58 protein-coding genes (2 of these 58 running past the window's edge) are annotated in these 57671 nt (G+C 39.6%); 36 read left to right on the top strand and 22 right to left on the bottom strand.

The window, feature by feature from the left end:
• Nucleotides 1-716: the 5' portion of a hypothetical protein gene (locus ED557_10815; protein RNC83193.1), read on the bottom strand. Its footprint begins 223 nt before the window's first position; the window shows 716 of its 939 coding nt (coding positions 1-716); the start codon lies at nt 714-716; its stop codon lies beyond the left edge, outside the window.
• Nucleotides 717-877: 161 nt separating this feature from the next.
• On the opposite strand from ED557_10815, the gene ED557_10810 reads away from it, so the two are divergent.
• From ED557_10810 to ED557_10780, 7 genes are all read left to right on the top strand, one after another.
• Nucleotides 878-1729: a proline dehydrogenase gene (locus ED557_10810; GenBank protein ID RNC83192.1), complete on the top strand. Its 852-nt coding sequence runs from the start codon at nt 878-880 to the stop codon at nt 1727-1729.
• Nucleotides 1730-1778: 49 nt separating this feature from the next.
• Nucleotides 1779-2108, top strand: a complete 330-nt coding sequence (locus tag ED557_10805; protein ID RNC83191.1) for a hypothetical protein — start codon at nt 1779-1781, stop codon at nt 2106-2108.
• A 2-nt stretch (nt 2109-2110) separates the two neighbouring features.
• Nucleotides 2111-4234 carry a hypothetical protein gene (locus ED557_10800; protein RNC83190.1) on the top strand — a complete coding sequence of 708 codons (2124 nt, stop codon included), beginning with the start codon at nt 2111-2113 and terminating at the stop codon, nt 4232-4234.
• Nucleotides 4235-4278: 44 nt separating this feature from the next.
• Nucleotides 4279-4701 (top strand): hypothetical protein, encoded by a 423-nt coding sequence (locus tag ED557_10795; GenBank protein RNC83189.1) that lies wholly within the window; start codon nt 4279-4281, stop codon nt 4699-4701.
• Nucleotides 4702-4761: 60 nt separating this feature from the next.
• Nucleotides 4762-5430 (top strand): nitroreductase family protein, encoded by a 669-nt coding sequence (locus ED557_10790; GenBank protein RNC83188.1) that lies wholly within the window; start codon nt 4762-4764, stop codon nt 5428-5430.
• A gap of 281 nt (nt 5431-5711) precedes the next feature.
• A complete protein-coding gene (locus ED557_10785) occupies nt 5712-6308 on the top strand; it encodes a TlpA family protein disulfide reductase (GenBank protein RNC83187.1) in 597 nt (198 codons plus the stop codon).
• Nucleotides 6309-6317: 9 nt separating this feature from the next.
• Nucleotides 6318-7385 (top strand): VOC family protein, encoded by a 1068-nt coding sequence (locus tag ED557_10780; GenBank protein RNC83186.1) that lies wholly within the window; start codon nt 6318-6320, stop codon nt 7383-7385.
• Between the two features lie 28 nt (nt 7386-7413).
• On the opposite strand, the gene ED557_10775 is transcribed toward ED557_10780, so the two are convergent.
• From ED557_10775 to ED557_10750, 6 genes are all read right to left on the bottom strand, one after another.
• Nucleotides 7414-7860, bottom strand: coding sequence for a hypothetical protein (locus ED557_10775; GenBank protein ID RNC83185.1), 447 nt, complete (start codon nt 7858-7860; stop codon nt 7414-7416).
• Nucleotides 7861-7907: 47 nt separating this feature from the next.
• The gene (locus ED557_10770; GenBank protein ID RNC83184.1) at nt 7908-10592 is read right to left on the bottom strand and encodes a T9SS C-terminal target domain-containing protein; all 2685 of its coding nucleotides are present in this window, start codon (nt 10590-10592) and stop codon (nt 7908-7910) included.
• Between the two features lie 62 nt (nt 10593-10654).
• Nucleotides 10655-10942, bottom strand: coding sequence for a hypothetical protein (locus tag ED557_10765; protein ID RNC83183.1), 288 nt, complete (start codon nt 10940-10942; stop codon nt 10655-10657).
• Nucleotides 10932-11351: a tRNA (adenosine(37)-N6)-threonylcarbamoyltransferase complex ATPase subunit type 1 TsaE gene (tsaE, locus tag ED557_10760; protein ID RNC83182.1), complete on the bottom strand. Its 420-nt coding sequence runs from the start codon at nt 11349-11351 to the stop codon at nt 10932-10934. The genes ED557_10765 and tsaE overlap by 11 nt, the downstream gene beginning before the upstream one ends.
• A complete protein-coding gene (locus ED557_10755; protein RNC83181.1) occupies nt 11344-12894 on the bottom strand; it encodes a response regulator in 1551 nt (516 codons plus the stop codon). Before ED557_10755 ends, tsaE begins: the two co-directional genes overlap by 8 nt.
• A 210-nt stretch (nt 12895-13104) precedes the next feature.
• Entirely contained in the window at nt 13105-13605 is a 501-nt protein-coding gene (locus ED557_10750; protein RNC83415.1) for a helix-hairpin-helix domain-containing protein, read from the bottom strand.
• 96 nt (nt 13606-13701) lie between these two features.
• Between ED557_10750 and ED557_10745 the strand changes: the two genes are divergently transcribed.
• Nucleotides 13702-14493 carry an alpha/beta hydrolase gene (locus tag ED557_10745; GenBank protein RNC83414.1) on the top strand — a complete coding sequence of 264 codons (792 nt, stop codon included), beginning with the start codon at nt 13702-13704 and terminating at the stop codon, nt 14491-14493.
• A gap of 42 nt (nt 14494-14535) precedes the next feature.
• On the opposite strand, the gene ED557_10740 is transcribed toward ED557_10745, so the two are convergent.
• Both ED557_10740 and ED557_10735 read right to left on the bottom strand, forming a co-directional pair.
• Complete coding sequence (locus ED557_10740; protein RNC83180.1) at nt 14536-15495, bottom strand: RluA family pseudouridine synthase; 960 nt, start codon at nt 15493-15495, stop codon at nt 14536-14538.
• The gene (locus ED557_10735; protein ID RNC83179.1) at nt 15410-16372 is read right to left on the bottom strand and encodes a rhodanese-related sulfurtransferase; all 963 of its coding nucleotides are present in this window, start codon (nt 16370-16372) and stop codon (nt 15410-15412) included. Before ED557_10735 ends, ED557_10740 begins: the two co-directional genes overlap by 86 nt.
• Before the next feature lie 93 nt (nt 16373-16465).
• Here ED557_10735 and ED557_10730 point away from each other — a divergent pair, with 93 nt between their 5' ends.
• Entirely contained in the window at nt 16466-18202 is a 1737-nt protein-coding gene (locus ED557_10730) for a T9SS C-terminal target domain-containing protein (protein ID RNC83178.1), read from the top strand.
• 121 nt (nt 18203-18323) lie between these two features.
• Here the strand turns inward: ED557_10730 and ED557_10725 are convergent, their stop codons facing one another.
• The 6 genes from ED557_10725 to ED557_10700 all read right to left on the bottom strand — a co-directional run bounded on the left by ED557_10725 (nt 18324) and on the right by ED557_10700 (nt 23840).
• Complete coding sequence (locus ED557_10725; protein ID RNC83177.1) at nt 18324-19304, bottom strand: hypothetical protein; 981 nt, start codon at nt 19302-19304, stop codon at nt 18324-18326.
• 57 nt (nt 19305-19361) lie between these two features.
• On the bottom strand, nt 19362-20510 hold the full coding sequence (hemW, locus tag ED557_10720; GenBank protein ID RNC83176.1) for a radical SAM family heme chaperone HemW: 1149 nt from the start codon (nt 20508-20510) through the stop codon (nt 19362-19364).
• Nucleotides 20511-20591: 81 nt separating this feature from the next.
• Complete coding sequence (locus ED557_10715) at nt 20592-21134, bottom strand: gamma carbonic anhydrase family protein (GenBank protein ID RNC83175.1); 543 nt, start codon at nt 21132-21134, stop codon at nt 20592-20594.
• Nucleotides 21131-21901: a DUF3667 domain-containing protein gene (locus ED557_10710; GenBank protein ID RNC83174.1), complete on the bottom strand. Its 771-nt coding sequence runs from the start codon at nt 21899-21901 to the stop codon at nt 21131-21133. The genes ED557_10715 and ED557_10710 overlap by 4 nt, the downstream gene beginning before the upstream one ends.
• Before the next feature lie 123 nt (nt 21902-22024).
• Complete coding sequence (locus ED557_10705; protein ID RNC83173.1) at nt 22025-22663, bottom strand: hypothetical protein; 639 nt, start codon at nt 22661-22663, stop codon at nt 22025-22027.
• A 13-nt stretch (nt 22664-22676) separates the two neighbouring features.
• Nucleotides 22677-23840, bottom strand: a complete 1164-nt coding sequence (locus tag ED557_10700; GenBank protein RNC83172.1) for an aminotransferase class V-fold PLP-dependent enzyme — start codon at nt 23838-23840, stop codon at nt 22677-22679.
• Between the two features lie 76 nt (nt 23841-23916).
• Here ED557_10700 and nadC point away from each other — a divergent pair, with 76 nt between their 5' ends.
• The 7 genes from nadC to ED557_10665 all read left to right on the top strand — a co-directional run bounded on the left by nadC (nt 23917) and on the right by ED557_10665 (nt 28964).
• Nucleotides 23917-24750 carry a carboxylating nicotinate-nucleotide diphosphorylase gene (gene nadC / locus ED557_10695; GenBank protein RNC83171.1) on the top strand — a complete coding sequence of 278 codons (834 nt, stop codon included), beginning with the start codon at nt 23917-23919 and terminating at the stop codon, nt 24748-24750.
• Nucleotides 24751-24759: 9 nt separating this feature from the next.
• Complete coding sequence (gene nadA, locus ED557_10690; protein ID RNC83170.1) at nt 24760-25869, top strand: quinolinate synthase NadA; 1110 nt, start codon at nt 24760-24762, stop codon at nt 25867-25869.
• Nucleotides 25870-25978: 109 nt separating this feature from the next.
• Nucleotides 25979-26512 carry a hypothetical protein gene (locus tag ED557_10685; GenBank protein RNC83169.1) on the top strand — a complete coding sequence of 178 codons (534 nt, stop codon included), beginning with the start codon at nt 25979-25981 and terminating at the stop codon, nt 26510-26512.
• A gap of 60 nt (nt 26513-26572) precedes the next feature.
• Nucleotides 26573-27112: a hypothetical protein gene (locus ED557_10680; protein ID RNC83168.1), complete on the top strand. Its 540-nt coding sequence runs from the start codon at nt 26573-26575 to the stop codon at nt 27110-27112.
• A 47-nt stretch (nt 27113-27159) separates the two neighbouring features.
• Nucleotides 27160-27972, top strand: coding sequence for a hypothetical protein (locus ED557_10675; GenBank protein RNC83167.1), 813 nt, complete (start codon nt 27160-27162; stop codon nt 27970-27972).
• 160 nt (nt 27973-28132) lie between these two features.
• Nucleotides 28133-28414, top strand: a complete 282-nt coding sequence (locus tag ED557_10670; GenBank protein RNC83166.1) for a hypothetical protein — start codon at nt 28133-28135, stop codon at nt 28412-28414.
• Between the two features lie 88 nt (nt 28415-28502).
• Nucleotides 28503-28964 (top strand): TonB family protein, encoded by a 462-nt coding sequence (locus ED557_10665; protein ID RNC83165.1) that lies wholly within the window; start codon nt 28503-28505, stop codon nt 28962-28964.
• A 30-nt stretch (nt 28965-28994) separates the two neighbouring features.
• On the opposite strand, the gene ED557_10660 is transcribed toward ED557_10665, so the two are convergent.
• Nucleotides 28995-29516, bottom strand: coding sequence for a hypothetical protein (locus ED557_10660; GenBank protein RNC83164.1), 522 nt, complete (start codon nt 29514-29516; stop codon nt 28995-28997).
• A 195-nt stretch (nt 29517-29711) separates the two neighbouring features.
• Between ED557_10660 and ED557_10655 the strand changes: the two genes are divergently transcribed.
• Nucleotides 29712-30056 (top strand): nuclear transport factor 2 family protein, encoded by a 345-nt coding sequence (locus ED557_10655; protein ID RNC83163.1) that lies wholly within the window; start codon nt 29712-29714, stop codon nt 30054-30056.
• Between the two features lie 87 nt (nt 30057-30143).
• Here the strand turns inward: ED557_10655 and ED557_10650 are convergent, their stop codons facing one another.
• Nucleotides 30144-30452, bottom strand: a complete 309-nt coding sequence (locus tag ED557_10650) for a hypothetical protein (GenBank protein RNC83162.1) — start codon at nt 30450-30452, stop codon at nt 30144-30146.
• Nucleotides 30453-30511: 59 nt separating this feature from the next.
• On the opposite strand from ED557_10650, the gene ED557_10645 reads away from it, so the two are divergent.
• The 13 genes from ED557_10645 to ED557_10585 all read left to right on the top strand — a co-directional run bounded on the left by ED557_10645 (nt 30512) and on the right by ED557_10585 (nt 44086).
• Nucleotides 30512-31441 (top strand): pyrroloquinoline quinone biosynthesis protein PqqB, encoded by a 930-nt coding sequence (locus ED557_10645; protein ID RNC83161.1) that lies wholly within the window; start codon nt 30512-30514, stop codon nt 31439-31441.
• Nucleotides 31442-31516: 75 nt separating this feature from the next.
• Nucleotides 31517-33796 carry a hypothetical protein gene (locus ED557_10640; protein ID RNC83160.1) on the top strand — a complete coding sequence of 760 codons (2280 nt, stop codon included), beginning with the start codon at nt 31517-31519 and terminating at the stop codon, nt 33794-33796.
• Between the two features lie 54 nt (nt 33797-33850).
• A complete protein-coding gene (locus ED557_10635; GenBank protein RNC83159.1) occupies nt 33851-34159 on the top strand; it encodes a hypothetical protein in 309 nt (102 codons plus the stop codon).
• 2 nt (nt 34160-34161) lie between these two features.
• Nucleotides 34162-34533: a hypothetical protein gene (locus ED557_10630; protein ID RNC83158.1), complete on the top strand. Its 372-nt coding sequence runs from the start codon at nt 34162-34164 to the stop codon at nt 34531-34533.
• 219 nt (nt 34534-34752) lie between these two features.
• A complete protein-coding gene (locus ED557_10625) occupies nt 34753-37038 on the top strand; it encodes a TonB-dependent receptor (protein ID RNC83157.1) in 2286 nt (761 codons plus the stop codon).
• Nucleotides 37039-37061: 23 nt separating this feature from the next.
• Nucleotides 37062-38201 (top strand): hypothetical protein, encoded by a 1140-nt coding sequence (locus ED557_10620; GenBank protein RNC83156.1) that lies wholly within the window; start codon nt 37062-37064, stop codon nt 38199-38201.
• Nucleotides 38182-38925, top strand: coding sequence for a DNA-binding response regulator (locus ED557_10615; protein RNC83155.1), 744 nt, complete (start codon nt 38182-38184; stop codon nt 38923-38925). Before ED557_10620 ends, ED557_10615 begins: the two co-directional genes overlap by 20 nt.
• A gap of 59 nt (nt 38926-38984) precedes the next feature.
• Nucleotides 38985-40193, top strand: coding sequence for a class C beta-lactamase-related serine hydrolase (locus ED557_10610; protein RNC83154.1), 1209 nt, complete (start codon nt 38985-38987; stop codon nt 40191-40193).
• 69 nt (nt 40194-40262) lie between these two features.
• Nucleotides 40263-40925 carry an NAD-dependent epimerase/dehydratase family protein gene (locus ED557_10605; protein RNC83153.1) on the top strand — a complete coding sequence of 221 codons (663 nt, stop codon included), beginning with the start codon at nt 40263-40265 and terminating at the stop codon, nt 40923-40925.
• An 88-nt stretch (nt 40926-41013) separates the two neighbouring features.
• Nucleotides 41014-41691, top strand: coding sequence for a hypothetical protein (locus tag ED557_10600; GenBank protein ID RNC83152.1), 678 nt, complete (start codon nt 41014-41016; stop codon nt 41689-41691).
• A gap of 48 nt (nt 41692-41739) precedes the next feature.
• Entirely contained in the window at nt 41740-42801 is a 1062-nt protein-coding gene (locus ED557_10595) for a class A beta-lactamase-related serine hydrolase (GenBank protein RNC83151.1), read from the top strand.
• Entirely contained in the window at nt 42801-43235 is a 435-nt protein-coding gene (locus tag ED557_10590; protein ID RNC83150.1) for a hypothetical protein, read from the top strand. The genes ED557_10595 and ED557_10590 overlap by 1 nt, the downstream gene beginning before the upstream one ends.
• Nucleotides 43232-44086, top strand: coding sequence for an oxidoreductase (locus ED557_10585; protein RNC83149.1), 855 nt, complete (start codon nt 43232-43234; stop codon nt 44084-44086). Before ED557_10590 ends, ED557_10585 begins: the two co-directional genes overlap by 4 nt.
• Before the next feature lie 180 nt (nt 44087-44266).
• On the opposite strand, the gene ED557_10580 is transcribed toward ED557_10585, so the two are convergent.
• Nucleotides 44267-45100: a hypothetical protein gene (locus tag ED557_10580; GenBank protein RNC83148.1), complete on the bottom strand. Its 834-nt coding sequence runs from the start codon at nt 45098-45100 to the stop codon at nt 44267-44269.
• Nucleotides 45101-45104: 4 nt separating this feature from the next.
• On the bottom strand, nt 45105-45734 hold the full coding sequence (locus tag ED557_10575) for an RNA polymerase sigma factor (protein RNC83147.1): 630 nt from the start codon (nt 45732-45734) through the stop codon (nt 45105-45107).
• Between the two features lie 184 nt (nt 45735-45918).
• Here ED557_10575 and ED557_10570 point away from each other — a divergent pair, with 184 nt between their 5' ends.
• Nucleotides 45919-49050 (top strand): DUF2135 domain-containing protein, encoded by a 3132-nt coding sequence (locus ED557_10570; GenBank protein ID RNC83146.1) that lies wholly within the window; start codon nt 45919-45921, stop codon nt 49048-49050.
• Nucleotides 49051-49263: 213 nt separating this feature from the next.
• On the opposite strand, the gene ED557_10565 is transcribed toward ED557_10570, so the two are convergent.
• The 3 genes from ED557_10565 to ED557_10555 form a co-directional block, all read right to left on the bottom strand.
• Entirely contained in the window at nt 49264-49602 is a 339-nt protein-coding gene (locus ED557_10565; GenBank protein ID RNC83145.1) for a hypothetical protein, read from the bottom strand.
• Between the two features lie 108 nt (nt 49603-49710).
• Nucleotides 49711-50409 carry a class I SAM-dependent methyltransferase gene (locus tag ED557_10560; protein RNC83144.1) on the bottom strand — a complete coding sequence of 233 codons (699 nt, stop codon included), beginning with the start codon at nt 50407-50409 and terminating at the stop codon, nt 49711-49713.
• Nucleotides 50410-50439: 30 nt separating this feature from the next.
• The gene (locus ED557_10555; GenBank protein ID RNC83143.1) at nt 50440-51477 is read right to left on the bottom strand and encodes a WYL domain-containing protein; all 1038 of its coding nucleotides are present in this window, start codon (nt 51475-51477) and stop codon (nt 50440-50442) included.
• Between the two features lie 105 nt (nt 51478-51582).
• On the opposite strand from ED557_10555, the gene ED557_10550 reads away from it, so the two are divergent.
• The 5 genes from ED557_10550 to ED557_10530 all read left to right on the top strand — a co-directional run.
• A complete protein-coding gene (locus ED557_10550) occupies nt 51583-53103 on the top strand; it encodes a TROVE domain-containing protein (protein RNC83142.1) in 1521 nt (506 codons plus the stop codon).
• A gap of 724 nt (nt 53104-53827) precedes the next feature.
• Nucleotides 53828-55042: an RtcB family protein gene (locus tag ED557_10545; protein ID RNC83141.1), complete on the top strand. Its 1215-nt coding sequence runs from the start codon at nt 53828-53830 to the stop codon at nt 55040-55042.
• Between the two features lie 45 nt (nt 55043-55087).
• Nucleotides 55088-56317, top strand: coding sequence for a hypothetical protein (locus tag ED557_10540; protein ID RNC83140.1), 1230 nt, complete (start codon nt 55088-55090; stop codon nt 56315-56317).
• Between the two features lie 277 nt (nt 56318-56594).
• Nucleotides 56595-56921, top strand: coding sequence for a hypothetical protein (locus ED557_10535; protein ID RNC83139.1), 327 nt, complete (start codon nt 56595-56597; stop codon nt 56919-56921).
• Between the two features lies 1 nt (nt 56922).
• Nucleotides 56923-57671, top strand: partial view of an ABC transporter permease gene (locus ED557_10530; protein ID RNC83138.1) — the beginning only. 1876 nt of this gene lie beyond the right edge of the window; 749 of the gene's 2625 nt are visible here — the first part of the coding sequence; it begins with the start codon at nt 56923-56925; its stop codon lies beyond the right edge, outside the window.

The raw sequence follows: 57671 nt of genomic DNA, 5'->3' as shown, positions 1-57671 counted from the left end.
GGATCAACTATTTCAGCATCAATCGAACCACCGCTGGTTTTTGCTTCTACATTTCCAGCAATATTATAAAGGGTGATGCTACCGCCACTGGTTCTGGCATTAATTCCACCAGTTACATCAGAGGCACGGATTCTGCCACCACTAGTATTGGCATCAACACTTCCTTCTACTTCTTCAATAGTTATACTTCCGCCAGAAGTCTTGAGATTGATATCTCCGTTAATTCTTTCAGCTGTCATACTTCCACCACTGGTTCTTGCTAATTGATCACCTTGCAAGTCACTCATAGTAATACTTCCACCTGAAGTTCTTAAATCCGTTTTAGATCGTTCCGGAGCGTATACCTTGAAGGAAATACTCAGATTGTCTCCTCTCCAGTTCCCCCAATTTTTATTTTCTCTTTCCGCGATGGCATATACTGTATTCCCTTCCTTCTCGATAGTAATCTCCCAATCATCCAGGTCTGCTTCTGATGGGGAAAGATAGTCCCCTCTTCGCTTTACATACATTTCAACTTGTACCTGATCAGAATCTGTTCCGATCACCTCTATACTTCCACCTGATGTTTTTACCTCAATATTCGAATTGTCTCGAACTGAAAATTCTTGAGTCATATAGGCTCGTTGTGCAGCACTTTCTTCAACTGCAAAAAAAATCGACAAGGTGAGGATACCTGTCGTTAACAATGGTTTTAATAAATTTGATGTAACCTTCATGGCAATGTTAGTTTGATTAACGGAAAGCCCTTACGCCGACTTTCTCGCTTAGTTTCAGATATTTCTAAGACGCGAATTTTTTTCGAACGTTACCGGGTATTTTCCTTTTAGGTACACAATTCAGTATTCCTTATTTTTTTAAGAATGAAAACTAATTGCACATGAAACTACCTTTTATCCTTGCAAAGCGATTTGTTGCAGGAGAAGATTTTACTGAATCCATACCCAAGGCCAAGTACCTGAATGCCCGGGACCTCAAACTCACATTGGATTTATTAGGCGAAAATGTAACCGACAGAAAAGAAGCAGACGATACTGTAGAAGCCTACATTCAGCTTCTTCAAGGTATAAAAGAACATGACCTTGTAAGCAGTATTTCTATCAAGCTGACCATGATGGGCTTGGATATTGATCACAATTACTGTCGGGACAATCTGTTTAAATTGCTGGATGTTGCGAAAGAACAAGATCAGTTTGTTCGCATTGACATGGAAGGAAGTGACTACACTCAGATCACTATCGATATTTTTAAGGATGCCCACGAAAAGTATGGAAAACATGTTGGTACTGTAATTCAATCCATGCTTTTCAGAAGTATCGACGATATCAAAGACCTTGCTGAAATGGGAGCTGATATTCGATTGGTAAAAGGAGCATATAAAGAACCGGATTCTATTGCATATCAAGATATGCCAGCAATTAGAAAGGCTTATAAAGAATGCGCCAAAATTCTATTAGAAAAGACCCCTTTTCCTCGTTTTGGAACTCATGATGATGAGCTCATAAACTGGGTAAGAGACTATACAGCTGAAGAAAACATTCCTAAAGATCGATTCGAGTTTCAAATGCTTTACGGTCTTAGAGAACAAACAATGGTTGATTTCACTAAGCTGGGCTATCGCTCAAGAGTGTATGTTCCTTATGGCACTGACTGGTTCCCATATTTCAGTAGAAGGCTCATGGAACGCAAAGAAAATGTGTTCTTTGTAGTGAGTGCAATGTTCAAGAAATAGCCTGGATTTTTTTGCGGACATATCAAATCATGTCTATCTGATCGGAGTAATGTTCATTATAGCGAGAGTTATGCACTTTATATTCCCCTATAAATATGAACAGATTATGCCTGACTACATTCCCAATCATAAAGCGATGGTATTTTGGAGTGGGATATTTGAGATTGCAGGAGGCATTGGAATAATGATTCCATTATTGAAGACAATCTCCGGTTATGGGCTCATCATACTTTTAGTAGCCGTTTTTCCGGTACATATTGATATGTTTAGAAAGGCTATGGCAAAAAAGCCTGTTTCTTTATTTTCTCTGTTCACCCTCGTTCGCATTCCCATTCAGTTTTGGTTAATGTATTGGGTCTATGCTTCAATAACCCTTTAGTATTGTTGAAAAAAGCAGCCAGCTATCTACTACCTGTAATTATTGGATGTATATTCATCCCCATACCTTTGGTGGGCGATTTTCACTTCGAGTCTGCAATGATAGCAGCAATTACCGGAGCTTTCTGGGCTGGAATTACCACCTCACGTACTAGCTTAAAAAAGGATTCTGAGGTTATTATAAAGATAACTATGAGAGTCGCTTTATTTGGGCTTCCATTATTAGTCTTCTCTCTGATTACCTCATGTCTTTCTGCTAACGGTGCCTTATTCTGGATACTCATTCCTTTTCCAGCCATTCTTTTTGGCGCTGCCATAGGGAGGTTTTTTAGAAAACTGGTAGCTCCCTTTCCTGCTGTTCTTACCGTACTCACATTACTATTTATATCACTTGGGGTACTTTTAATCGAATTTCTGACATTACCCCAGGTATACTATTTCAATCATATTTGGGGACATTGGCCTGGCCCTATTTATGATGAAACTGTTCAGGTTTCTTCCAGCCTTTTTTATTTCCGGGGAATTACTCTGCTTTGGGTGTTACTACTCTGGGCCTTGACCGATTGGAAAAAATCTGCTCTTCCCAAAGTGCTCTCGGGAATTTCTATAGTCGGACTTTGCGTTGGATATATTTTTCTTTCAGAATTTGGAATCGTCTCTCCAAGAAGCGATCTGCAGCAAAAACTCTCCTATCATTATCAAACTGAGCATTTCCACTTATTTGCAGATGAGGAGCACTTTTCTGACGAAGACCTAGAATTTTGGGCTTTGAAGCACGAATTCTACTTCGATCAGATTGTTGATCAATTAGACGTTGACTGGCCTGAAGGTCGAATGATTGAAAGTTATTTATATGCTAATGCCTGGCAAAAGAAAGAACTGGTAGGAGCAAAATTTACAAGCTATGTACCCATCTGGCTTGAACAAGATCAACTTCACATTGCTGAAGAGCATCTTGAATATGTTTTATTACATGAACTAGTACATGTAATTTCAAAACAATTTGGAAACGACTTTTTCAATGGAAGCTGGAGTATTGGACTCATTGAAGGGCTAGCTGAAGCAATTGCGAAGGATGCTTCATCAGAATCTACCCTTGATCAGATTATGGCAGCAAAAGATCGTTACCCCACCGCTGAGGAAATGGAATCTGCACTGTCATTGCTTGGGTTTTATGCCGATGCCGGAGCTATTAGTTATACAACCAGTGGTTCTTTTGTTAAATATTTACTTGAGAATTACCCGGTTTCTAATTTTAAGCAGGCCTATAAAACCACAGATATTGAATCGGCTTATAATACATCATTTGATAATTTGGTAGAAGGATGGCATGCTTCCTTACCGGACCTGGAAATCGATTCTGTGGACCAGCGTGCTTCAAATCGGATATTTAGTCAGCAATCCATTTTTCAGAGGCCCTGCCCGCACTCGCTCACCGAAACTCAGAAGCTATGGGATGATTTACAATACTATAGAATTACCAATCAGAAAGAACTGGAAGAAATTACCCTGCGTGTTCTTTTTGAGCTCAATCCCGAGAACCTGATAATCAAACGAGAATGGGCTAGAAATAAGTTAGAATCGTTAGATGCCGAGCAAGTTGAATTATCTATCGCTGTGGATGATCCTGATCCTGTCTTACAGATATTTAAAGCAGATGCTTTTGCTCTTCTACAAAAATGGGATCAAGCTTTTGCCCAATTAGAAATAACAAGAGGAGTATTGCCCGAATCCATCCCAAGAACCTTCACATACTCTTTTGAAACGCGCAGCGATACTCTGCTGTGGAAATCATTTACTAATGCGCGGTATAAGAATATTTATCCGTCTCCGGATGAAGCAGAAACTTATAATTCAACCAATACCCTTATCCTGAACGAGCTCTTAATCGAAGAACGTTTTGATGAAATAATTTCAAGTTATGCCGCGGTATTAATCAACCAAGAAATACGTGAAGATTGGTTTGATATATATATCCAATTGATTGATCAACTTATTTACATGAGTGAATTTGAGCTCGCATCTCAATGGATTGAAAAAGTAAACGAGCTTGAGCTTCGCCCGCGATATAAGGAGCGACTAGATGAACAACAATACTGGTTTGATTTTATGATTGTCCGCCAATAGTTTACACCATATCCATTACTTAGAATAATTTCAACGATACTACCATGAAAGCACTTTTATTGTTAATAGCTCTTTTATTTATAGCGCTACCCTCATTTGCTCAGGATTCCACTTCCACCCAAAAACCTGAAACTTTTGATTATGAATGGGCTGGTGAGAAGTACACAATGCAAAAGTACTTCATTGTTTTTCTGAAGAGCGGACCTAACCGCAGCCAAAGTGAAGAAGAAGCTTCTGAATTACAAAATGCTCACCTTGCTTACTTAGGAGGACTATACGAGCAAGGTATCATCAACTTGAATGGCCCAACCGGTGGCGAAGGCGATATAAGAGGCTTTTCGGTATATAACGTTGCCACTATAGAGAAGGCTCTGGAGTATGCTAAAGCCGATCCTATGGTAAAAGCCGGGCGGCTTGTTGTAGAAGCTCACCCCTGGTGGTTAGCCCAAGGATCAGGAGTAAAGTAATTCTTGGTTATAATTAAATAAGTAGATAGGTTTGCCACCCATCATATCCAATGTATTTTGATGTCTAAACCAGCATTTATCCCCTTAGATTCTTACACAGAATATCCTGCCGAGGAAATGAAGCAAAGAGCTACTGAGTTTTATGAACTACTCAGAAAGCGTCGTACTATACGAGAATTTTCTGACCAACCTGTAGAAAGAGAGGTTATTGAAAAGTGTCTGCTAGCGGCCGGAACCGCTCCTAATGGAGCTAATAAGCAACCATGGCATTTCGCCGTAATCTCCGACCCGGAGATAAAAAAGCAAATCAAAGAAGCTGCAGAAGAAGAAGAACGAGAATTTTACCATCGAAGAGCACCGCAAGACTGGCTGGACGATCTTTATCCTTTTGGTACTGATGAACACAAACCCTTTCTTGAAACTGCTCCCTATTTGATTGGTATTTTCGCACAAAGCTATCACTTGAATGAAGATGGTGAACGAAGTAAACATTATTATGTGAAGGAGTCCGTAGGTATTGCAACGGGGATGCTTATAACGGCACTTCATCATGCCGGCTTAGCTACTCTCACTCACACACCTAGCCCTATGGGCTTTTTAAATGAGATTATGAAACGACCGTCCCATGAAAAACCATTTCTTCTTTTAGTTGTTGGTTATCCAAAAGATGGTGTTCAAGTACCAGATATTACTAAAAAGTCGTTAAGTGAAATTTCTTCTTTCTTATAGTTATTACTTCACTTAAATTTCATCCATTAAAAAATTTTTTCATTAGCAGATCATAATGATAGTTTATAATTTTGTTTTATAAGTTTTACTGACATAGATAATCCTAAAACCTGTTAGGGTAGATATAAGTTTTAGGAAATTTTTTGCGGGTATTAGTTTAGCATCTCATCATTCTGAGTAGATCAAAGCAATGCCCTGACCTCATAAAAGTTTATAACTGAATAGAGAAAAAGGCCCTGCTTTGATCGGCAGGGCTTTTTTTATTTCTGTAGTTTTGGAACATGAGCGAAGCCCCTAAAAAGCCCAACGCATTTAAACGAGCCGTTATAGAATGGAGCATTATTCTTGGTGTTTTTGGTGTTCTGTATTTCACCGGATATCACACCGAGGTAATTGGAGGTTTGCAAAGAGTTCTTCTTTCTACCGGAATTCTCCAGCCTAAAACATCTATTGATGAAACGGAGATTCGAGCTGCTCAATTTAATATGCCCCTTATTGATCTTGATGGAAATCAAACCTCTCTCAGGGATTATCAAGGCAAAACCATCTTCTTAAACTTCTGGGCTACCTGGTGCCCTCCTTGTATTGCTGAAATGCCCAATATCCAAAAGCTTTATGAACAGCTGCAGGATAACTCTGATATCGTATTCGTAATGCTTTCTCTCGATGAAGATCCCGAAAAAGCGCGAGCGTATATGGAAAGAAAGGAATTTACAATGCCCGTTTACTTCCTTATCGGGCGAAAACCGGGCACCTACGATAGCTCTGTAGTACCTACAACCTATGTCATTTCTCCCGAAGGTAATATTGTGATGGAAAAAAAGGGAATGGCCAAGTATAACACTGAAGCTTTCCGTAGCTTCCTCACCTCATTTTAAGAAAGGCTTATGGAAAAAGTAATTGCTGGTATTCAACAGATTGGTATAGGTAATACAGATGTAGAAAAAACCACCGAGTGGTACCGAAAATATTTTGGTATGGATATCAAAGTATTTGATGACGCTGCCACGGCTAATCTCATGCTCCCATATACGGGTGGAAAACCTCATGATCGCCGAGCTATACTCACGTTAAGTATGCGTGGTGGTGGCGGTTTTGAAATCTGGCAATATACCAGTAGAACTCCCCAACCTTGCAGCTTCGATATTATGATCGGCGACCTGGGCATCAACGCAGCCAAGATCAAATCTATTAATGTAGAAGAGACTTACGAGCAATTTAATATGGCTGGTCTTAAAGTGATCACATCTTTAAAAGAAAACCCTGCAGGTGATTTACATTTTTATGTAGAAGACCTTCATGGGAATATTTTCGAAGTGGTAAAAGGGCTTGGCTGGTTTAAAAAAAGAGAACAAAAAACTACGGGTGGAGTTTCAGGAGCATTGATCGGTTCGACTGATATCGAGAAGTCTCGAACCCTATACTCAGATATTCTTGGTTATGATGAAGTAGTTTATGATGAGTCCGAGAAATTCGAAGATCTTCAAGGCCTTCCGGGCGGAGATCAAACATACCGCCGGATTCTTTTACGACATAGCTCTCCAAGACAAGGGGGTTTTAGCAAACTATTTGGCCCCACCGAAATTGAACTTATCCAGTCTTTGGATGAGAAAAGAACTCCCAGCCTGATTTTTGAAGACCGTTATTGGGGAGATCTTGGGTTTATTCACCTTTGCTTTGATGTACAAGGCATGGACGCACTAAAAGAAGAGTGTGAACAAGCTGGTTTTCCCTTTACCGTAGACAGCGCCGATAGTTTTGATATGGGAGAAGCGGCAGGACGCTTTACTTACATCGAAGACCCTGACGGAACACTCATAGAGTTTGTGGAAACTCATAAAGTACCTATCGCTAAAAAATTAGGCCTCTTTGTTGATATGACCAAAAGAGACCCAAAGAAAGATTTACCTAAGTGGATGCTAAGCGCATTAAGCCTTAGCCGAATGAAGGATTAGCAGCTATACGGACTTTTTAATACGGTTCTTACCCATCTGTTTTTGGAACTTCCAGTGGTTCGCTTCCTTGTAACACATCTTTTTCTTCGGGATCTAACGGAGCAATAAAATGCTTGTTGGTATGGTCCTCAAAGCCAAGTTGGTACGTCATTCCCTCCTTAAACATTTGAATCCTTCCGTTTAGCTTCTCATTCTGCAGAATCAGGTTAGATTGCCCTGTTTCTCCATCATTTACATTCGCTGCGATACTTATAACCCCAGGCATGGTTTCTTCAATTCTATTTATTTGAAGAGTGTATTCCGTACCATCGCTAAGAGTAATTAAAAAACTATCCCCTTGATTTGACTTGGAAAGCGCCTGGATATCTACTTCAACAAATAAACTGGCCTTATTTACTTCATCACTTTCAATAAATTCTTTTATTGGTTCTTCCTGGGTTTCTGGTTGTTCCTTTTGAGAACAACCCATTCCCATCATTAGAAGAAGACTCAAACAAGTAGTTAGCAGCTTTTTGTACATAATTATTTGATAAGAGCCATTTGCCTGGTGATTACTTCCCTTGCGGTTTGTAAACGGTAGATATAAATACCACTTGATAAGTTAGTTGCATCAAAAAGCACATCGAATTCACCTGCTTGTTGAACACCCTCAAATAAAGTAGCCACTTTTTGTCCCTGAATATTGTAAACCGCCAAGCTGATCTCTCCCGGGTTTGTCAGACTGTATGAGATCGTCGTCTGAGGATTAAACGGATTCGGGAAATTCTGACTAAGTGAGATTTCGGTAGGAGCGTCACCTGGCTCATTAGAAACTACATTGGCAACAGTAAGGGTAATTGGAACGGAATATTCCTGATTCTGAGGATCATTAGTTCGTACCCTCATCGATGATGTATAAGTTCCAGCAGAAACGCCCACGGTCGTAAACTGTAATGTTGTTGAGGAAGAGCCTCCTTCAACCGCAAACCCTGTTTGTTCAGTTAAATTTAGCCATGGGTAGGGGGCGCTTATCTTTCTTATCTCGATATCATCAAGATCAAAATTAGAACCAACAACCTGGCTTCTGTTTAATACAACCATTTCGCCGGGACTGAAACCTCCTACATAACCATTGTTTGCAATGGTTACCCCATTAAGCAGATAATTGATTTCCTGGTCATCAGGATTTACTACCATTGTTAGCTCGTAGTACTGATTCGCATTTATTACAGAACCCGTACCAAAGAAGCTTACTCCGCCGCTCTCGTTTTCATCCGCTGCAAATAAAGTCCCTTGAGCTATGATAGCTCCGGCTGTAAACTCTCCATTATTCGCATCTGTAATGTATATGTCGTAAACATCACTGGTAGTTGATACCGAGAAGTTTACTGTAATTTCGTATTCACCAAATAGTTGGTAACCAAAGAATGGAGCACTAATAAAACGAGTATTCTCCGTTCCATCTCCGTTTATTCTTAGATGATTACTTCCCGTATTCGGATTATTGGTTGAGATATCAAACTCGTCCCCTGATGTAGATCTCCATTCCTGAATGCCACCAAAAGTTCCGCTAAAGAAACCATCTCCACCTTCGAAAGATGTAGAGTAAATGGTTTCCTCTGCTACGCTTTTTGACTTCGCGTTTAATAATCCGGAATAATTAGCCGGAGCAGAAATAACTCTGGTAAAGTCGGCCGGAGCAATAGTTTGTCCTGTATTTTTAGCTCTTTTGAACTGTGAATCAAATCGGAAATCTATATCCCAAACCAATAAGCTTTGCCCACTGTTTGAAACCTCATACGGTATGTTCTGATTTTCTTCTCTATTCATTTGAATAGAAATAGTATTCGCTGATACATCAGCCGAAGGGGACTCAGTATTGCTGGTTCTGTATTTAGAGATAGTGCGCTTAATAAGCCTCATGCTTCTCACATTATCGGCAGGAAACTGGCTACTACTTGAACCCGTTGCTGACCCCAAATAGATAATATTCGGACTGGAGAAATACGGAGCTTCTTGCTGACCATTATCCGAATACGACATTACCGTATGGTAACTAGCCGTAGTATTTTGATACCCCACTGAGTACTGGAATAACCCCCCGCCTTCATCGGCTGCTGACGAAGATTGAGTTCTGGAGTGTGAATTCCCCATATTATGACCAATTTCGTGCATCAGGGTATAAGTATCCGCCACTTGCTGAACCCGGTTTAAATTAAAGGCGAAATAAGGATCTCCGCCTGTACTTCCTAGTCTCCAGCCTAAACCTCCGGTGTCACTAATAAGCGCAAGAAGCGCCACCACATCTGCTCCGGAGTTATCCCTGATAGAGTGAACTTCTTCCAAAAAGCCATTATGCCCATCACCCGGATCAAAAACCGGGTCACTGTCATTTTGTGTAAGCCTTGATAATCTTTCTTCCGAACCTACTCCATCTGTTTCTTCATTGTAGGTGGTTTTAGTGGTATTCACCAATCGTAGATCAATGTTTGTTCCGCTATTATCTAAGGCTGTTTGTGAGAGATTTACAGCTTGAGCAATCACTGCTTCAATAGTTCCAAACCCTGTTGTTCCTGCCCAGTCTTCTGATGCTTGGGTATATACAATCATTAAATCAATAGCTACGCTATCATCTTCTGTAGAAACTAATGGTGCAGCTGAACTAACAGGATTATTAGTTGTTTTATGGTGAATGTGGGGGGTAGGGATCAATTCATCAGAATGATCAACACCACAAGCTAGTTTGTGTTCTACCCGCTCATTTCGGGGAGAAACAAAATTCTTTGATTTAGCCAAATCATAATTAAAATAGGCCGGTTTCCCGCCTTCGGTGTAGTAAATCCCGTTTAATTTTTCCTCTGAATAGGTGAACGCAAAAATCTGCCCTGGTTCACCAACTTTATGTGCCCTTATCGAAACAGTTCCGGGCATATACACTTCCCTGGCAAGCACTACCAGGCGATCGGTTTCACCAGTGGCCAAAGTAACATCTAAAAGTGCTCCCCGATCGAATTCCGGGTTTTCAAAAATTGAGCTATTAAGCTGGAAATAGCTGGTTTCGCTACCAGATTTTGCTTTTTCCAACTCTTGAACATCAAATTGATTTAAAGAAAAAACAGGTTGGCTTTGCGCGTTAGCTAATTGGATGTGCCCTAAACTGATAATACCGATTATGAATACTGATAGTAGCTTTTTCATATGAACTTCTTGATTAAATGAATTGCCCAATATCTAAAACTCGAAGGTAAAAAAGATATTTTTTTGACAGGGCGCTTTAAATCCTAATAAAACTACCTTCCCTTCAAAAGCCCCGTCAAATTCAGTTTATGGATAGGAATTAAGTAGCTGGATAATAACTCGTCTTTATGGATCCCCAATAACCCTGTTCCCCGAAAATCTACCAGGCATACTTTTTCTTCGGCCTGCACAATTTCACCAATGCCGTAAAATTCCGGGCTAGGTCCGTAGTACACTAAATCCCCTTTATTGAGCTCATTATTTGCCCTGCGGTGATAGGGTAAAATAACCGGAAGCAGATCTAGTCGATATGGAAGTCTTCGTTTCCCATTAAGGGGCATTACTTATTCCTCTCAGTATTTCTCTTGTTGAATCGCTTTTATGTTTTATTGTTATCCAAACGGAATGTTCGGGGAGTAAATTTTTAATTTTTTCCGGCCATTCCACAATGGAAATGCCGTCCCCATAAAAATAGTCTTCAGCACCAATTTCAAGTGCTTCCTGAATATTTTTTAAACGATAACAATCAAAATGAAAAATCGGAAGTTCCCCGTCATATTCATTTATCAAGGTAAACGTAGGCGACTGAACCTTACTTTCATCAACACCAAAATAAGAGGCAATACCCTTGGTGAAGTGTGTTTTTCCGGCACCTAAATCACCGGTGAGGCATACCACATCCCCTCTTTTTAACTCTTTGGCTAATTGTACCCCGTGTTGAATAGTATCTTGAACTGATGTACTAAGCATTCCCTTTAGGAGTGAGGGTAGCAACCGGAAGAATCATTTCTTCCATCGAAGCACCCCCATGTTGAAATGAATCTTTATAACGGTTTTGGTACTTATGATAATTGGTTGGATACACGAAGTAGTAATCTTCTTTGGCAATCAGGTAATCGTTCACTTTGCCCAGATAGGGAAGCTTATATTCTTTTGCATTACTGATTTGTATTACCGCCTGATCTTCTACAGCATTTAGATTTCTACCATACTTATACCTGAGACTAGTTGCCGTATCTCGATCGCCATAAACTTTTGTATCTCTTAGCGACCTTACCGACCCATGGTCGGTTGTTACTACTACTGTAACATTTTCGTCTGCTAATTCCTTAAACATTTGTAGTAGCGATGAATGCTGAAACCAGGCTTCGGTAATCGCCCTAAAGGCAGAAACATCAGGAGCAAGTTCTTTTATTACATCCGAATCGGATCGAGAATGCACTAGCGTATCTACAAAATTGAATACAAAGGCAGCAAGTTTCGATTGAGAAAAACTCTTCATCTTCCCTGCTATCTGCCGGCCATCTTCTGCGTTGAGAATTTTTTCGTATTTAAAATTGATGTCTATTCCCGCTCGTTCTAACTGCTTTTTCAGAAGCTCTTCTTCATGACGGTTTAATGAGCTTTCGTCCTGACCCTGATCCCAAAGCTTGGGATACATCTCCGAAATCTCCAGCGGTGAAACCCCTGCAAAAATTGCGTTCCTGGAAAATGGAGTGGCTGTGGGTAAAATCGAATAGTAGAAATCCGTGCTTATATCGAACATCTTAGCTAAGTAAGGCTCAAAAACAAGCCACTGATCATAGCGCATGCAATCGATAAGAAAGAACATGGTTTTCTTTCCTTCTTTCAGGTGCGGAAACACATAGTTTTTGAAAATCTGTGGCGAAACAATTGGGTTATCCTCGTTGCGATCCAGCCAGTTCACATATTCCCGTTCTATGAACTTCCCAAATTCACGGTTGGCATCTACAAACTGTGTATCCAATACTTCTTTTAATGCTTCATCCCCCTCATCCAGATCTATATGCCACTTTGTTAGTTCTTTATAAATCTCGATCCATTCTTTCCAGTTTGTATTTGGATGAATCAGAGAAGAAATACGACCAAAATCCTTTAGGTAAGATTGAGCTGATTTTTCGGATTGAAGCCTGGAGCGTTCCAGAATGCGCTTTACCGTGAGCAGGATTTGGTTTGGATTAACCGGCTTTATGAGGTAGTCAGAGATTTTTGCTCCGATAGCGTCTTCCATAATAGACTCTTCTTCACTCTTTGTAATCATTACAACCGGAAGCAATGGCTGTGCGGCTTTGATTACCTCGAGTGTTTGAAGTCCATCCATACCTGGCATTTGTTCATCAAGGAAGACAATATCAAAAGCTTTTTCCTGGATCATAGATACTGCATCCTCTCCGTTGGTCACAGGAGTAATTTCAAAGTCTTTCTTTTCTAAAAAGAGTATATGCGATTGCAGCTGATCAATTTCGTCGTCAGCCCAAAGAATTGATGGCATTCTTAGTAAAAGTTTTAATTAACGGTAATAAAGATAAAGTGAGTTCGGGATAAAATCTGTTTAATACAGTTACCGTGGTTTTAAAGTCATTCCTACGAAGGCAGGAATCTAGATTCCGGGCATACGCCACGGAATGACTAAACGGGGCTTTCTGTGGATATCTTATCTCAAAATCACATGAAAATAGTAACTATTTGCCCAGCTGTATCATTAATTATCATTTTCTATTATCAGAAAAGGTTTAATCTTTTCAAGGGTTTTATCTCCAATCCCTTTTACGTTTACCAACTCCTCAACGGAAGTAAATGGTCCATTAGTTTCCCGGTATTCAATTATTCTTTGTGCGTAGCTTTTTCCTATTCCCGGAAGGCTTTCTAATTCTTGTAGAGTTGCAGTATTTAAGTTTATAGATGCTAACTTTATCTCTATTCCTGATAATTGTTGTGCAATAATTAAAGAGTCGGAAGGGGAGTATTTTTCCAACTGACCAGCTTCTTTCTGACCTATTAATGCGGTTTTCCGTTCGAACTCCTCCAGAATTTGAGCATGATTCTCAGGGGGAGGAACAACTTTTTCCTTAATAAGTATTTGAATAACTGACAGAAGTACTATCACAAGGATGAGGGAAGAAACAGTAACTCTCTCAGTATGAGTGATATTTAGCTTATCAACCCAAAAAAACCAGGATCGTCTAAATTTATCTTTATCCATAAGAGCAAGATATTGCTTGCTCAATTAGAATATAATTTCATTCTTTGTCAACTTGTTTTCCTTGGAAGGAAATGGGATGTTTGGGCGGATACTCCTATGAGCAAAACGCATTATTTCACATATAATGATCAGCGTATCGCCTTTGAGGTAGAGGGCCAGGGCAAAGCTTTACTTATTCTCCATGGATGGGGAAGCAGTCGGCGGGCAATGATGCCCATTGCCAAAAGCCTTGCTTCAATTCGGTCTTGTTATGTGTTGGATCTGCCAGGGTTCGGAGAATCTAATGACCCATCAGAAGCCTGGGCAATAGATGATTATGCCGATGCTGTTCAGGCTTTCATCGAAAAACTCCCTGATGATCATATAGATGTATTAGTGCACTCTTTTGGGGGAAGAATTATGCTCAAGCTCCTTACCCGTCCAAAAGGAAAGCAAATCATCCAAAAAGTATTGATAACTGGTGGAGCTGGTATGAAGCCCCAACGCTCCTGGCAGTATTACTTCAGGAAGTACACCGCCAAAACCCTGAAAGCTCCTTTTATGATTCTACCAAATCCGCTTCGAGAAAAAGCTTTGGGTTGGCTTAGAGGTACGGGTGTATGGAAAAGCCTTGGGTCAAGTGATTATTCCAAGCTTTCTGGGGTAATGAGAGAAACCTTCGTAAAATCAGTTAATGAATACCTGGAAGATTACCTGCCTGAGATCTCTCATGAAACCCTTCTACTTTGGGGAAGAAATGATGACGCCACTCCCATCTATCAGGCAGAAAGGATTGAAAAAGGTGTTGAAAATGCAGCTCTGGTAGTTATTGAAGATGCCGGGCATTATGCGTTCCTGGATAAGCCCAAGCAGTTTGCTTCAATTGCTACTGCTTTTTTTGAAGCGTAAAAGAAATGAAAAATTAAAGATGAAAAATGAGAGTCATCATCTTTAATTTTGAATTTTTAATTCGTAGATAACATCTAATTCTTCAATTCTCAGCCCTGTACTCACCAGGCTAATCCCCAAATTCTGAGTAGTAGTACTGCTCTCATCGCCATCCTTTCCATAAATAGGATCATCAATGATGGGATAACCCCATTCAGCTAAATGTAATCGTATTTGATGGGTTCGACCAGTTTCTGGTATGCATTTAATAACGGCTGAATCCTCATCCTTAGAAATCACTTCGAAATGAGTTACGGCTTCTTTAGAGCCTTCAAGATCATAGCCTGTTTCAAAAACAAAGCCCTGTTTCCTTCTAATAGGCGTATCAATAGTGATGGTCTTTTCTTTTGGAGTACCGCTCACTTGTGCCAAATATCCCTTTGCAACTTTTCCCTCCGAGAAGCATTGCATTACTTTTTTTGCAAAGCCTTTTGATTTTGCAAAAAGCACGATACCTGAGGTAACCGCATCCAGGCGATGAGTGATTCTTAAATCCTCATATCCCATTTTCTTTAAAATTTCGGAAAGACTGTTCTTGAAATATCTGCCCCCCGGATGCATAGGCATGGGCGCCGGTTTAAACACAATCAGATAATCTTCTGTCTCCTCTAGAATTTCGATTTCATCGGGAATTGAAGGCTCTATTACTTTAGGATTATGATGGTAGATCATATCTGTTTCTAAAAGAATATGATCCGGATCGTTTTTCTGTTCTTGAACCCAAACCCTCCCTGAACTTATTCGCTGTTTCCATTCCTTAGCTGGGTAAAATGGAAATTTGGTGGTCATGAGGTGAAGTAACGAGGTGCCTACAAACTCGGTATCTACCCCAAACTCATGCGTAATTGGATAGGGCTCAACTAAGCGAACTTTCCTACTAAGCTGGTTCTTCGTCCTGAAGAGTTCTTTGCTTAAAATCGTCTCCAAAGTAGTTGTACCATTTTCGGAAAGGTTTAAAGGCATTTTCAGGATCGAAAGGCCTTTTATATTCACTTTTCTTGCACTCTTCACTGCAGCAACCCTCCATGATGTGGGCTCCTTCCTCAGAGCAAACAAAGAGCTTGTTACACTCCATATTCGCACAGTTCACATAGGTATCGGCAGGTTTACCTGTGATTTCGCAATGTGCTATTGGTGCCAGGTCATTAGGGTTTACCGGAATAATCAGGCGGTCATCAAAAACAAAGCATTTTCCCTCAAAATGAGCCCCATCCTCTTCTTTAGCGTAGTTGAGAATACCTCCATGAAGCTGATTCACATCTTCCCAACCTTGCTCCTTCATCAGGACTGAGAATTTCTCGCAACGGATACCCCCTGTGCAATACATAAGCACCTTTTTATCCTTTGGGATCTCAGCGCCAGCCAGCCAGTCCGGGAAATCATAGAAATTGTCCAGATCAGGGGTAATTGCTCCTTTAAAATGCCCCACTTTAGATTCATAATTGTTCCGAACATCAATCATCACATAGTCATCTCCTGATTCCATAACCTGTCTCCACTCTGCAGGCTGTAAATGAGCCCCCCCTCTTACAGGATCAACCCCATCCATATGAAGAGAAACTATCTCCTCTCTTACTTTGCAAATCAGCTTTGCAAAAGGAATATATTCGCTTTCATCTTCCTTGAATTCAGTATTCTCAAAACCTGGTAAAGACCACAGGTAATTTTTGTAGGCTTCGATTTGGTCTTTTGTGCCAGCAGCCGTTCCGTTTATCCCTTCCGAAGAAATATAAATTCGGCCTTTGAGTCCCAATTCTTTGCAGAATTTCTTATGCTGAGCACTAAATGTATCGGGACTATCGATTTGACTAAAATTGTAATAAAGAATAACCTGGTACATCTTTAGAAATAGATTACACGATGTTGCTTTTTTTTCCGTTAAAAGAAACATCAAATTTAAGGAAAATCATTGAAAAAGAGGGGTTCATAATTGATGCGCACCATGTTAAAAGCCAGCACACTTTTAGTTGCAGTATTTTTCGCTTTTTCAGCTACTGCTCAAGAAACTCATAATCACCATCTCGAAATGCTGGAAGAATATTACTCCGGTAAGATTACTGCTGATGAGGCGGTTTCTAAACAGCTTGAGGTTTATAGAGAAGCTCAAGCACAAAGAACGCTGTTGAAATGCATTACTCCGCTAAACGTGTTTGTGCATAAGAATAAAGGCTCTCTTTCTGCTGAAACGCTTAATGATTTTGAACAAACTATCGGAAGTACTTCTTTGCAATCGGCAGCAACATATATTTCTGAATCCGGAAAATTTGAAATTAACTATGAAGTGGTTGGAAGCGACGCTGTTCCTCCTGCTGATAATAATGATAACTCGATACCCGATTATGTAGAGTGGGTAGCTGAAGCAGCTGACTTTTCCTATGAACATGAAATTGAGACGCTCGGATTTACTGATCCTATCCCTAATGGAAGCAGCTATAAGGTATTTATCAGAGATTTAGGCGCTTATGGACTAACCCGTACCAGTGCTTCAGATCCCGGGGGTACGGTAATTGAAATTGAAAATGATTTCGTTGGATTTCCTCCAAACGATGACCCTGAAGGAGATCAGAAAGGAGCGATAAAAGTAACAATGGCTCACGAGTTTAAGCATTCCATACAATTTACTCAGACGGGCTGGAGTGGCGATTCGGATCGATGGGTTGAAATGGACGCTACATTATTGGAAGAGGTCGTTTATGACCAGGTAAACGACTACTACAATTATATTTCAGGTTTTGGAAGTGATCTCTTTAGTAGTGCTTCTACTACTCTTATTCCAGGTTCTTATGAGGATATTACGTGGTCACTTTACTTTCATGAAAAGTATGGCGAGCTATTTTGGACCGATGTTTGGAGCCGAATTGAAAACAATGTTTCTTTGCCCTTACTAACTGCTGTAGATCAAGAACTTGTAAGCATGGGAGAGAGTTACCTGGAATCAGTGTTAGAATCTTATATGTGGCATTTTGCTTCCGGCCCAAGTCATACAGCCAGCGGCTTTGGTTTTGATGAAGCCAGTAATTACCCGGGGCCAACCCTTACTCAAACCTTTAACGGATTGTTTACTGAGCTAAGTAACGAGTTTCAAAATGCACGATTCTCAGCCAAGTACTTTTTACTAAACCCAAATACTGACTCTGAAGGAAAACTTCGATTAAATTTGAATGTATCGTCCTCTGACATCCAGATTGGGCTTTTGATTTACAGTAATTCGGATAATACTGTTGAACCATATTATGTAACCGCCCCTACTGCTAATAATACTGTTGAAGTAAATACAGACTTCGACTGGAATACCATTGAGAAGGTGGGCATTGTCGTTGTAAATACGGATCAGGTTTCCCCCCAAACTTTTACCTTTTCAATCTCTGATTATATCTCTTCGGGTATCGACACAAGTGAAATCCCTGGCGCTATTGAACTTAGTCAAAACTACCCGAACCCTTTCAATCCAAATACTAACATCCGGGTGACTACTCCTCAAGCCGAAAGGGTTACGCTAAAAGTTTATGATTATATGGGCAGGGAAATACAAACCTTGTTTGATGGAAACCTAAACCAGGGTACTCATAATTTCTTATTTGATGCTTCTCAACTTTCGTCTGGAGTATATTTTTATCGATTGGTAAGTGACGCCGGAAGCATTTCCAAAACAATGACCCTCCTGAAATAATGAGAGTCTAACGATGAATAAGCTTGAATGAGGTAACTTTTTTGCCACAAAAGCTCAAAACACTAGCGCTTAGTTATTCAGTGGTTTTGTGGCTCTCTACAGTCCAGAATATCTAAAAAGACTAATCAATAGAAAGCTCTTTTAATCCTTCGACTATTGGGGTAAAAGAAGAAATATTGAATGAGGTGATAGAAAGCATCCGTAACATCTTGATTTCGGCCAAAGGAGCAGCAAAGGATTTCCAGGCCAAATAGCCTTCTTTAATTGCAAAGTGCTCGGGGTTCTTATCCTCAAGAATAGCCGTGGTTTCTTCAAGATTTAGATCCTGGGTATAGGAAAGGATTGAAGCCAGCAAAATATTCAACATACCATGAACCTTCGATTGTAAAGAATAATTATAGGTCGGGAAAAGAGCGTTATCTATTCCCGAAAATTTTATCGCCACATTTGCATCCCGGGCAAATAAAATCACATCTGCTAAATACTTTTCAGAGGGAACATTCGTGCCGGAACACTTTATTTTTAACCCGGAAAAAAGGTAGTTATTCACTTTCCTTTTCATAATCGACTTATTGTGTACTGCAATAACCTTAGTAATTTTTTTGGTGATGTCTGCATCAAATTCATCGCCAGGCACCTCAAAAAACACCCTATGAGGAAGTAGTCTGGATTCAGCAAAACTACTCACAGCTGCTTCAAGTGCTTTTACTAACTCTTCTGGGTTCATGTTCGCTACACTCTCTGCTGGGAGCTTTAGCTCAAGAATATTAGTACGAACCTCTCCAGGGTATCCGGAGTGTACATTCATGGTTTCCTTTTCAATCCTGTTTATACCATGCTTGAACTCAAATAATGTATGTGCTTCGAGGCCTGAAATACATAGCTCAAGGGGGCCTTTGAGCTGGTCTTTCTTATCTGCGAATGTAGCCATTAATGAAAGCTCCTCTATTGGCATCACAAAACTTGATAGCATCCAGGAATACTTCGAATAGGAAAAATCTACAAATCCTCGCAACGCCTGTTGTAGGCTGAGCTCTGCAGGTGGTTCCAGAGCTGAATAATTTATGGATGATGCGAGTAGTTGTTGGAGTGAGGAAACCATAGGTCAGAAAATACAAATCCACTACTTTTCAAAAAATGTAATCGCACGATTTTGATGTTATTTCTCTGTCAATGTAATTAGATCCAGAATCAATGCGTCTGATATCCTCAACCCTCTTTTTGTTGGTTTGATTTCGTCCTTTTCTATCTCAAAAAGCCCCTCTTTTTCTTTTTGAATAATATACTCCTCTTGTTTTCTATTCAGCGCTATTCCATAGTTAATTTCCAGTTCGCTTCTGGAGATACCTTTAATTGTTCTAAGCCCAAGCATTATTCTCTCTTCAAACAATTCCTGTTGCCCAAGCTCTTCTAATTCATTTTGTTTTTTCCAAGAGTTATTCAAGTAAGAAATTAAATTCTTTTCGTTACTCCATCTTTCAGCCTTTCCGGTTTTGTTATTTCTCCAAAATGAATGTGCTCCCGGTCCAAAGCCTAAATAGTTCTGATGACTCCAGTATGAGGAATTATGTAATGCCTCAAGTCCAGGCTTGGAGAAGTTGCTAACCTCATATTGATGAATACCCTCTTTAAGTAATAAATCCCCTACAAGATCGAAATGTTGTGCTACTTCTTCCTCTTCGGCGGGTATCAACCTTCCTAATTCATACTGTTTCCCCAGCCTTGTTTTAGGCTCAATAGTTAATGAGTAAGCAGAAATATGTGGGGGCTTAAAATCTAAGAGAGTTTGGATATCCTGCTCAAGAGCTTTTAAAGTCTGACCAGGATTTCCGTAAATCAAATCCACGGAAAAAACATCGAATCCGGTCTTGCTGAGCATTTCCAGGCTTTGTAAGGCCTCATCCCTTGTATGAGCTCGATTCATAAACTTCAGCAAAGACGCATCGAAAGTTTGGACACCCATACTCAATCTGTTGATGCCTATGGATTTCAATTCACGCAGGTAATCATGAGTTGCGTCATCCGGATTCAGTTCAAGAGTAAGCTCTTTAAGCTCTGTCCGAAAAGTTTCATGAATAGCTATCAGTATGCGCTCAATTTGTTGGGCTGAAAGTAACGAGGGAGTACCCCCGCCAAGATACACGGTTTGCACTACCTCATCTGCATACTGAGTACCCTGCCTTGATTCAATCTCACGTATGAGTTTCTCGACAAAAGCCTCTTTATTCTCCTGGCGGGTTACGAAATAAAAATCACAGTACGAGCACGCTTGTTTACAAAAAGGGATATGGATATAAAGACCGCTCATCAATTTTTCAATTCTCAATGGTTCAATTTACAATTATCAATGCAAGGCGTTCACATTGTAAATTGATAATTGAAAAATTGATTACTGCTTGTAAAACGGATTGCTTTCATATTCATCCTTCCCCTGAAAAGCCCGGCTATATTTTATATAGTTCTGAGAATACTTTTTTATTGATGCTATTTCTTCTTCTGAAAGTTTTCGTACGGGTTTTGCTGGTGATCCCATATATAAAAAGCCGCTTTGCAGTGTTTTATTTGGCGGAACTAAGGTACCCGCTGCGACGATCACATCCGATTCAATTACGGCTTTATCTAATATGGTAGCGTTTATCCCTATCAACACACGATCATTGACCGTGCAACCATGTACAACAGCCCCATGTCCAATGGTTACTTCGTCGCCTATTAGGGTAGGGCCTGTCTGGTTCATCACATGGATGCATACATTGTCCTGTACATTGGTGCGATCTCCGATTTTGATCCAGTTTACGTCTCCTCTGATAGTGACATTGAACCAAACGCTGCTCTGCTCTCCAATCTGCACATCTCCAATAATGTCCGCGCTTTCAACTACGAATGCAGTTTTATGTATCTGAGGTGATTTTCCTAAAAAGTCTTTTATCATTCGAATAAAGGTATAATCAAAAATATATAGGCCGCTGTAACCAGGACTAAGGCAAACATATAAAAAATCATTATCCCAAGAGATTTAAAAACAGCTGTTACCCATTTCTGCTCAAAGGTCTTTTTTGTGTAGATAACGAGAAAAATATAGGTTAAGGCCTGAGCTGGAATACTTAAAATTAATGCTAAGGTGGGAACCCAGTTTTCGTCAAAGTTTCCTCCCAACCAAACGGTAAATAACTCAATCATTAAGAATACAAACCATACTGTATGTATGTGTAAAGAGAAGATGAGGTATTCCACGTAAAAGGCTTTTCTCTTTAAGTGAAATAACTGGGTAATCCAGGCAAATACCGGAACCAAAAGAAATAGGGCGTATTGAATTACCGTACCCATCGCTGACATTCCATCCTGATCATCTCCTGAAAAGTCAATAAAAAATACCTCCTTACTATCGGTAATTTGAATAAGGAGAAAATAGACGATGCTTATAGAAAGATATATCCGAAGAGGTGGAAGATATTGAGCTCTCTTTCCATCAATATATTCCTTGGTAACCTTCCCTGGTTTAAGAAAAAGATCCTTAAGTGTCCTCAGCCAACGGTTATCTACATTGAAGAGTGTCTCAACAGCATCTCTAATAAAAAGTCGAAGGGGTAATTTTGTGGGTTGGAACTTCTGACCACAATTGGAGCAGTAATTGCCATCTACATGTGTACCACAGTTTAGACAAGACCCCGATTTAGCTGCCTCCGGTTTTTCTTTCATCCCTAAAAATAAAAAAGGTTTCGATGCAAACCACCGAAACCTTTTTAAAGGGATGTAAGAGTAAAGAACTCAGAAGGCATCCATTCAACCCATTCTTACTTCTTATTCTTTAATGAATATTCTTTAGTTCATATACCTATCTACGATAGCCTTAAAGCCTTCATAGGTAGGAGGATTGTTCTCAATCTCATCTCCATTAATAAAGAATGTAGGAGTAGAAGAAACCTGTAAATCTCTACCTTCTCTTCTGTCAGCCATTACAATCCGGTTCATATCTGCCGAGTTCATATCCTGCTGGAATTGCTCCACGTTCAGTCCAATTGCCTGTGCATAGCCAATAAAAATTGATTCTGCATTACCTTGCGACCACTGCTCCTGCCCTTCAAATATCATGTCGTGCATTTCCTGGTATTTACCTTGCTTTCGGGCCGCCTCAACCGATCTTGCTGCAACATGAGCGTATGGGTGAATACTTAAAGGAAAATGCTTTACAACAATATTGATATCATCACCAAAATCTTCCTTTAATTGGTGCTCATAATTGTGAAAGTATTTACAGGCCGGACATTGGTAATCACTATACTTTACCAAAGTTACCTTGGCATCAATATTTCGATCTTGTTGTACCTGACTTAATGCCTGTGCTGAAGTATTTGTACTTTGAGCTGTTTGTGAATTTGATTGAGTTTGGCTTTGATTCTGGCATGCTGTACCTACCAGACACGCACTTAAGAGTAACAGGGTTATTAGATTTTTCTTCATGTCTTAATTCTTGTTAAGCTTCACTAGCTGTTTTCTTTCTCACTTTACTAAAATGACGGGATAAGATAGTATCAATTTTGCCAATTATCTCACCCAGTTGTTCTTCTTTTACATTCTTGCCAAACGAAAATCGTACAAATTGCCGTGCTTCTTCATCGGTTCTACCAATTCCCTTCATAGTCCTGTTTGGCTTTTCACTTCCCACCTGACAAGCACTACCAGTAGAGATCGCAATTCCTGCCTGATCACACTCCAACATCAGAAACTGTCCTTCAATACCAGGAAAACGAGCCCCTAATATATAGGGAGAAGATTTACCCGGGTCCCCTTCTTCAACAAACTCATAGTCGAGGCCTTTTAAGGCTTGAGTAAATTGCTTCTTAAACTTGGAAACACGCTCAAATTCTTTTTCTGCTTCTGAAATAGTCTCTTTTGCTGCTGCTGCAAATGCCGCCATTGCAGGTACATTATCGGTTCCTTTCTTAAGCTTCGGCCTATCGTCGGGATCATAAAAATAAGGTTTCCATTCTACTTCAGGATTTATCCAAACTGCACCAATACCCTTAGGGCCATATATCTTATGTGCTGAAATTGAAAGAGCATCAATAGGAAGAGCTTTCACATCAAGAGGTAGTTTGCCATAGCTTTGAACCATATCAGAGTGAAACAGAATCTCCTTTTCCTTCAGAAAAGCTCCAATCTCTTTAATAGGCTGAATGGTTCCTATCTCTGAATTAACATGTTGGATGGAGACCAATGCTGTTTCTTTTGTTATGATACTTTTTAAATCTTCCAGGCTAACCTCACCTTGCTCATTCACTTTAAGCCAGCTGACTGAGTACCCCTCTTCCTCCAGTTTCCGGAACACATCAATAATAGAAGCGTGTTCAATAGTGCTTGTAATGATGTGATTTTTTGATGGTGATAAGCCATCAAGTAAGGCTCTTATTGCAAGGAAACTGGACTCCGTAGCACCGGAAGTAAAATGGATCGCCTTTGCATCTGCGCCTAATGATTGTGCAATTGCACGAGCTGATGCTTCCTTAATCTGAAGAGCCGACGAACCCGCTTCATGCAGGCTGCTTGCATTACCAAAGTACCTTTGAGCTACTGAAGAATAGACCTCCATAGCCTTTTCACTTATTGGGGTAGTAGCAGCATAATCCAGGTAGATCATCGTTATCGCTCTTCTTATTTAAAAATTCTATCTTCTGAGCCCTTAAAAATACCAAAAAGTTCCGCTTAAACAGATAATGAATCCCGTTGCACTCACAAAAATAATAGCTAATGCATTGTCAGAAGATCTTGGAATGGGAGATCTGACTACAAATGCTATTTTTGAATCAAAAGAAAAAGCTACCGGGATTTTTACCGCTAAAGCGGATGGTGTATTAGCTGGCCTGGATGTAGTTCAAGAAACCTATAACCAGTTGGGTGAACTAGTTTCTATCGACTTTAAGAAAAAAGATGGTGATGCTGTTTCAAAGGGAGAGGAAATTGCAACGGTTCAGGGTAGCGTAAAAACCTTGCTCTCAGGAGAGCGGGTTATTCTGAACCTGGTTCAACATATGAGCGGAATTGCTACACAAACAGCGGAGCTAGTTGCCAAACTTGACGACCCTTCCATATCAGTTGTTGATACTCGCAAAACTCTACCCGGATTGAGAGTTCTTCAGAAATATGCCGTATCTTGTGGGGGCGGTAAAAACCATCGTTTCCGGCTGGATGATGGTATTATGATCAAGGATAATCATATTAAAGCAGCTGGTGGCATAAAGGAAGCTATTGCAAAGGCCCAGTCTAATGTAGGGCACATGATTAAGATCGAAGTAGAAACGGAATCTAAGGCACAAGTGTTAGAGGCTGTTGAACATGGAGCAGACGTTATTATGTTGGATAACAGAAGTCCTGAAGAAGTGAAAGAAATGGTAGGCATTATCCCGGATTCAATTATCGTCGAGATTTCCGGGGGCATTACCTCTGAAAATATTAGCACCTACAAAGGTTGTGGGGCACATGTAATATCAGTTGGGGCATTAACCCATTCTGTAAAAGCGCTTGATATAAGTTTTAATTTACACTCGTAACTTTGAGTTATGGACGTATTAGATATTTTAGAAATTGAATCCGATGTTTCCCTTCCTGAGAGATATTCCACGCTTTCTGTGCAGGAAATGGAACAACGTGTTAGAGAGATAAAAAACAATTTCGGATCTCGACTATTTATCCCGGGCCATCATTATCAAAAGGATGAGGTCATTCAATTTGCTGACGCCCGCGGCGACTCCCTAAAACTCGCTCAAATCTGTGCAGATATGCCAGATGCCGAGTATATCGTTTTCTGTGGAGTACACTTCATGGCCGAAACGGCAGATATGCTTACCAAGCAAAATCAGAAGGTAATTTTACCTGACCTACGCGCCGGCTGTTCTATGGCCGATATGGCTGATATTGACCAAACCGAAAAGGGCTGGGAGAAAATGCAAGCTATCTGGGGAGATACTATCCTTCCTCTTACCTATGTGAATTCCACAGCAGCCATTAAAGGATTTGTGGGAAAACATGGAGGCGCATGCGTGACCTCCGGAAATGTGAAAAAAATGTTGGAGTGGGCTTTCACTCAAAAAGAACGCATCCTTTTCTTACCCGACCAGCACCTTGGGAGAAATACTGCTTATGATTTAGGAATACCGTTGGAACACATGGCCGTTTATGCTCCTCTCACTCAAAGTTTTGAGTATGAGGGTGAATGGGAAGATGTTAAGGTGATTCTTTGGAAAGGCCACTGCTCGGTACACGAGAAGTTTAATGTGCAGCATGTCGAGAATTTGAGAAAAAAAGATCCTGAGATAAACATTATTGTCCATCCTGAATGCACCTTCGATGTAGTTCAGGCATCCGACTATGCCGGTTCAACAAATTACATTATCGATACCATCAAGAATGCTCCCGCTGGAACAAAGTGGGCCATTGGTACAGAGATGAACCTGGTAAACCGGATTATTGATGAGCATCCTGACAAAGAGATTGTTTCTCTGAATCCTTTCATGTGCCCGTGCCTGACCATGAACCGGATTGATCTTCCACATCTATTATGGAGCCTCGAAAAACTGGAACAAGGTGAAGTAGTAAACCACATTACGGTCTCTGAAGAAGTAACTAAAAATGCGGTTCTTTCTTTAGAGAGGATGCTTCAGCTTAGTTAGCATCACCGATCGGACACTAAATTGAGTTCAGTGCATACTAGTTTCGAGACTGAATAAAATCTTATATAGATCCAGAACTTAAACACGTTGGCGTTTTACCAACTAATCCATGGAATACTATAAAATCATACTTGCTACCTTAGCTTTAATTGGGGTTGGCTACTTGGTTTTAAAATTGGTTTTGGAGTCAGGCTTTGAAAAATTGGATAAGGATGCTATTACACTTTCAGAATGGTCTTATCAGAATCCAGATCAAGATGATTTATCCGAAGCAATACAATCTACTGGCATTGCAAAAAGAATGAAAGATATCTATCCCAGTCTTTCAGAACGTTATCAATACACCTCTTTCAATGAAAAATATTTTGTTGTACTAACCGGCTACAATACACTTGACGACGGAATTTGGTTTTTTGCAACACCTACATATACAAGAGTTTTAATTGTTGACCGTAATACTGAGAAGGTTGTCTTAAGAAAATTATTTTTCAAAGACCTGACCAATGCAAAGCTTATTGATGATGAATTATATTTCAGATACGATAATCCATTTTTATGGGAGCTAGTCACTAATTTTTATAGATTGGATAAACTAGATTCTGAATTAAATAAGCTTGGCAAAACCAGTTTAAACCTAAACTAGCAAGCGATGATATAACAAACATTTTAAGCCGGGTCGTTATGTGCTTTTCTAAATCAATTGATGGATAAAAAAATAACGCTTAATAATTTATTTGAGTTTTCAACCTCATTAGAATCTCATTCTTTGAAATGGATGTTTGAAGATGCCAACGGACTAATTTCAACAGAGTTTTTAGATCAAATTATTCCTCTTAACAATAATGCTTCTCAATACTTATGGAATGTTGAAAGAACCCAAAAACAATTCCATTCAATCGCAAACATTAAGAAGTATTTCAAGAAGCACTCAGAACTGAAATTTGCCAATAAAGAGAAAACCAAGAAATGGTTGTATCAAAGAGGAATTCCTTTCGACCGTCAAGTATTTTGGGTTTCACAGCCCGATTCAGGATTTATAATGACTTGGAAAATGATTATAAAATTCTCTGAAAACCTATTCTTCGCTCATGATGTATTAGTTTGGGATCAATCACTGAATTGGATCTTACTTTTTAGTCACGATGATATCTTTTGTTTTGGGGAGGAATTCGATTCTACAATTTTGAATAAAGAAACTGAGACACTTACTAAACTGATTTACAACTTTAAATCAAACAAATAACAAGTCTTTCAAGCTGAGTCGGTATTTGTAAGTAATTTATCTTCCAATTGAAAAACCAACCCTATATCATTTATCGTTTTGCTGGTATCACTCGTTTCTGGATGTACTTAGGTTCATTGTTATTTTTATTTGGTGGATCAATAGCCGTATTTCAAGAGTTTCTAATTGGTTTAATACTATTTGCCTTCGCCTCATTTAGTATTTGGATGGCTATTGAAACATCTACGAAAATCATTATTACACCAAAAAACATAAAACGCGAAAAGCATTTATTCACAGACAGGAAAATTAATTTTCAAAGCATCGTTAGTATTTATCACAATAGGTTAATGTCTCGGCTTGAAATTCGAACCAACCAAAATGAAAAATTGTACTTACCGAATCAGCTTGAAAACTTTCATTTTTTAATTGAAACCATACGTAAAAAACGTCCAGACTTATTTTCGGCAGATGGGCTTAATCATTTTCATAGATCAAAATTCATAACGTATTTGATGATTGTGTTTGGTTTAATGATGTTGGGCTTTGGGCTTTTTTTACCAAGTAACGGTGATGATCTTTGGGCAAGATTTATAATTCTCGGGTTCGCTCTTCTTTGTCCTTTTGCTCTTTTATTTGAGGTCCAAGAATTGATAATAAAAAACGATCACTTCACACTTAAATATCCATTTCGGTTAAAACATATTTCGAAAAAGGATATATCAGAAATAACTTTAGAACAAGAGGTTGGTCGATACGGCGCAAGAACTATCTTGATCTATATATTATTAATCAACAATAAAAAAATTAAACTTGGTGGTTTTCTTGAAGGTGATTTAAAAGTTAATGCATCATTACAAAAATGGAATTCAGAGAATTAATCGTAACATAATTAACACATAACAAGCATCTTAAGGCTTAAACTAAAATCATAAATATATCCGTCCCGCTTAAAATACCGGGTCTTTATGTTCTCTAAACAATTCAAAAGTCATGAATGATCTATTAAATTTTCTTCCAATAATCTTCGTTGCTTGTTTCATGGCATTCGTTTTTTGGTCTATGTTTTCTAAGAAAGGAAAAGGTAGAATGCTAGGGGGCTCCATTATTCATACTTCAAGTGAAGAAATAATTCAAACCAAAGGAATTGCTAAATCTGTAATACGCACCCATGTAGTTGAGGCCAAAAATGGCTCAAAGCATATTGGTATTGAGTTATCAGAAAACGCAAAATTAGCTGCCAGTATGACACCGATTAAGTTAACTAAAGAAGAAGCACAAAAACTTGTTCGAATGATTACAGAGGTAGCTAACAGAACATAACAAGTGTTTCAAGTGGAATCGAACGTGGTTCGGAGCCTTAATTTAAACCTCAGACTCGCCATCTAAATACTGGGCATTATAAACACTTATGAAAAACCTTTTTATTATATCTTTTTTTGTTTTAGGAAGTTGTGCTTCTACTTCTCGACCAATGGTTGAACCAACTACTTATTCAAAACCAGATTTTAATGGTGTAGTTGGTTCTTATATAACTACGGATTTAGATGCACAAGCGCCTGATCCAAATCTTATTCTAGTCAATCCAAGTGACTCTGATTTTGAAGGTCCGAAACTCATTCAACCTTTACTGCAGCAAACCGTTGTCAAAAAAGTGTTAAATGGATTCATTTGTCCCGTTCGTGGAAAAGTAGCCGTCGCAGTAATTTTGGATTCTGACGGGACTGTAAAAGCTCCACAACTTCGAAGAGGTATTCATGAGGAATGTGATAAAAAAGCAATTCAAGCAGTCGAGAAAGCTTATGTTTATCCGGCAAAATATAATGGTAAGGCTGTTGCCATGGTTTTAACTTTCCCTATAGAATTCAAATAGTAAAGCGAGAAATAACAAATTAACTACCCATCACTCCGTTCTATTAACAGCAAAAAGCTGATACGGCCATGGGTAAGAATTATCGGGTACCTGGTGGCTTCCAGTCCAGACCACATAGAATGGCGCCGGATCGTTATTGTTTTCTGTAGCAACTGGCTCCCAGTTTTCGATCCCGTCTACGTCAAAATCTTCAAAGGCTATATACCCACCAACCTCATTGGCCTGGTCAGCCGTTGCTGAATCCTCAAAACCGTCGAGCGCCATAAAGGTAAAGGTCGCATTCGGATGGTCTTGTAATTGTGCAGAAAAACCCAGTTCCAAAACATCGCTCAACAAGAATGCACGCAGATTTTTTTCCTTTTCATACACAGTATCGTAATAGGTAATGGCGAAACTGTCTAAGGCATCTTGAAGCTCCATCCTTGTCAGGATGCTTACTTCATTGCCATCCACCCTGAAGCTTATGGTTGGTGAATTGTCATCATCATTATTTGAGGAGCATGCTCCTAGTGCAATTAATGCCAGAAGCAGAATAAATAGTCCATTTTTCATTTTGCCTACCCAGTTTTTCTCTTTGAATTATAGCACCAAAGCTAGGAATATTTTTAACGCGATCTTAACAGAGTTTTAGATTTTTTATTCCTTTTATGTCCCTTAACAGGTTGGCTACCTGTCATATAAATAGTTGGTCATCATTTATAAATCTTAAACACACTTATTATGACAAATTTAGATCGTGCGAAACATATGAACCAGTTAATGGATGAAGGTAAGTTGCTGGAAGCTTTTGATACCTATTACCACGAAAACTCTGTGAAGGTAGAGGGAAACGGAGAAGTTGTAGAAGGAAAAGCAGCAAACCGAGAATTTCAGGTTCAGTGGTTAGAGAGTATAGAAGAATTTCACGGCGGAGGAGTAACTGCTTTGGCTGAAGACCCGGAAAATGGAACAGTAATAATGGAATCCTGGGCTGATGTTAGCTTCAAAGGCGGGGGAAGAATGAAAATCGAGGAAGTAGAAGTACAAACCTGGGAAGACGGGCTAATTACTCATATCCGCTTTTATTACGATTCCTCCAAAATGGGTGGGTAATTTTTATTGTCATTCTGAGCGGTAGCGAGGAATCTTAACGATTGATAAGTCGATAGGATTCTTCGGAAGTATCCTCAGAATGACTTTTTACCCTATTCCATTTCTGAAAAAGAAGATTATAAGTATTAGAATCAATGATTCGATTACCCAAATAATCTTCAATAATCCTTTATCTAATAAGTCGTCTTTTTTTATCAAGGCCAGTAATATTCGTTCGAGAAAAATACCTACAAGGATTGCTGCTAAACCAACTAGATATAATAGTCCGGCCATAGCCCTGCCTCCTCCTGATTCTATAAACAAGTAATAGAATGCCCCTATAGCACAACTTGGAATTCCCACTATTGCTACTATAAGAAATGGGGTTAGAACTGAGCCTTTTTTACTTTCAGACATTGATTTAAGATCAATAATAAATTTCTTTATTTAGATTTTCTTTTTCACTTCATTATAGAATGAAACTAAGCCTTTTTTTTATTACAGCTTTTCTACTAAGTTGTTCTCAACCTCCAAACGAGAGCGAATCTCCCTCCCCTCAATTCATCACTGTACTTGGCATCGCACAAGATGCTGGCTTTCCACAGGCTGGTTGTGAAAATATAAATTGTATGCAGTTTTGGGAGGGAAAGACAGAGCAACGATATGCTACTAGTTTAGGATTAGTCGATTCCGAAACCAACCAACAATGGATGTTTGAGGCAACCCCTGATTTCAAATTTCAGCTACATGAACTTCAAAAAGCTTCCGGTCAAAAAGAACTTTCCGGAATATTTGTTACTCATGCTCATATTGGGCATTATGCGGGCTTAATGCATCTGGGAAGAGAAGTAATGGGAGCAAACCTCATGCCCGTTTATCTTATGCCTCGAATGAGCCTATATCTTCATGAAAACGGGCCATGGAGTCAGTTGATCGCCCTTGAAAACATAAGCCCTATTGGTCAGGCAGCCGATTCCACCATTCAAATTTCCGAATCTCTTTCTGTTACTCCTTTTTTAGTTCCTCATCGGGATGAGTTTTCTGAAACGGTTGGATATCGAATTGAGTCAGAGAACAAAAAGGTGCTGTTTATTCCCGACATCAATAAATGGGATATCTGGGATCGGAGCATTGTAGAAGAAATTTCTAACGTTGATTATGCTTTTCTGGATGCTACCTTTTTTGATTCCAACGAACTCCCTGGAAGAGATATGAGTGAAATTCCGCATCCCTTTGTTGAAGAAAGCCTGGAGCTTTTTAAAGATTTGGATGATTCAGAAAAAGCCAAAATCATCTTCATTCACTTCAACCACACCAACCCGTTAATCCTGAATGGAATGGAGCGTAGGCAAGTAGAAAATCTGGGATATAAAGTAGCATTTGAAGGAATGCGAATTGAATTATAGATTCCGCACAGTGATGTAGTAATAATTACTTATTAATACTTTTAGTTGGGATATTTAGAATAAAGGGGATAAGAAATGAGCACTCGTGAACCAGTAAGGAAAGGAGCCAGCAAAGAAGAATTCTTTGAAGAACAAGCACAAGAGTTTTCTGAAGCTCCTGAACAAACCACGGAGTCCGTAATAGAGGAAGAACCTCTTCCTTATGGAATTCCAGGGATATATAGAAAGGGAGGGTTAACTCTAACATTTTATCCAGAACTTTTACCTACCAATGAGACACTGATTGTCATTTTAAGAAGCAATAAAGGCCCAACCCTTTATATGCCTTACTATCAGAGATTGATCTCAAGCTTAGGTTTAGAGCCTGATTATTTTGATCGGGCTAAAGTAGATTATAGTTTTTCAGGATATAAATTTTACCGCCTTCCTAAATCGCAAGTAGTTGCGATTCGCAATATTCATCCCGTAGAAGAAAGTTATAATACATCCGCACGATTCATTACAGAATTAGTGTCCATTTTCAGAAAGAATTTTAACATTGGCCTCGATTCTATTTTTGATACCTCTCTTTATTATTGGCTATCAGAAACATCTGAGCAAGTAAAAATACCTCCACTTCTCTTTTTGGGGGACATCGGGTTTTTTGAATCAAATCCTATTGCTGTTAGTATGTCTTATCCAGAATCAGCAACGCAGCGATTGGTTAAAGATTTAAGTGGAGGCTGGGAAGAGCTTGGAGCAACCGCTGACCCGGAACCTACACCAAATCCGCCTGCCCGAGATACCTCCCAGCACGACAAAATAGACTTCCATCTGGACAACCCTGCACTGGACGACAAGCTAAGCAGAAGACCCATTGCGGAAGACCTCGCCCGCATTATCAACAATGATATTTTTGGAAATGAGAAATGCTATTCCTTTATGGCGCACCTTCAAGGAAGATGGGGAGAAGGGAAATCCTCCTTTATGAGTTTTCTCGAAGATGGGTTACAACTCCATGGAGACGATAAGTGGATTGTCATTCATTATAATGCCTGGGAAAATCAACACGTCGATCCCCCGTGGTGGACTTTTCTGGACGCACTTTATGCTCAATCAAAAAAGCAGATTGGAGAAAAAAGATCGCTTTTTTCGAGGTGGACATTCCAGTTAAGTGAGTTCATAAATAGGTTTAACAAAGCATCTCTTCGTCTAATCATATTCGTGCTGGTCTTGATAATATTCCTCATGGTTCTGGTACCTTTTGAAGAGAGAATTGCCAATACATTTGCCTTTTTAGCCCCGCTTTTAGGGGAAACAAAAATTACGATTCTTGCATTACTTGGAGGCGGTACACTTGTCACTGTCATCCAATCATGGAGCAAGTTTTTATTCATGCATAATGCGGAAAATGCCCGCCTGTTTGTTGCAAAAACAGAGAATCCAGCAGAGGCTGTTAGAAGCCATTTCGATAATCTTGTCAACTCTATACAAAAACGATCTGGTTCAAAGGAACAACCGTTTAGAATCGCTTTCTTTATAGATGATTTGGATCGATGTGATTCGGGGTATATCGTTAAACTTCTGGAAGGCATCCAAACTATGTTCAATAAGCAAAAGGTATTTTATCTGGTCGCAGCTGATAAACACTGGATTGCCAAAAGCTTTGAACATGAATACGCTAAATATTCTGATACCGTAAAAAAGGGTACTAAGCTTGGGTACTCATTTATTGAGAAGAACTTCCAGCTATCTGTTCGACTTCCTAACCCTTCCCCCGATCAGATAAGCGATTATTGGGATTATATACTGGGACCAAATGATCCCGGAGACAAAAAAGACTCCAAAGAAAATATCGAGGCTTTTAAATCCGAATTCAGCCAAACTACTCAGGAAGAAATTCTTTCCGGAAATGCAGATATCAGCGGGATGTTAGAGAAATATCAGATCAGCCTGGAAGCAGCTCAATCTATCGTTCTTGAAAAAGTAAATGAGACCACAAAGGATATTGAGCATTTATTGAAAGAGTACCACAAGCTAATAGGCAGTAATCCAAGAGCGGTTAAACGCCTGGCAAACCAATACACTATTTACCGTAATATTGTACTCCTCGAACAAGGTCATGTGGAACCCAAAAAACTATTTCGTTGGATTGTACTTCAAAACAGGTGGCCGATTTTGGTAGATCAAATCGAATTAAAGCCAGATGATATCGGCAAGGTCACTAAGGCCTACCTTCAAAATATCAATCTCGATAATCACCTTGAGGCCATCAAATTTGTGATTGGAACAGGAAAGGAACGGCTTACTAAAGATGATGTAAATACATATTCCGGTATAAGTAATTTAGCATTAGACCCTATTAGTAATGATTAGGTATCATCATATAAGAGATACTTCTATTTCTAGAGGTTAAAATGAGCCGGAAGAATGAATGATTCAAAGGAAGAGATCTCAACAAAAAGAATAGTTTATCTATCGATTATACTTTTCATATTGCCAATTATAAGTTCCTTTTTGTTGGTTACTAGTATAAATGAACTAAACTTTGATCATACAATTGCTAATTACTTGTTTCCTGTACTCTATTTAGCCATCGCTTTTGTTTTTATTAAGCGGATTACAAAAAGTATTTCAGTATTTATCAGTGCTCTTTTGCTTTATTCAATAGTTAGTTGGTTTTTATATGCTTTTTGTGGCTTTTACTGGTCTGCATTACTATACGAGATCTATTTATAACCATGCTAAATTTTCAAAACATAACCCCAGTACTTCCAGCGAATGATGTTAAAGCCGAAATCAAATTCTTCGAGCAACTGGGCTTCGTGAATGTGTATGATTCCTTGAGGTATTCGAACAAACTTGACTATGCAGTATTAGCTAGAGATCAACAAGCTATCCATATTCAATTTCAGTTTGAGGAAGACATGCCCTCCAAAAATGCTGCTCAACAAATAAAGATTTGGGTAGCGGATCTGGACGCCCTTCAGACAGAGTTTGAAGAAAAGGGACTGGAAATCAAGCGCCGGGATAACACCCCATGGGGTACCAATGAGTTTGGTTTTTACTCCCCGGCACATAATGCCATTATTTTTGTACAGGATTTACATTAGTACTCAATGTCATCCTGAGCATACTTACGAAGGATCTTAGCGGATCATTAGCCGACAAGATTCTTCGGCTGTAGCCTCAGAATGACTAAATAGATAAAACCACTCATCTCTCCTATCAAACCACTCGTCCATTTAATCCACCCTTGATCTTCAACCCCATCACATCCTGGTTTCATCCTTATAAGTTTGGTTCGATTAATAAACCAAACCATTCATCAAATGAAACCTTATTTAGTATTATTGATTCTTTTTGTAGTTGGCTCTCAGGTTGTGTTTGCACAATCAGAAGAGCGCAAGGGCTCCATCTCCGGATTAATAGTGGATGCCCAAACCCTTGAACCTCTTATCGGGGTAAATGTACTTATTGAAAAAACACAAACCGGAGCCGCCTCCGATCTTGATGGTAAATTCTCCATCCCTGATGTAGATGCAGGTATATATAATCTGGTTGTTCGATATTTAGGTTTCGAAACCAAAACCATTCCGGATGTAATTGTGGGCTCCAACAGAGACCAATACCTGGAGATAAAACTTGTTCCATCTACTATTCAAGGGGAAGAAATCACTGTTTCATCTGGTTACTTCTCTGAGACCAGGTCAGATGGAATAGGGCGCGTTTCCTTTTCTCCCGAAGAACTACGTAGATCGCCAGGAGCCGCCCAGGATTTGGGGAGAGTATTGAATGCACTTCCAAGTGTGGTTTCTCTGGGCGAAACCAGCCAGGATTTATTAGTTCGAGGCGGAAGCCCTTCAGAAAACGGAAACTATATCGATAACATCCCATTGCCTAATATCCGACACTTCCGTACGCAAGGTGGCCAGTCTGCTGGTCCATTAGGAATTGTAAATACAGAATTAGTTTCTGATATCGAGTTCTCTGCAGGTGGGTTTTCTTCAAAATATGGAAACCATCTTTCTTCCGTATCGGATATCAGCTACCGTGATGGAAACTCAGAACGTTTTCGAGGAGAGCTAGGGGTTAATATGGCTGGATTTGTCGTTAACCTGGATGGCCCACTTTCTGAAAAAACCAGTTATCTGGTCTCCGCGAGAAGAAGCTATCTTGACCTAATAGCAGATGCTATTGATGCTGGGGGAGCACCTTCTTTTGCTGATGGTCAGTTTAAGCTCACTCATAACCTCGATAAAAAGAATAAGCTTACCTTCTTGAATATTTATGGCACTAGCTTATTTGAAAATGACCTTGAAGAAGCCTTTGATGAGGGTTTTCCGGATGCCATCAGTAACGAGAATACACAAAATACCACCGGCGTAAACTGGAGACACCTTTGGAACTCGGGTTATACTAATACCTCCCTCTCCTATTCATTTAGAGATCAAAATCAGCTACTCACGGATGTACTTACTTCTGAAACCTCCACCGATTTAGATGCCCGTGAAGCTATGGTTGCACTTAGATCAATAAGCTATTTCCGACTTACTCCCAGTCAATCCGTGGAGTTTGGAGTAGAGGTTCAGGCGGAGCAAAACGATTTCGATTACTTTATTGCAGCAGAAAGAAATCAATCTGGTGAAAACCAACCTGACTTTTCCAGAAACGACGAGGTAAATGGGACATTAAGTTCTGCTTTTGCATCCTACTCTCTTCAAGTAACCGACCAGCTTTCTACTACTTTTGGTGCGAGAGCTACTTATAACTCTTATAATGAAGATGTAAACCTAGCCCCAAGATTCAATTCTCGTTACCAGCTTAGTGATCGCTTAGGATTAAACGTTGCCGCCGGAATCTATTACCAGGCTGTACCCAGATACTTGATTTCTCAAAATGCGAATCTGGCCGATTTAAAAAGTACAAGAGCTGATCATATTATTGCAGGAATCGACTACTTATTAAGCAATGACACAAAGCTAACTATCGATGTTTATAACAAAGAATACAGAAATGCTCCTGTTCTCCCTGAAGTAAACTCCATTGGAGATAGAAGCTATGTTCTGGATGCGTTTTCTCAATTCTATAATACGTTAGAAGATGATGGACGAGCATATTCCCGTGGTGTAGAAGTATTGATCCAGAAAAAACTAGCCGTAGATTTCTATGGAATGGTTTCTGCCTCCTTTTTCCGAACCAGATATGAGGATTATACCGGAACCTGGCAGGATCGGGAATATGATAACCAGTACCTGTTTAGTGTAATCGGAGGATACCGTCCCAATGATCTTTGGGAAGTAAGTGTACGTTGGAGTTTACTGGGAGGGCGTGCATATACTCCTATAGATGCCACTGAATCTGCTAATGGAAACTCAGAAGTATTAGATGTTGCCAGGTTTAATGAGGAGCGTTATCCAGCCTATCATTCTCTTTATACCCGCGTGGACAGACGCTTCTTCATGAAGAAAACCAACCTTGTAGTATTCCTCGAAGTTTGGAATGCTTATAACCAGTCCAATGTAGAAACAGACTTTTGGAACGTTAGAACTCAGCAAATAGATCGGTCTACACAGTTTAACTTGTTACCGGTTAGTGGTGTGAAGTTTGAATTCTAGTCCTTTTTTCGGATCATTTTCCCATGGCTCAAAACAAAAAGCATATTCCTGTCGAAATTCCTGACAACTTTCTAAAGATGCTGTTTGGGCTATGGGTATTTTTTACCCTCTCTTTAGGGGCAACAAGTACCTGGGTATTCACAAGCCTCTACACCTCAGCGGCGGATGTAGAAAAATGGTGGGACGGATTTCTCTATTCCAGCATTTACTCCGCATTATTTCTTACTCTTTTTGGCATGACCTGGCGCTGGCTTCTCGTGAAATTCCCACTTCAAAAACCCAGAGCCTTGTTCTTTCATGGAATTGCTCAGTCCATTAATTCAATCATTGGTTTTGGATCAGGTTTCTTTATTACCGAAGCTATTCACAACCTTGCCTATTCAGGAGCTCACGTACCTGATGAGAAATCAGGTATAGGCCTAACAGTAATTGCCTTATTCTGCCTGATTGGAATATTACTGACCAATGGCCTGTTTTATGCCTCCGCTTATATGCGACGATCTGTTGAGGCAGAACGGCGAAGAACAGAATCGGAATTAAGTGCACTTCGCGCTCAGATTAACCCTCATTTTTTATTTAATTCGCTGAATTCTATCGCCGCTTTAATTCGCATTTCTCCTTCTGAAGCTGAATCAGTTACCGAAGACCTTGCTGATGTATTCAGATATACCCTTAGAGCCAGTGAACATCCTCTTGTACCTCTTAAAGATGAGCTGGAGATTATAAATCTGTATTTAAATATTGAAAAAGCGAGATTTAAAGATCGGATTGAAATAGATATTGATGTACCAGAAAGTCTGTTTTCTGTCCAAGTCCCAGTACTAACCCTTCAACCATTGCTAGAGAACTCCATCAAGCATGGAGTAAGTAAGAAAGAGGGTGCACATACCATTCGCCTTGAAATAAAGACGGTCGGAGAATACATACAATTGACGGTTAGCGACACTGGTCCGGGTTTCCCACATCACGATTTTCAACGATTGCTTGAAAATGGCACAGGACTATCCAATGTATTTCACCGGTTGAAGCTACATTTTAGTGATGATGTTGATGCTGCGTTATCTAATAATTCGTTGATCTTGCGCTTTCCGATTCAACACACCAAACCAAGCACTCGCTTCAAAGAACCTTCTTCATTAAAAGATGAACGCATTTTTAGTTGACGACGAACCCCTGGCCAGAGACCGTCTACGTTCTCTGTTAGAACACTCAAGTGAATTTATCAGGATAATGGGTGAATCGGGTACTGCTTCCGAAGCCATTGAACTCATTAATACTCATAAGCCCGAAGTGGTTTTTCTGGATATCCAAATGCCAGGCCTTGATGGATTTGATGTCGTATCCTTACTCGAAAAACCCCGGCCTTATATTGTATTTGTTACCGCCTATGATCAATATGCCATTAAGGCTTTTGATGTTCATGCCCTCGACTACCTGACAAAACCAGTCCGCTTGGAACGTCTTCAGCAATGTTTGAACCGACTAAAAGATATCTCAGACCTAAAACAGGAACAGGCAGGTGCTCTAGAAAAAGCCCTGAAAGATCAACAGGAAAAACCTCTGCACGTAATTACCGCAAAAAAGGGTCGAGGCATACATGTGCTAAATCTGGATGACATTCTGTATATAGAAGCCACGGAAAAACTGCTGTACGCTCATACTCCTGATAACAAATACCGTGTAGATGGAACTCTAGATCATTTAGAGAAAAGGCTCCAAGATGGACGATTTGTCCGTTCTCACCGTTCATTTTTGGTCAACGTAAAACATGTGACCGAGTTGATTCCCTGGTTCTCAGGAACGTATGAGCTCAAGCTTTCCAATAATGCCCCGGTTCCCGTTTCTAGAAGACGGGTTAAAGAAGTAAAAACACAGCTTGGCGCCTAAAGCTGATTTGTTTTCGAAAGTTACCAGTAATATTATGGCTCAAAATAAAATAGCCCGCCATGAAAAAAATTGCTCTCATCCTTTCAACCTGTTTTCTTTCGATTACTCTACAGGCACAAACCTATTACCCCGGAACATGGGGGAACTGGGAAAAGAAAACGCCTGAAGAGCTTGGCCTAGATCCTGATTCCATCCAAAGCGCTGTTGAATATGCACAGGCAATGGAGACGTCCAACCCAAGAAACATGGAAGTGAATCACTATCAAACCTTTGGCCGTGAGCCTTTTGGAGATGGGATAGGACCATTTAAAGAAAGAGGTGATCAAACCGGAATCATCATAAAAAACGGGTACATCATAGCAGAATGGGGAGAGCCCTATCGGGTAGATATGACCCATAGCGTTGCAAAAACTGTTCTCTCAACAACGGTTGGCCTTGCTTATGACAAAGGATTAATCAGAGATGTACATGATAAAGTTGGCCCCTATATGGCCCCCATTCACTTGATGGAGTTTGATGCAAATGAACCAAAAACTGAAGAGTTTGGAGAGTCTAAGTTTATTGAGCCGTTTACAGGAGAACATAATTCAAAAATCACCTGGAATCACTTGCTTCGTCAAACTTCAGACTGGGAAGGAACACTGTTCGGTAAACCGGACTGGGCAGACCGACCAACTGGAGACCGCTCAACCTGGATGACACGTGAAAGAAATGAACCTGGAACTGTTTATGAATACAATGATGTAAGAGTAAACCTTCTTGCGCTGGCCACTCTTAATGTATTCAGAGAGCCCTTACCTCAGATATTCAGAGAGAACGTGATGAACAAGATTGGCGGATCGCCTACCTGGCGCTGGTATGGGTATGAAACTTCTTGGGTGGTAATAGATGGACGACCTATCCAAAGTGTAAGCGGTGGAGGCCATTGGGGAGGTGGAGTATATATTAGTGCGAGAGATCAGGCCCGCCTGGGTTACTTACTACTTAGAAATGGAGAATGGAATGGAGAACAAATCATTTCTGAGGAGTGGTTGGAAATGGCTCGAACTCCAACAGAAGCAAACCCTGGCTATGGCTTTATGAATTTCTTTCTAAATGGAAACCAGGAAGGCCTACCAAGTGCACCTGAAACTTCTGTCCGACATCTTGGTGCAGGTACCAATATGGTGTATGTGGATTATGAGAATGACCTTGTAATTGTCGCGCGCTGGATTAGGGGCTCAGCAATGGACGGAATTGTTCGGCGGGTACTTAATGCCCATAAATAGGCGTTAGGTATTCCTAATATATCCCATTTATAATTAGATAAGTACTTCATTCGGAGTATTTTAATTTTGATGAGCAGTACAACGGGTAAAACGGCCATAGTATTTGGAGCCACGGGTTTAGTCGGATCACACCTTCTTCAGCTTTTGCTTTCTGATGACAGGTATGAGAAAGTTTTGGTTTTTCATCGGCGCTCAATAGGCGTTACTCATCCAAAGCTAACCGAACACACCAGTCGATTTGAAGAGATCAATGTTTGGAAGCACTTGATTCAGGGAGATGAACTTTATTCTGCGCTTGGTACTACTTTAAAGAAAGCAGGGACTAAAAGAGCCCAATTCAGAGTAGATTATGATCATCAATTTAATGTAGCAGAAGCGGCAGCAGCTAATGGCGTTTCTTCCTATTGCCTCATCTCTTCAGTTGGAGCTACCCGACAGTCAAAAAACTTCTATCTCAATATGAAGGGCCAGCTCGATAACGCTGTAAAACAATTAGCCTTTAAGAAAATATGCATCCTACGCCCTTCTTTTCTTGATGGTAATAGAAAGGAAAAACGGACTAAGGAAAAAATGGGGCTAGCTGCCTTTAATCTGGTTTCGTTAATACCTGGAATCAGAAAATACCGACCTATTCATGCCCATCAAGTAGCTGAGGCTATGATCAATGCTTTGAACCAGCAAAATACAAAAGACATGTATGAAGCTGACGAAATTTTTGAGCTGTTAAAATAGCTCCCTTTTTACCTTCCTTTCTTTTTAGGGTACAAGAGTTTTAGAGCAATTTCCGAAAACTATTTGGCTTAATCTCCGTTTCCTAGCTATGAAAAATTCTTTCCTCTGTCTCGCACTAACGCTCTTTGCAAGTACAGATGTCTTTTCCCGTCAGTTATCTAAATTGGAGCTGAACCTCTCGGCTGATACCTATTTCGTAGCTAGAGATCAGTTTTCCTATTTCATATTAGCACAAACTTTTGAAGTTCAGTACAATCAGGACGCCACACCCCGAACTCATCCATCTTTGGGACTGAGATATTTTATAACCGATAGGCTTAGCCTGAAATCCGGACTTCGATACTATGATTTCGGACATAAATCGGATCGTTTTCAAATCAACCTTACACCCCCAGCTATACAGTCCTCACATCGTTACAAGGCCCACTTCTTAAGCATTCCAATTGGTGCTGATTTCCGATTCATAAACCGGAAATTCTTTAGTTATGTTGGTGCCTCTATGCTTATGGACATCTACTTTGGTGAGACTTCTGATGAACCTGAATTTGAGAGTATTGACGGGTTGGATTGGAGAACTATTAACGCAAGTGCTTTCGCTAATCTTGGACTGGGTTACCAGTTTTCAGAAACATTTAGCTTTAGCATTGAACCCTATGCTACGATCCCATTGCATGATTATATGATCGAAGAAGATTTCTTCTCCGTTCGGGATATAAAACCCTTTCGTCTTGGTCTTCAGGCTGGCTTAAACTATAGATTTCAATAAGTAGATTTATCACTTACTTTCTTGGCAATCAAAAAGTAATACTCCCTTATGAAGTCTTCCTTATTCCTTCTTTCTCTATTTATTACTGTTGATGTAATTGCCCAGGATTATAGCCAATCAATCCAACAAGCGGATTCTATTGTTCAAGCATTTGTAGAAAGCACTTCATTGCCAGGCATGAGTATTTCTGTATTCCACGAAGATGAGATGGTTTGGTCGAAAGGTTATGGTTATGCTGATGTTCAAAATCAAATCCCAGTTGATCCATCATTAACTAAGTTCCGCATTGGAAGTGTTTCCAAATCTCTTACTGCCGCAGGAATGGGGGTACTTATGCAGGGTGGTAAACTGGATCCCGATGAACTTATTCAAACCTATGTACCACACTTCCCTGAAAAAGAATACCCAATAACGGTGAAACAAGTAGCAGGGCATTTAGCAGGAATCCGGCACTACCGAGGAAATGAGTTCATGAGTAATACACTCTATGAAACGGTTGATAAAGGTCTCGAGATTTTTAAAGATGACCCTCTTCTTTTTGAGCCTGGTACCCGGTACCAATATTCAAGTTATGGATGGAATTTAATTAGTGCTGTTATTGCAGGTGCTTCAGGGGAGGAGTTTCTTCCTTTTATGAAAGAAATGGTTTTTGATCCAAACGGAATGAATAATACCGTTCCCGAATGGAGTAACCGAGACATTCCGAATCTGACAAAGTTTTATGTGTTGGGTACTTATGGAAATATGGAAGCCGATGCGGTTGACAACAGTTATAAATGGGCCGGCGGTGGTTTTGTTGGAACCACTGAAGATCTTATTCGATTTGGGATAGGTATGATGGATTATGAGTTCATTAATGAATCCGTCCAGGAAGAGCTAATGTTTCCGCAGGAGACAAGTGACGGACGGAGTACTAATTATGGAATGGGGTGGCGGTTCATTGAAAACAACGGGCGTTTCTGGGTCGGTCATTCCGGAGGATCCGTTGGTGGCTCAACCATGTTCCTGATCAATAAACAGGATCGTTTTATCATTGCTTATGCCATAAACCGCTCAAGCGTGGGATTTGATAACCTTCACTTTAAAGTAGCAGAAGCATTTCTTGAGTGATGACTTATTCTGAAATCAATGCTCTGAAAAAGTGCATTATTGAAAATGACCTTACTTTTGAAGCAATCTCCCCTAAAAGGCTGGACGTAAATTTCCATTATGATGAAGAAGTTAAAATGCGTTTCGGGGATCAGGAATTCATTATACCAGTTGATAATGAATACAGTTTTGTTGAGCTAAATAATCCGGTGGTTTTTCTTCATCTTATTTTGGAAGAAATAGAGTATATAGAAGACTCGAAAGATCTTTATGAATGGACAGGAAATATGATACAACTTACCTATGATGAAAAAATCGTTGCATTGTATAATGGATTAAAAGAAGTCGCTCCTCAAATACGAGCCATTGTAGGCAAAGAAGTTAGGGCCATTCCCCATTTTGATATTGAGCTTAATACAGGTTTAGCAAAAGCACTTAGAGCAGCTCATTTATGAAAACTCCTAAACATTGGAATGATTACGAACTCCTTGATTTTGGCGATTGCAGAAAGCTAGAGCGGTTTGGTTCGCTATTTGTAGACCGACCTGAACCATCGGCTTTGGTAGGCTCTTCACAAGAGACTAAAAAATGGAGTTCAACCAGTTTGTATTTCAATGAAGAAAAAGGGCAAAAAGGTAATTGGAATAAACAAGTAGAGGATTTTACTATTGAATATCCTTTCAAGGAGCATTCTTTAAAATTTTGGCTGAGCCAGGGCACTTTTAAACATCTTGGTGTGTTTCCTGAACAAGCTGTGAATTGGGAGTTTCTTGCTACGAGAATTGAGGCTATGACCCGTTCCGGGATTACCCCAAAAGTTCTTAACCTTTTTGCTTATACAGGTGGTGCAAGCATGGCGGCGGCTCTTTCCGGTGCAAAAGTCACCCATGTCGATTCCTCGAAAAGTGTGGTTAATTGGGCCAGAAAAAATGCGGAATTAAATGGATTGGATACCATTCGATGGATTGTTGAGGATGCAAGGAGTCTTGTGGAAAAATCCATTCGTAGAGGAGACGTCTACCATGGTATTATTATGGATCCGCCGATTTTTGGAATGGGTTCGAAAGGTAAAAATTGGAAGTTAAACCGCGACCTTGCTCAATTAATAGAAAACAGTCTCAAGATCCTGGACCATAAGCATCGGTTCTTCGTTCTAAATACCTATTCTCCCCAGCTTCCCAAAAATAAACTTGACCAACTTTTAAAAAGCATCCCAGGATTTCCGTCTCAATTCGAGAGTGTATTCCTGGGGTTGAAAAGCAGTAACGGAAAAGAGCTTAGCTTAGGAAACCTGATCCGGTTTTGAAGGGATGATAGTTCGATATAGGATTTATCGAGGTCAATCATGTATCCTATAAATGGTCATCCCGGACTTGATCCGGGATCTGTGGGGATTGATTCGTTGATAAAGCGACGCTTTTTTTATGATTTTACCCCTACAGATCCTGAAACAAGTTCAGGATGACTAAATGGGAGATTTAGTTACTTAGTTTCTCTTTTGAACTTCAATTCTTTCAACTTCTGGCAAGTCTTCTTCTCTGATCTCCATAACTATACTATCCAAAATGCTGAACTTTAAATGGGCTGGTTGCTCATTGTATTTAGCTGCTTTATCTCGAAGAATTTGTAACCTGCTAACGTCAAGGTTTGACGCTACTTCAACTACTTCAATAATCGGTTTGCCAAGTTCATTATATGCTACGCGAGCACTTCCTTCAAATGAACTGTTTTCATGCAAATACTTATCAATGTTGAAAGCAATTACCGAATCAGGAGTACTGGAATCCAGCACAATATTCAGGCTATGAAGTGCTGCTTCATAAAGAGGGCGTTCTACTTCTTCCTCCATAGAAAATACATTGATGGATTCGAATGAGAACATAGATTGAAGTTCATTTCTTTTTTGGGTCGCCTCATCTATATCAGCTTCAGGAAGAACAAGTATGATTTCTTTGTGGGAGTCACTTTTACCTGCTTTTTCTTTGGCTTCCTTTGAATCGTCTTCAGCCTCGTAGATCACGTCATTGAGGATAATCTGGTTCATATCAATGGTTCTTGACTTGGAAAGTATATTAGTAATCTCAGCTCCTTCAGCTTCTACTATTCCAACGATCATATATCCGAGTTCTTCTTCTTGCTGAACAGGCATAGTGCAAGCAACAAGTACTAACATTAGTGCCACGAAGGATGCAGCAATTTTATAAATAGGTCTCATTTTTCTGGGAGTTTTATGGTTTTGATCTAACCAGTTCCCCAGCTCTTCTAAAGAGTGTTCGTGAGTATGCTGCTTAAATTGATTGAGTTCGTCTTTTAAGTTCATAGCATCACCCCATTGAGTTGATTTCTTTGATGATGGTTGAGGTTTCATGGTAAAGATCCTTGAATGGTTTCTGTTTGCTTGAGGTGATAGACTTGGGTATCACCCTTCCATCTCCTTCTAATTGCTCCATGATTTCCTTCAACTTTTTCCGGGTACGACTTAACCGGGATTTTACTGTCGATTCGCTTTTTTCGTTTTGCAGGTGAGTGATTTCCTTTATGGAAAACCCGCCTATCTCGAAAAGCAGCAAGGCTGCCCGTTCTTTTTTCTCGAGTCTGGATAGTACACCAATCAAGAGTTGATGATCTTCGAAAAAATTGTCTTCAAACACCTGAAAGGCTTCTTTTCCATCTTCGGATGAAAGCGACACAAACCTGTTCCAAAACGGTCGGCGAACAGCATCGTAAAAACTTCGGGTAACTATCTGAAAAATCCAGCTTCTGAAGCGCTTTGAGTCCCTTAATGAACTAATGTTTTCATAGGCCTTTAACAACGATTGTTGAAGTACATCTTCAGCTTCAGCTTTTGATGAGCCTGAGCACAAAGCCCGGCAATAATTCACCAGATCATTGTAGTGCGGTTTCAGTAATTGAATAAAATCAGAATGTGACACAGAATGCATATTAGAATTCATGGTTGCGCGCAATCACCAATAAGACTGAAACGGGTTATCAAAAGTCGCAGGGGTTAAAAATATTTTCTTGTGAGCTGTCTAGTAGCAGCAAATAATTCTTTTCGGGTACTATTTACAATTTTTAATAGTTCTTAGTGCATGCTTTAAGCCATTGAACGGTCTTAACTAAATCTCTAGGGTTATTATGAAAACTGTTACTATCTGCCTTTTTGCAATACTTACCTCATCAGCGATACTTGCCCAACAACCTGGTATTCTACAAATACTAAATGAAGAAGCAGAGATAAGGCTTGAGTCTCTGGAAATAGAAATAGTAGTAATAGGCAATATAGCCCGCACTACTGCAAAGATGACTTTTTATAACCCTAATGACCGGGTACTTGAGGGAGAACTTCGTTTTCCTTTAGCCGATAATCAAAATGTGTATCGCTTTGCAATGGATGTTAATGGGAAACTCAGAGAGGGAGTGGTCGTTGAAAAAAACCTTGGGCAAAAGGCTTTTGAAGGTGTAGTGCGACAAATCATCGATCCTGGTTTGCTTGAAAAAACAACCGGCAACAACTATAAAGCACGAGTATATCCTATACCTGCAAAAGGCAGAAAATCTGTGCTAATAGGATATGAAGAAGAGTTAAATACAAAGCTTCCTGTTTATCAATTTGTGTCTTCTTTTGGTACAGTAGAGAATTTTCGGATTAGAGTAGAGGTAAGTAATCAAGAGCTATCTCCAAACTTACTCAACAACGACTTGGTTAACTTTCAGTTTGAGAAATGGAGAAGCTCATATATAGCTGAGAAAAAACTGCATAATTTTCTAGCTGATGGAATCTTGAGTTTTGAAATTCCCGCCACTGATAGCGAAAGGGTTTTTCGAGAAGCTTCAACTAATGGTGAGGATTATTTCTACCTGCTAACTGATATCGAAAGCATTAATAAAGAGAAGCCAAAACCTGCTTCAATTGCAGTTTTATGGGATGCTTCGAAATCCCTATTTGATAGAAATATAGAACTTGAGCTAGAACTACTTCAAAACTACCTGGAACATCTATCTGAGGTAAAAGTGCATTTTTTAAGTTTTAGTAATCAACTTCACCAAACTAAGGAACTCGAAATAGTGAATGGTAAGTCGGATAGATTACTAAAAGAGATAAAAAAAATAACTTATGATGGGGGTACCAGTTATTCTAGTATTCCCTTTAGTACTGTTAACGCGGATGAAATACTGTTTTTTACGGATGGTCTACCAAATCTTGATAAATTGATTCATCTGCCTATTAGCAAGCCGACTTATATTATTTCCTCTTCTACCTCAAATGATGCTAATTACTCAAAAAATTTAGCTGAAAAAAACGGAGGAAGCTTTATTAATCTCTTGAGTACTCCATATAGCGAGGCTTTTAAGATTCTTACAACTACACCTCACTATTTTTTAGGAGCCGAATATGATTCTTTATTTATCAAGGAATTATATCCCAATACCCCTACTTTGATACAAGAGTACCAGGGTTTTTCTGTAGCTGGGTTAATACAGTCAGGTATCGAAGGAAAAGTAACGCTTAATTTTGGCTCTGGGGGTAACATTACTGAACGAAAAGAAATTATAATCTCTCGGTCTTCAAACAACAGTGGGGTTAAAAGATTATGGGCGAACAAAAAAATAACTGCTCAATTGTCTAACCCAGATCATAAAAAAGAAGAGATAATAGCTTTCGCAAAAGAGCATCAAATAATCACCCAATATACTTCCTTAATTGTTCTGGATAGAATCGAAGACTATGTACGATACGAAATTGAACCTCCAGGTGAACTAAAAGCAGAGTATGAAGAACTTCTAAGTAAAAAACCTGAGGAGATTCCGTTATCAAAAAAGAAAATAATTGAACGTGCTTTACAGGATTTCGACCAATCTATTTCCTGGTGGAAGCAGGAAAAGAAAGATTCAAAAACAGAGTCCCCACCTAATAGAACCGTAAGTGACCAATCTAGATTTCGCCGCTCCGTTGAAACGATAGATACAACTATTTTTAATCAAACAGTTACCGGTCGGATTATTGATACAGACGGTGAAGTTGTACCAGGAGCAAATATTGTAATAAAGGGTACATCCGTTGGCACTTCTTCCAATGAGAATGGTTTTTATGGGATCAATGCTCGTCCAAACGATTATCTAGTTGTTACTTTTATTGGATATCAAACAAAAGAAGTATTAGTGAACGATACTTTTAATGGTGAAATAATCCTGGATTTTGGAGTTGTTAGTTCGAATGAATTGGTTGTATCGGGTTATTCACCAATTGCGAGAAGAGAATTAACTGGTAGCATTGTTGAAGCTAGAGTAGCATCAGAAACTACTGATTTATATCTGGATCGCGATTCGATTGAAGAATATTCTGAAGCAAACTCGAGCCTTAGCATTATAACAGAGAGTTGGAATGAAAATGAACCCTATATCGAAGCTTTAAAGAAGACTTCGAAGAAGAATCGATACAGAGAGTATTTGTCATTACGAGAAAATTATGGCTCTGCGCCAAGCTTTTACCTAAGCGTTGGAACTTTTTTTCTTGAAGAAAATGAGACGGAGATTGGCCTTAAGGTTTTATCAAACCTCGCAGAATTAAATATTGAAAACCATGAACTTTTAAAAACGTTAGCCAATAAATATCAAGAATTAGGCGAGTTTGAAAAAAGCATATTCTTACTTAAAAAAATATTGAATATAAGATCCTTTGAACCTCAATCTAAAAGAGATCTGGCATTAGCATACGAAGCTAACAAAGAGTACCAAAAAGCAGTCGATCTGCTTTACGAGATCATTACGCATGACTGGGATATGGCTACAACTCCTCCTCAATTCAAGACTACAGTATTACATGAGATGAATTCCATAATTGCCAGAATTGATACACTTGACCTTTCAGAGATAGATCTTGAATTGATCGTTCACCTTCCTGTTGATATTCGAATCATTCTTACATGGAATGTTATGGACACAGATTTAGACCTATGGGTTACTGAGCCAAACGGAGAAAAATGTTCTTACAATAATCTCCTAACCAAACTTGGAGGAAAGTTAACATACGACAACACCTCTGGATATGGTCCGGAAGAATACCTTCTAAAGAAGGCATCTCCTGGTGAGTATAAAGTTGAGGTAGATTTTTTTGACGACCGGGTTCAAAAAGTCTCCGGCCCAATTTCCCTCCAAGTTGCTATTTACACAAACTATGGCTCAAAGAATCAACAGGTCAAAAAATTTACACGTCAGCTTAAAGAGCCTAAAGATATAATTGAAATTGGTTCTATTGTCTGGGAATGATATAAGTACACTTTGTAAATACAGGAGATTACAATCGCTCAGCCTCTTTAGATAGTAAGATATAATCTTGTATCAACTACTCCCTTTCCCTTCTCTAGAGGACTAGATAAGATTAGCTTTGCTTTTTTAACCGGGCTCACCGGATTCTCTTTCTACTAAGCCTTATACCACAGCCAGTGCGGTAACCGGTAGCCATGGCTGGTTATTGTGATCTTACCTGGATTTTTCCTCAAACTTGCTGATCAGGATTTGTTGTTCCTCCTCTGATAATAAATCAATCGCGTCTTCTGCTCCGTGTACTTCCTCAGACCACCAATCATATTTACCTTCGCGCCCATCCGAAGCAGTGATGAAATCCACATAATCCAGGTCACCCGTATCTACAAAAATTTGAATGATGTAACCTTCACAATTGAATCGAATACTCGTGGTGTACTTATCCGCCCAAATGAATGAGGGTTCGAACTTGAAATCATATTTACCTTCGATGATTCCTTTTAAGACTTGAACAGCTTCCTTAGGTGGGATTATTTCTTGTTTATTATCAGCCATCACTTACAATTATATCGTTAACACAAAAGTTGCCAAATAATGTTAATCGATGCAATAATCAGCCATTTTGCTTTTACCTTTGGTAAGGAAGGTAAATTATATACTCACTCAACTTCGAATCAGATGTTTATGAATGGTATGATATAATCTTGTATCAACTACTCCCTTTCCCTTCTCTAGCGGAATAGATAAAAGTAGCTTTCCTTCTTTAGCCTTAAAGTAAAATGGTGGAGCAGTAAGGTTAATACCACTTAGCTTTTTTAGCCGTGTTCCCTGCCCTGAAATAATATCCTTGTTGGGCTCAAATTCACCATCGGGTATGTGCTCTGTAACAATCACATACTTATAACCCGCCAGTTTTTTTACTACCTGGTGAACTTCTTTGTTGGAGATATGCTGAAGCACCTGCTTAAGTATCACACAGTCTGCTGCTGGTAAATCATCCGTGGCTATATCCAGACAGTGAAACTCTAAATTCTCTGCTTCAAACAGTTTCTTATTCCTTTGGATTAGTTCCGGTACAATATCAACAGCCACATACTTTTTAGTATGCTGAATAAGCTGTTTGCCCACATTGAAATCACCACAACCTAAATCACAAACGGTTATTGGAGTCTCAAATGAAGTAAGGAATTCTGAAACAATTTCTACATAAGGCTCTACTAACCCTGGTAAATGCGACCCTTCCCCAGAATAGAAGTCATGAGATTCACCACCCCAAAGATACTCACTATAAACCTGTGCCATAGCCGCTTTTGTCGGCCAGGGTTTCTTTACTCTTTTCGCTTCTCTTTGTGGTTCAGTCATACCTTACTTCGATACTATATCATATCCAAATCAAAACTCCGACTCTATCGGATAAGAAGAGTCTTCGTAATTCCGTCGTGCCAGATATAATTTATTACTTATACGCTTAGCTAATCCCGGAGGGGAAAGTACTTTCATGGATTCCCCAAAGCCCAGGATTTCTCGTTCCAGTTCGAAATTAAATTGAACATGAATAGAAATTATTATCCCATCCTTTACTTTTCTAACGAGCTGCTGAGAATGATGAAGTGGCTTTGTAAGCACATATGGAGCATTTCCCCGGTCTACAAAGATCATAACTTCTCGCGGTCTCATATTTGGACTCGTAGTTACTCCAATTACATGCCGGTAAAAATCCTGTGGATTTAAATTCAACGACAAATACTTTTTGTCTTCCAAAACTTTAATCTCCTGAATGCGATCAAGCGCGAGATTTAATGGATGTGCATCTCTACTCTTACCTCCAACTACAAACCATCGATTCCGATACTCCTTTAAAAACTGAGGGTGAAATTCTAATTCATTGGCTTTTCGGGCACGAAATGATTGGTAAGTAATTGCCAGAACACTTTTATTTAAAATCGCCTGGTACAAATCATCCAGATGATGAAGTCCTCGTAACCCTTCATTTTTTTCAAAATCAATAATTGATCTCGAATTCGGTTGGCTTCGGTATACTTTATTCTCCAGTTTTTTGATCATTCCGTCCATGTCTTCGAAATGGGAAAAACCTTTGAACTGCTTAAGTATCTCTACGACTTCATTTAAGGTTCCTATATCCTGCTCAGTAAGTGGAATATTTGTGATTGTATATTCAGGATCTGAATAGGAATAATACTTCTTCCGCTCTACGATAATCGGAGCATTATATCCTAGCTTGTCCGATCTCATTATTTGAATATCTGACTGAACTGTTCTTCGGCTTACCCCTTTATCAATACCTTCATATTCATATAAAGCCTCAGAGCATCTCTCTATTAAATCTTCCAGAGTCCATAATCTTTGCCTGTTTCTTAAGCAATTATCAATAGTCCTGTAACGAATTAAAGCATTTCTATTTACCGGCATTCAATCTTTTTTAAAAAAAATAGAAAAAAAAATTTGCTGCGCAAAAAGACTGCGCAGTTCTCTTTTATCATTGTCTCGTAATTAAAAATGCAATCAAAAAAGATCATGAAATTCAATGTACTAAATAGAAAGAGAAAGCAGGTCCTCAACTATGAGGGGGAGAGGGCAATAAGGCTCTCTCCCAAGATGGAGCTTTACTCTGCAGTAGTTACTGCTGGTTTGGGTAATCCTTTCTATACCTCGGAAAAAAGTCGGATTGAGAGAATCAGATCATTGATTGCTCAAGTCGACCCTATATTTGTTGCTAAACTGGCTGTTTATGCCCGTACAAAAATGCATCTTCGTTCCATTCCTTTGGTTTTGGTTACCGAACTTGCTCGTGTACATCAAGGCGATAGCCTGGTTAGTAATACTGTATCCAAGGTTATCCAAAGAGCAGATGAAATTACTGAGCTTTTGGCTTGCTATGCAGCAGCCAACGAACGTACAGGGTTCAAGAAATTAAATAAACTATCTAAGCAGGTACAAAAAGGCCTGGGAAGTTCATTCAACAAATTTGATGAGTATCAATTTGCAAAGTATGACCGCCCGGCTGAAATCACACTTAGAGATGCATTGTTCCTGGTTCGTCCAAAAGCTGAATCAGAAGAGAAACAGTCTCTATTCGATAAAATCGCTGATAAAAATTTAGCTACTCCATACACGTGGGAAGTAGAGCTTTCTATGCTTGGCACAAAGAGATTTGCGTCAAAAAGCGAAAAAGAACTTGCTTTCAGAAACAAGTGGGAAGAGTTAATTGAAAGCGGCAAAATCGGATATATGGCTCTTATGCGAAACTTGAGGAATATTCTTGAGGCTGAAGTAGGTAAGGAATCTATTAAAACTGTTGTAGATCGTTTGAGCTCTCCAGGAGAAGTTGAACGCTCCAGGCAGCTACCTTTTAGGTTATTGTCCGCTTACCGGGAAATCGAGAAAGTAAAAAGTGAATATGCTTCCTATATCCTGGATAGCCTTGAGGTTGCAGCGATGCACTCTACAGCTAACCTAAAAGGGTTTGGCTTAAATACAAGAGTAGTAATTGCGTGCGATGTTTCCGGCTCCATGTTTTACCCAATTTCCAAAAATAGCTCTATCCAACTTTATGATGTTGGTTTGCTTCTTGGAATGTTGATGAACATGAGGAGTAAAAACGTGATTACTGGAATTTTCGGAGATTCGTGGAAGCAGGTCAACTTACCTTCTACCAATGTTCTAGCAAATACCCAGAAACTTAACCGAATCGAAGGTTCAGTTGGGTATGCCACAAATGGATATAAAGTGATCAAATCACTAATCAAAAATCGAAAAGTAGTTGATAAAGTGATGCTGTTTACTGACTGCCAGATGTGGGATACACGTGGAAGAAAAAACTCTTTCTCCACTTTGTGGAAAGAGTATAAAGCTTCCATCGCACCAAGTGCTAAACTGTATTTGTTTGACCTTGCAGGCTATGGAAATACTCCGCTTCGAATTGAAAATAGTGATGTATTTCTAGTCGCTGGATGGTCTGATAAAATATTTGATGTTTTGAATGCGCTTGAAGAAGGTGATTCTACGCTTTCAGAAATTAAGCGCATGGAATTATAAAAGCTCCGGCCTCAGAGCCGGGGCAAATTTCGGATGTTGTTGAAATAAGATACTTCGCTCACGTTAGGGGAGGACTTAGCCATAGAGCTATGCCGGGTTCGACTCCCGGAATGCGATTCCCCACTTATTTCGCTTGTTACTCCGAATTAACATATTGATTGAGTGTTGTAGATAAGTCATACTTCGCCATAACGACGTGGTCGCCGGTTCGAGTTCGGCTCTCGATCCCGAAAACTTTCGGATGGGGTAGCTCAGTTGGTAGAGCACGAGAAGACTTTTCGAAGGTTACCTCAATCCCTTTTTGACATTTAGATGTTGTAAATCGGAATACTTCGGTAGACGCCGGTGAAGCAAATGCTTAACTGATCTTTTATAGATGTGCAGGTTCGAACCCTGCTCCTAAGTTATTAGGATGGCGGAAATTCATTTCTGATTGACTATTACTCTAAACACATTAGGTGCTGTTAGTTTACCCTACTTCGATGGTGAAACTCAGAAATGAGTGAGTCCGGTTCGAATCCGGTTACGGTAAACTGAATGTCGCCCTTTTGTATTAATCTTTTAATTTTGGAGTGCTGTAGAGTAGCCTTACTTCGACTCAGGATCGCGTGACGTCGGTTCGAATCCGGCTCCCAATCTCGAACACTTTCGGGGTGGGATAGTTTAGTGGTAAAAACACGAAAAAAGCGGCTTTTCGCCTGTTGCCTCCAGATATTTATTAACTATGGAAAACTTGAAAATTTTTGGAGAGGAAATCATTGAACCCTCTTCTATTGAACAAATAAAAAACTGTTTTAGTGAAGATGACCATGCTGTTCTTACAGCTGATGCTCACTATGGATATGGACACCCAATTGGGGGAGCCGTTGCTTATAGAAACAAGATTTCGCTATCTGGAGTAGGCTTTGATATAGCCTGTGGCAATAAAGCGGTACGTACACCTGTACAGGCAAGTGATGTCAATATTGCAAAAGTTATGGATGAGATCTGGAAACAAATTGGATTTGGAGCTGGAGTACCTAACCCGAACCCAATTGATCATCCCGTACTTGATGAAATACCAGACTTACAGGTAAAAATGACGAACCACATCCAGAATAAACTTCAAAGTAAGGCGGCTAAACAATTGGGTTCTGTAGGATCCGGAAACCACTTCGTGGATTTATTTCGTGATACTGAGGGATTCCTTTGGATAGGAGTTCACTTTGGATCAAGAGGTTTCGGCCATAATATAACTACCGGGTTCATTGCTCTTTCCCAGGGGAAGGGGTTTGGTGAACATGCCAACGAAGGCCCAATGAATGGAAAGCCTATTCTTTTTGATACCCATTCAGAAATAGGTATGGATTATATTCAGGCCCTGGAAATAGCCGGCAGATATGCTTATGCAGGACGTGATGCCGTAGTAAATAAAGTCCTGGAAATCCTTGGAACTGAATCCAACTACGAAGTACACAACCATCACAACTTTGCATGGAAAGAACAACATTTTGGTGAAGAGTACTGGGTAGTTCGTAAAGGTTGTACTCCTGCATTTCCAGGACAAGCCGGATTTATTGGAGCTAATATGTTCGATGATTCGGTAATCATTGAGGGTGTTGATTCCAAGGAATCACAAAAAGGATTGTATTCAACAGTTCATGGCGCTGGACGCGTTATGAGCAGAAGGAAAGCTGCCGGAAAGTTCAAATGGAAACATGGAAGAAAAATCCAGGTGCAACGCGGAGAGGTGAATTATAAAAACACTCAACGCGATGCAGTCAAGAGAGGCATTGAACTTCGAGGTGGCGGTGCTGACGAAAGCCCACAATGTTATAAAAAGCTGGAGGAGGTACTTAGTTTCCATCAGGATACAATCCGAATAACCCATACCCTCACTCCTATTGGTGTGGCAATGGCGAGTGACGGTAAGCATATTTTGATTTTGATTTCAATCTGAATTAAATCCTGTTGTTACATCGCTAGCCTGGTATTATTTTTAAATATGGAATTCAGAATATCCCCCGGTTGGCGAATTTTTATTTATGCTCTATGCCTGCTATTTGGAGGGCTTGGAATCGCTCTTTTATACAATGTTCTATTTGATCGGGTATCGGAGGATATATGGGTACTTGTATTACTTTTTATGCTGGGTCTAATTGCTTTTTCTTTTTCTACTTATGCCTTAATTAGAACTTATCGTGAGGTACTTATTGTCAAAAAGGATCTTTTTTTTCATCAAGTTGCGTTTAAATCCCACTCTATGTTCCTTGCAGAAATACAAGGTTTTGAGATTGATGAAAACTATTTCAGAATAATTCCCAAGTCAAAAAATCAAAAGCCCCTAAAAGTAACGCGCTATCTTGAAGACAGTATATCTCTAATCAATTTCCTCTCACAAAACTTTGATGAACTAAGCTTATATAAACTTACAAGGGAGGCAAATGAAATTGTTGCTGATGAACGGTTTGGCAGAAATAATTTTGAACGAAATGAACGGTTTGAACTTGCTAAAAAGACTACAAAATGGTTGAATGGCACCTCCTTTATCCTATTGATCCTGGCATTATTTTTCCCTTCGCCATACGACCTAGTAATTTTGTTCAATATGATAATTCCGTTTGTTGCGATTTTTCTGATTATTCAATTCAAGGGGCTTTTGAAAATCAATGATAGAGCCAACACTATCTACCCATCCCTATTTGTTTCTCTATTATTCCCTACTTGTGCACTAGGAATGAGGGTGCTTTATGATTTCAACTTTATCACCACTAAATGGATATGGGTTTTTTCTATTCCTCTTTCACTTTGCATCGTATTAATTTTGTTTTTCAAAACTGATGAAGTAGGTTTTTCCAAGAAAAGCGATTTTGGAGCTACTTATATGTTCCCTTTTTTTCTATATGGCTTTTTTTGTTCCGCTATAGCTATATCAAACGTGATTTTTGATACTTCTTCTGCTGTTAGATATCAAGCCGAGATAATTCAAAAGAAGCAATCTGATAACTTTAATAACTTGGTTCTATCTGAAAATTGGCACCCTCTGAATACCAAAAAAACAGAAGGAAAAGTAAGTCTTTCTTTTTATAACCGTGTTAAAATTGGAGATATAGTGACAGTGGAGGTCAAAAAGGGAGCCTACGGAATTCCCTGGTTCCAGGTCCTCGAGGATTCATTTAAACCAACAGGTAAAAGAAATTACGGCTTAACATTACCGGACTCATTGAGCCTTTAGCTCAAGATTGCTTCGTCGATTTCTATTGAATCCAAATCTGTATTTGATACTCCTCGCAAGACTTTCTTGGTTTGTCATTTCGAATCCTCCGAATGGAGGTGAAAAATCTGCACATTGGCGTTAATGGAAATCTTTAGACTTCTCCTCCGCCCGTCTATCGGCCAGGCTGGGTCGAAGTGACAAGTCTGTATATAATTTCTATCCATTTCTAAAAATTTGAAACAAATATTTTTTTAGGTAGTATTGCGATTAGTTTCAAAAAATAAGAATTGGAAATATGAAGCTTTTAACAAGAGCCGAAGAATACATTTTACTTGCCGTTTTTAAACTCGATGAAAACGCTTATAGCATCCCTATCCAGGAAAAACTATCTGAACTGACAGAAAAAGAATGGTCGCTTGGTGGTATTTATATGCCCCTTGAGCGACTGGAAAAAAGAGGCTATCTCTCCTCTTCTCTTTCTGAATCTACCCCTGAACGAGGTGGGAGACATAAGCGCATTTATGCCTTAACCCGTGATGGCAAAACTGCCCTTCGCCATGCGTATGAAGTTCAGCAAAGCATGTGGAGCGGAGTTCCTCAATTAATGTTTGGAGCTAGCTAGCATGTTGCCTCACCCTCCCAAATTAGCAGAAAAGCTCCTGACCAGGCTTCAATATGATGACGTCTGGAAAACCACACTTGGAGATTTCGAAGAGTATTACGCCTACCTGGTTTCTAACAAAGGAAAAAAAGAAGCGGATGCATGGTATTGGCGACAAGTACTTCGATACGCCCCTTCAAAAATCACTCACAAATTCTATTGGTCCATCGCTATGTTCAAGAACTATCTAAAAATTGCTTTCAGAAATTTAAATAAGCAGAAGAGTTACTCCTTCGTAAATATAGTTGGGTTAACTATTGGCTTAGCTTGCTTTTTGATCATCGGGTTTTTTATCCAGTTTGAGCTCAATTACGATAGTTTTCATACTCATAGCGACCGCACCTATCGGGTTATTGAGCAACAACCACAGAATACCTACCTAGGCTCGAATTGGTATGCAGTAACGGCTACTCCTATGGCTGCAACCATGAAAGAAGACTATCCTGAAGTAGAATTCGCGGCCTACTTTACCAGTTCCAGAACCGTTCTGAGGGCCGATGAAAAGAGTATGATTGAATGGGGCATCGCAGTTGATGAAGAATTTTCGAAAATCTTCACTTATACCTGGTATATGGGGAATAGCGAAACTGCGTTAACCGATCCTTATTCCATTGTACTTACTCAAAGCATGGTAGAAAAACTATTTGGTACTGAAAACCCTATGGGGAAAACAATCCGGCAAGAGTATCCTAATGGCAGAGAAGTAGAAAA

The sequence above is a fragment of the Balneola sp. genome (genome assembly GCA_003712055.1).
Lineage (GTDB): Bacteria > Bacteroidota > Rhodothermia > Balneolales > Balneolaceae > RHLJ01.
The sequence above is the reverse complement of the archived record's forward strand: the minus strand, read 5'-3'. Positions and strand labels throughout refer to the sequence as shown.

Coding starts and splice junctions, on each gene's coding strand:
- ED557_10640 (RNC83160.1), top strand. CDS start 31,517: ATGAGCACTCGTGAACCAGTAAGGAAAGGAGCCAGCAAAGAAGAATTC.
- ED557_10590 (RNC83150.1), top strand. CDS start 42,801: ATGACTTATTCTGAAATCAATGCTCTGAAAAAGTGCATTATTGAAAAT.
- ED557_10645 (RNC83161.1), top strand. CDS start 30,512: ATGAAACTAAGCCTTTTTTTTATTACAGCTTTTCTACTAAGTTGTTCT.
- ED557_10785 (RNC83187.1), top strand. CDS start 5,712: ATGAGCGAAGCCCCTAAAAAGCCCAACGCATTTAAACGAGCCGTTATA.
- ED557_10705 (RNC83173.1), bottom strand. CDS start 22,663: ATGAAGAAAAATCTAATAACCCTGTTACTCTTAAGTGCGTGTCTGGTA.
- ED557_10600 (RNC83152.1), top strand. CDS start 41,014: ATGAAAAATTCTTTCCTCTGTCTCGCACTAACGCTCTTTGCAAGTACA.
- ED557_10660 (RNC83164.1), bottom strand. CDS start 29,516: ATGAAAAATGGACTATTTATTCTGCTTCTGGCATTAATTGCACTAGGA.
- ED557_10610 (RNC83154.1), top strand. CDS start 38,985: ATGAAAAAAATTGCTCTCATCCTTTCAACCTGTTTTCTTTCGATTACT.
- ED557_10635 (RNC83159.1), top strand. CDS start 33,851: ATGAATGATTCAAAGGAAGAGATCTCAACAAAAAGAATAGTTTATCTA.
- ED557_10560 (RNC83144.1), bottom strand. CDS start 50,409: ATGACTGAACCACAAAGAGAAGCGAAAAGAGTAAAGAAACCCTGGCCG.
- ED557_10535 (RNC83139.1), top strand. CDS start 56,595: ATGAAGCTTTTAACAAGAGCCGAAGAATACATTTTACTTGCCGTTTTT.
- ED557_10775 (RNC83185.1), bottom strand. CDS start 7,860: ATGGGAATGGGTTGTTCTCAAAAGGAACAACCAGAAACCCAGGAAGAA.
- ED557_10570 (RNC83146.1), top strand. CDS start 45,919: ATGAAAACTGTTACTATCTGCCTTTTTGCAATACTTACCTCATCAGCG.
- ED557_10755 (RNC83181.1), bottom strand. CDS start 12,894: ATGCCATCAATTCTTTGGGCTGACGACGAAATTGATCAGCTGCAATCG.
- ED557_10575 (RNC83147.1), bottom strand. CDS start 45,734: ATGAATTCTAATATGCATTCTGTGTCACATTCTGATTTTATTCAATTA.
- ED557_10730 (RNC83178.1), top strand. CDS start 16,466: ATGCGCACCATGTTAAAAGCCAGCACACTTTTAGTTGCAGTATTTTTC.
- ED557_10655 (RNC83163.1), top strand. CDS start 29,712: ATGAACCAGTTAATGGATGAAGGTAAGTTGCTGGAAGCTTTTGATACC.
- ED557_10650 (RNC83162.1), bottom strand. CDS start 30,452: ATGTCTGAAAGTAAAAAAGGCTCAGTTCTAACCCCATTTCTTATAGTA.
- ED557_10790 (RNC83188.1), top strand. CDS start 4,762: ATGTCTAAACCAGCATTTATCCCCTTAGATTCTTACACAGAATATCCT.
- tsaE (RNC83182.1), bottom strand. CDS start 11,351: ATGCTTAGTACATCAGTTCAAGATACTATTCAACACGGGGTACAATTA.
- ED557_10615 (RNC83155.1), top strand. CDS start 38,182: ATGAACGCATTTTTAGTTGACGACGAACCCCTGGCCAGAGACCGTCTA.
- ED557_10580 (RNC83148.1), bottom strand. CDS start 45,100: ATGAACTTAAAAGACGAACTCAATCAATTTAAGCAGCATACTCACGAA.
- ED557_10735 (RNC83179.1), bottom strand. CDS start 16,372: ATGTACCAGGTTATTCTTTATTACAATTTTAGTCAAATCGATAGTCCC.
- ED557_10545 (RNC83141.1), top strand. CDS start 53,828: ATGGAAAACTTGAAAATTTTTGGAGAGGAAATCATTGAACCCTCTTCT.
- ED557_10780 (RNC83186.1), top strand. CDS start 6,318: ATGGAAAAAGTAATTGCTGGTATTCAACAGATTGGTATAGGTAATACA.
- ED557_10715 (RNC83175.1), bottom strand. CDS start 21,134: ATGATAAAAGACTTTTTAGGAAAATCACCTCAGATACATAAAACTGCA.
- nadC (RNC83171.1), top strand. CDS start 23,917: ATGAATCCCGTTGCACTCACAAAAATAATAGCTAATGCATTGTCAGAA.
- ED557_10565 (RNC83145.1), bottom strand. CDS start 49,602: ATGGCTGATAATAAACAAGAAATAATCCCACCTAAGGAAGCTGTTCAA.
- ED557_10805 (RNC83191.1), top strand. CDS start 1,779: ATGTTCATTATAGCGAGAGTTATGCACTTTATATTCCCCTATAAATAT.
- ED557_10725 (RNC83177.1), bottom strand. CDS start 19,304: ATGGTTTCCTCACTCCAACAACTACTCGCATCATCCATAAATTATTCA.
- ED557_10585 (RNC83149.1), top strand. CDS start 43,232: ATGAAAACTCCTAAACATTGGAATGATTACGAACTCCTTGATTTTGGC.
- ED557_10665 (RNC83165.1), top strand. CDS start 28,503: ATGAAAAACCTTTTTATTATATCTTTTTTTGTTTTAGGAAGTTGTGCT.
- ED557_10700 (RNC83172.1), bottom strand. CDS start 23,840: ATGATCTACCTGGATTATGCTGCTACTACCCCAATAAGTGAAAAGGCT.
- ED557_10680 (RNC83168.1), top strand. CDS start 26,573: ATGGATAAAAAAATAACGCTTAATAATTTATTTGAGTTTTCAACCTCA.
- ED557_10795 (RNC83189.1), top strand. CDS start 4,279: ATGAAAGCACTTTTATTGTTAATAGCTCTTTTATTTATAGCGCTACCC.
- ED557_10685 (RNC83169.1), top strand. CDS start 25,979: ATGGAATACTATAAAATCATACTTGCTACCTTAGCTTTAATTGGGGTT.
- ED557_10765 (RNC83183.1), bottom strand. CDS start 10,942: ATGCCCCTTAATGGGAAACGAAGACTTCCATATCGACTAGATCTGCTT.
- ED557_10620 (RNC83156.1), top strand. CDS start 37,062: ATGGCTCAAAACAAAAAGCATATTCCTGTCGAAATTCCTGACAACTTT.
- ED557_10625 (RNC83157.1), top strand. CDS start 34,753: ATGAAACCTTATTTAGTATTATTGATTCTTTTTGTAGTTGGCTCTCAG.
- ED557_10745 (RNC83414.1), top strand. CDS start 13,702: ATGAGCAAAACGCATTATTTCACATATAATGATCAGCGTATCGCCTTT.
- ED557_10630 (RNC83158.1), top strand. CDS start 34,162: ATGCTAAATTTTCAAAACATAACCCCAGTACTTCCAGCGAATGATGTT.
- hemW (RNC83176.1), bottom strand. CDS start 20,510: ATGAGCGGTCTTTATATCCATATCCCTTTTTGTAAACAAGCGTGCTCG.
- ED557_10605 (RNC83153.1), top strand. CDS start 40,263: ATGAGCAGTACAACGGGTAAAACGGCCATAGTATTTGGAGCCACGGGT.
- ED557_10555 (RNC83143.1), bottom strand. CDS start 51,477: ATGCCGGTAAATAGAAATGCTTTAATTCGTTACAGGACTATTGATAAT.
- ED557_10740 (RNC83180.1), bottom strand. CDS start 15,495: ATGCCTTTAAACCTTTCCGAAAATGGTACAACTACTTTGGAGACGATT.
- ED557_10670 (RNC83166.1), top strand. CDS start 28,133: ATGGCATTCGTTTTTTGGTCTATGTTTTCTAAGAAAGGAAAAGGTAGA.
- ED557_10595 (RNC83151.1), top strand. CDS start 41,740: ATGAAGTCTTCCTTATTCCTTCTTTCTCTATTTATTACTGTTGATGTA.
- nadA (RNC83170.1), top strand. CDS start 24,760: ATGGACGTATTAGATATTTTAGAAATTGAATCCGATGTTTCCCTTCCT.
- ED557_10750 (RNC83415.1), bottom strand. CDS start 13,605: ATGGATAAAGATAAATTTAGACGATCCTGGTTTTTTTGGGTTGATAAG.
- ED557_10810 (RNC83192.1), top strand. CDS start 878: ATGAAACTACCTTTTATCCTTGCAAAGCGATTTGTTGCAGGAGAAGAT.
- ED557_10710 (RNC83174.1), bottom strand. CDS start 21,901: ATGAAAGAAAAACCGGAGGCAGCTAAATCGGGGTCTTGTCTAAACTGT.
- ED557_10540 (RNC83140.1), top strand. CDS start 55,088: ATGGAATTCAGAATATCCCCCGGTTGGCGAATTTTTATTTATGCTCTA.
- ED557_10550 (RNC83142.1), top strand. CDS start 51,583: ATGAAATTCAATGTACTAAATAGAAAGAGAAAGCAGGTCCTCAACTAT.